The organism is Streptococcus sp. 27098_8_99 (genome assembly GCF_041431935.1).
Taxonomy (GTDB): Bacteria; Bacillota; Bacilli; order Lactobacillales; family Streptococcaceae; genus Streptococcus; species Streptococcus parasanguinis_D.
Genome location: NZ_JAPVYQ010000015.1, coordinates 1 through 57,671 on the forward strand (window position 1 = coordinate 1; position 57,671 = coordinate 57,671).

Below are 57,671 nucleotides of genomic sequence, written 5' to 3' on the forward strand. Positions count from 1 at the left end.
CGAAATCGAATTCTAACGAATTACCGATTTCTGTCCCACTCTCTTTTTCATGTTAGTCTTTCTTTGTTTTACGAGAGAGGCCAAAGGCAGCGCTCATGCTAAGAAGACCAAGGCCAAGAGTTGTCAAGGCAATTGAGGTCTTGCTTCCTGTATTTGGAAGACTTGCTTCTTTTTGAGGAAGAGCTGCAGGTGCGATATAGACTGCTGTTTTGGCAGGCTCGTTTTTAGCAGGTGTGAATACAGTCGGTTTCGCAGGGGTTACAACAGCCGGTTTTTGAGGAGTAGGAGTCGGTGTTGCAGGCGTTTGGATGCTAGGTGTTTGTGGTTTTGCTTTCGCCACACGATGAGTTTTTGAGATCAACTCATACTTGTCTGTTTGGACTTTGAAGACACGACCTTTTTGGACAGTTTCAACGACTTTATTGGCAAATTGAACGTTCAACAAGTTAGCAAAGTTTTTGTCGATATCTAGGTAGAGACCATTTGTTCCATTGACCAATGGATCAAAGTCTTTTTTTTCACGTGTTTCACCAACCACTGTCAAAGAGATACCAGCATCTTGAAGGGCTTTCAGTGTCGCTTCTTTGGTTGGTGTATCCTTTGTAAGATCAATGTCCTCATCTGTAATCAAGAAAGCAAAGCGATGGTTGTTTGCCCCAGTCCCCCAGTTGTAGTCTCCTGAAGTGGCAATATGGTGTAATGGAACAGTAGCATTTTCATAGTAGCCTTTAGTTTTGATGGTTTTCAAAGCAGAAATGAAACTTTCTGGATCACTTGTGAACTTAGATCCATTGAAATCATGGTATTTAACTTCACTAGCTCTTTCGTATTCAACCAATCCTAAACGAGCTTGAATATTTTTTGCCGATAGATTGCGAACGAAGGTCTCGACATTCTTCATCGTATCCCTGATGTGAGAATCCATTGAAGTTGATTTGTCAATGACAAAGACGATGTCTGATGTTGCTTGAACTTCTTTTTTATTGACCACATCGGCTTCTTTTGTCACTTCGACTACAGTTGTTTTATTAACTGTTTCAGTTGTTGTCTCAGTGTAGTCCGCTGTTTCCTTGGTTGATGTAGCTGTCTTAGTAGATGAGACCGGTTTTGAAGTGCCAACAGGTGTGTTTGGATCTGCTAAGCTAGTCGTTTTGATGGTTGCTGTTGAAGTAGTGGTGGTGTCTGCACCGTCTGTTTTAGCAGATGGGCCAGTTTTTTTGACGTCCACAGCGATGATATCCCCAGTTTTTGCTTTATCAGCAGGAACAACTGGTGTATTGGCTTTGGCGTTGATTTCTTCTGTTGCAGCCGTGATAGGTGATTTTGCGGCTGTAGTAGCTGCAGGAGCAGCTTGACTTGTGCTAGGTGCAACGTCGTCAGCAGAAGCAATAGTCGTTCCTGTGAAGACAGTTCCTAAAACAACGGAAGCTAAAGTTAAAGTTTGTTTACGTGAAATAGTATATTTTTTCAAAATACGTCCCCTTTTTAATAAACTTTTTTCTATCATACAGGTTTTTGAAAAACTTGTCAACGGTATAATAATCAAGGGTTTTGCCGACTTTTATATCCCTAATTATTGATAAAAAGCTGAGCGAGAAAAATATACACAAAATAATTTAAATATACAAAGTGTGCAAAAGAAAATAGGATTCCCACAAATTTGCAGGAATCCTTATTTTATCGGTATTTCTCCTCTATTTTTTAGTCGTAAAAAATACTAGCTAGTCACTTTATTTATGTTTCTAAATCAACACATAGGTTTCAACCGCTTGCCCAGCCCCGTTTTCATTATTGTCCTTTGTCACGACTGCTGCTTCGTCTTTCACCTCTTGAGGAGCGTTGCCCATAGCGACACCGATGCCTGCTTTTTTGAGCATAGGAAGGTCATTGAAGTTGTCCCCCATGGTGAGGACTTCTTCTAAGCTCAAGTGGTAGTGGTTGGCGAGTTCAACCAGAGCATCCTCTTTAGAGACGTGCTTAGCAGTAACTTCTAGGTAGTTGGCTTTGGAGAGATAAAAGGCGGTAGAAGGGAAGTCATCGGCAGAAATAGCACGATAGAGGGCTTGGATCTCTTCTGCTTCTCCAATTAAGAGCAATTTGTGGAGGGGCTTTGTCATATCCAGCAAAGGATCCAATAGGGGAAGAATAAGAGGTTTTTCCCCTGTAATCCGGGCTTCCTCTCGGCTCCATTGGTCGAGATGATCGGTCATCCAGTCTTTTCCGCTATAGAGGTTGATCGAAACTTGAGGGAAGTGTTGGTTGGCCCAGTCGATAAACTGACGAGCTTCATTCTTGTCTAAGGGATGCTCAAACAGAACCTGCTCGCCTTTTTGAATCAAGGCCCCGTTGTAGCAGGCCATGGGGCAGTCTTCTATACCGAGTTCTTTGGCAATGGGTGCCATTCCTTTGGGGGAGCGAGCAGAGGCTAGCACGAAAGGGATCTCTTCACGCTTTAAATCTGGGATCAATGCTGCCAACTCTGGGTCAATCTGATGGTGGTCATTTAAGATGGTGCCATCGATATCGCTGATGATGAGACGAATGTGAGACATAAAGATTACCTCCTAATAGAGAATAGTGGTTTCGTTGCCGACTTGTTTCAGGATGTCAGGGCTTGGTTTTTGATCAGTAATCCAATAGTCAAATTGCTTGAGACGAGCGAGATAATAGTTGGCATTTTGGGAGAACTTGCTGCTTTCTGCTACAAGGATCTTGGTACGAGTTCGTTCAAAGACGAGGGATTTGACGGCAACGTCTTCGGCATCCTCAAAGGTGACTTCTCCATTGGCTAAGCTACTCGCTCCAAAAAAAGCCAGATCAAAGCGAAGATTGTCCAGTATTTGTGCTTGATTCGCGTCATAGTAGAAGCGGTTTTTGGGATAGAATTTTCCTCCTAAGAGATGAAAGTCAACCTGGGAATGGCTACTGAGTTGGATAGCATTGTCAAGGGAGTGCGAATAGACTGTAAGATCTCCATCAAGCAGGCCTGCCAGCAAAGTGATTGAGGTAGAGGCATCGAGAAAGATCACTTGGCCATTTTGGATCCATTGCAAGGCTTTTTGAGCCATGGCAGTCTTTTCCTTGTTGGCCTTTTGACTGCGGTCTAGATAAGAAGGGCCAGGTTCTTTGTTTAAGGGAAGGAGACCACCGTGTGTCCTGCGAACCAGCTGGCGTTGGCTAAGGAGAGCGAAGTCACGACGGATGGTATCTTTTGAGACCTTGAAGTAGTCGACCATTTCTTTGGCCGATAGTTGTTTTCGCTCTTCTAAAAGTTCTAGGATTTTTTCGAGTCGCTGTTCCTGATACATGAGCTTGCTCCTTATTTCTGTTCTTGCCTATATTTTACATTATCTATTAAGCCAATGCAAGTGTTTTTAATTATTTTTAAGCGTTTGTGATCTTTTTTCTTGCAAACCCTTATTCTGACGTTTGTTTTAAAGGGGGAATTCTGCTATAATATGTCAAAATAACGTGGAGGTTTCCTTATGGCCAGTGAATATGAAAAAATGATTGCGGGTGATTTTTATAGACCTGCTGACCCTGAATTACGGGCTTTGGCCCAAGCCTCTCGGGAGAAACAAGAAGCCTTTAACCAAGAGGTGGATCCCCCAAAAGGGGTAGCTATCATCAAAGAGTGGTTTGGTTCAACCGGTGAAAACCTCTATCTTAATCGCCAGGTTCTTGTAGATTATGGGGTTAATATCCATCTGGGAGAAAATTTCTATGCCAATTACAATTTGACCATGTTGGATGTATGTCCCATTACGATTGGAAAGAATGCCATGATTGGTCCTAACTGCCAATTCTTGACCCCCTTGCACCCACTGGATCCAGACGAGCGCAATTCTGGTCTCGAGTACGGGGCGCCGATTACGATAGGAGATAACTTCTGGGCAGGAGGAGGGGTCACCATCCTTCCTGGTGTCACGCTGGGTGACAATGTGGTTGCTGGCGCAGGAGCAGTGGTCACAAAATCCTTTGGAGACAATGTGGTCCTTGGAGGAAATCCAGCCCGTGTCATTAAAGAAATACCCGTTAAAAAGGAGAAGGAATGATCCATAAACATGAAATACCCATTTTAGAGTTTGATGACAATCCACAGGCAGTCATTATGCCGACCCATGAGGGGTTAGACCTGCACCTGCCTGAAAAATGCGTTTATGCTTTCTTAGCGGATGAGATTGATCGCTTTGCCAAAACTGTTGGAGCTGAGCAAGTGGCTACCTTTATCTCAGCTACCAAGGCTTATCCAGTCTATGTTCTGGAGCACCAAGGGGAGAAACTCTGCTTGGCACAAGCGCCAGTTGGATCTGCACCTGCTGCCCAATTCATGGATTGGTTGATCGGCTATGGGGTGAGGAAAATCATTTCCTCAGGAAGCTGTGGCGTCTTGGTGGACATGGAAGAAAATGCCTTTTTGATCCCGACCAAGGCCTTGCGAGATGAGGGAGCCAGTTACCATTATGTAGCGCCATCTCGTTATATCGAAGTGGACAGTCGTGCACTGACCGCCATCGAAACTGTCTTGAAAGGAAAAGATATTCCTTATCAAGAGGTCATGACCTGGTCGACGGACGGTTTTTATAGAGAAACACCTGACAAGGTAGCTTATCGCATTGAAGAAGGGTGCCGTGTTGTGGAGATGGAGTGTGCCTCACTTGCAGCAGTCGCCCAGCTTCGTGATGTAGTTTGGGGCTTGCTCCTATTTACCGCAGATTCTCTTGCAGACCTGGAAAATTATGACCAGCGTGACTGGGGGGCTGAAGCTTTTGAGAAGGCCCTAGAATTGTGCCTAGAGATGGTTCATCACTTGTAGGTCTTTTCACTTTTTATGATACAATGAAGCTATGTTAGTCAAATTATTTTTTAAACAATGGCAGGCCAAAATTAAAAGCCTGTCTCCGGCAAGGCGAATCTTTCTCAGCTTTGCCTTGGTTATCCTGGTGGGCTCGCTCTTATTGAGTCTGCCTTTTGTCCAGCAAGCGAGCTCAAAAGCAGGCTATATCGACCACCTCTTTACAGCGGTCTCCATGGTCTGTGTGACGGGGCTCTTTACCCAGTCGGTGGCTTCGACCTATAATGGTTGGGGGCAATTGATTTGTATGCTCTTGATCCAGATCGGAGGCCTAGGGATCTTGACCTTTATTGGTCTCTTCTTTATGGAAGGTCGCCAAAAACTTAGTTACAAGGACCGGCAGACCATTCGGGACAGTTTTAGTTTTAGCAATAACCAGAGCTTAGCCCGTTTTGTCCGCTCCATCTTTATTACGACCTTTACCATCGAAGGGGTGGGGGCCTTGCTCCTCATGACCCGCTTTATCCCTCGCTTTGGCTGGGGCCATGGGATCTTTAACTCCATCTTTGTTGCGGTCTCGGCCTTTTGTAATGCGGGCTTTGATAATTTTGGAGGCGATAGCATGATGAGCTTCCAGACCGATTGGTTGGTCAATCTGACCTTGTCTGCCCTTATTATTACTGGGGGCTTGGGCTTCATGGTCTGGTTTGACCTAGCCACCAAGGCCCGTAATCAATCGGGACGGCGAACTCTTCGCTTCCATACCAAGGTGGTTCTCTGGTTAACAGCGGCGATCCTTCTCTTTGGGACAGTGACTAGTCTTTTGACCGAGTTTGATAATCCGGCAACCATTGGGGCCCTTCCATTAGGAGAGAAGATCTTGGTCAGCTTCTTCCAAACCGTCAGCATGCGGACAGCTGGTTTTGCATCCTTAGATTATACAGCAGTCCGACCAGTGACGCTCTTCGTCTATCTCTTGCAGATGTTTTTAGGTGGAGCGCCAGGCGGGACAGCAGGGGGCATGAAGATCACCACCTTCCTGGTCCTCTTGCTCCTGGCTCGGAAGGAACTATTGGGGCTACCACATACCAATTTAGGAAAACGTACGATTTCACCAGACATTGTCCAACGTTCCTTTGGGACGGCGGTGATTTTCCAGTTGACCTTCTTAGTGGGTCTATTAGGAATCTGTTTGGTGACGCCGGATGGCCAACGCTTTATTTATTTGGTCTTTGAGGTAGTATCGGCTCTAGCGACAGTAGGCGTGACAGCCAATGTGACCTCGACCTTAAATGGAGCAGGGCTGGGGATCATCATGGTGCTTATGTTTATCGGTCGGATCGGCCCTTTGACCCTCATGGTTAGCTTGAACAATTACCAAGCCAAGAAAGCAGATACCTTGCAGTATGCCAAGGCAGACATCATTATCGGATAGGAGAAACTCATGGCGAATCGAACCATTGGAATTTTAGGATTAGGAATTTTTGGACAGAGTGTCCTGAAAACCCTGCAAGACCAGGATGTGGATATTATTGCGATTGATGATCACGCAGATGTGATCAACCAATATGAATCCATGATTACGACTGGAATTGTTGGAGACATTACAGAAATGGACCTCTTGGATGCAGCAGATATTGGGAACTGTGACACAGTCGTGATCGCGACCGGTGAAAATCTGGAGTCCAGTGTGCTGGCTGTCATGCACTGTAAGGCGCTTGGAGTCGAGCACGTCATTGCTAAGGTCAAAAACGAAGTGACCAAAGAAGTTCTGGAAAAGATTGGGGCTGATCTGGTTATCCTGCCGGAGGTAGAAGCAGGCATGTCCCTCGCTAAAATGATTCTTTTCCAACATCGGATTGAAGTTTTCCAGTTGGATGAAGAAGTGGTGGTGGTCGAGTTTACGGTTCCAGCTAGCTGGGTAGGAAAAAGTATCCGAGACTTGGAAATCAGAGACCAATATCAACTCAATATCATCGGCTATCGAGATGGAGAAGACCAGCCCCTACGGAGCCAGCTGGGCCCAGATTTTGTTTGGCCAGCTGAGGTACACGTGATGGCAGTGACAGACAATCAGTATTTGGACAGAATCCAAGACTTGTTAGACTAATCGTTTCAGAATGTTGATCACCTATTTTTTAACTAAAATAGGTGAAATGATTCTGCAGAAAAATGATTTTTAATTTTTACTCCGCAGACGCCCTCTGTATCTTAATTTAGTCATGGAACTTCCTTGATTGCTGAAATCATCCACCGGATAATTTCACCTAACGTCCGTCATCAAGGTCGTCAAGAATCTCTTGCCATTTTTCCTCATGCATGCCTTGGCAGATATGTTTGGATCGAGTCTCATGTATCTCTTGATCCATTGGGGAAGTTGATCTTATAAAATGTTAGGAAAGGCTCTGTCAGGTGTTGACAGGCTTTTTTTTGAGTGCTATAGTAAAATCGTAAACGCTTACATGGTGAGGCGAAGCAGATAAAAAGCGGAGGAACGACAAATGGCAGGATCAGTGATACAGGGAGAGAACTACCGAATCTCCGTATTAACGGAATCTTTGGTGCGCTTGGAATACTCAGAGGATGGTGTTTTTGAAGATGGTCAGACGCAAGTTGTGCAAAATCGTGATTTTGGACCTGTTGCCTGTGAGGTCGTAGAGACAGAAGAGGTCCTCGATCTGCATACGGAGCATCTCCACCTTCATTTTGAAAAGGGACCTTTTACACCGGATCGGCTTTTTATCGAGCTCAAGGGTCAGTATGCAGTCTATGGTAGCCGGTGGCACTATGGAGATCAGCCTGAGACCTTGAAAGGGACCAGTCGGACGCTTGACGAGGTCGATGGAGCTATGGAGTTGGAAGATGGGATCTTGAGCAAGGCCGGTTATGCTCTTTTGGACGATTCCAGTTCCTACTTGTATGATGTCGAAAGCGGATTTAGAGCACGGCCATGTCCAGAAGTGGATCTGTATTTCTTCGGTTATGGGCGCGATTATCTAGGGGCCTTGAAAGATTTTTACCATCTGACGGGACAACCCCCCCTCTTGCCACGTTATGCTCTGGGAAACTGGTGGAGTCGGTATTGGCCTTATACCAGTCAGGAGTATACAGATTTAATGGATCGTTTCAAGGCTGAAGGGGTGCCTTTAGCTGTCAGTGTGATCGATATGGACTGGCACAAGACAGCGATTCCTGCTCGTTTTGGAAGTGGTTGGACGGGCTATAGTTGGAACCGGGACTTGATTCCTGATCCAGCTGCCTTCTTACATGGTCTGCATGAGCGTGGTTTAAAAGTGACCTTAAATGTCCATCCAGCAGATGGCATTCGCGCCTTCGAAGAAGCTTACCCCATGGTCGCAAAACGCTTGGGATTAGATGCGGAAAAAGAAGAAGCGGCTAGCTTTGACTTTTACAGTCCAGCCTTTCGCGAAGCTTATTTCGAAGATGTCCACCATCCCTTGGAAAATCAAGGAGTCGACTTTTGGTGGATTGATTGGCAGCAAGGTAGTCATGGCAAGATGGATCCCCTTTGGTTGTTAAATCACTATCATTATCTAGACAATTGCCGAAAAGGCCAAGCTGGTCTCATCTTATCGCGTTATGGGGGACCTGGCAGCCACCGGTATCCGATCGGTTTTTCAGGGGATACCATTGTGACTTGGGAATCCCTAGCCTTTCAACCCTATTTTACCAGCACAGCTTCAAATATCGGTTATACGTGGTGGAGTCACGATATTGGTGGCCATATGCGGGGTTACTATGATGAAGACTTGGCTCTTCGCTGGTTGCAATTTGGGGTCTTTAGCCCGATCAATCGTCTCCATAGTTCTTGTAATGCCTTTAACAGCAAGGAACCGTGGTTTTACTCGTCTGAGACCTGTCGCTGGATGAAGCAGTATTTGCGCCTGCGTCACAGCTTACTGCCTTATCTTTACACCATGAATGTGGCGACGCATGAAGAAGGACTGCCTTTGGTTCAGCCCCTCTATTACCATTACCCAAACGAAGAAGAGGCTTATGAGGCTAAAAATCAATATTTCTTTGGTAGTGAACTCATGGTGGCCCCAATTACAGAGGCTCTGGATCCTGTCTATCATAGTGCTTCTGTGAGTGTTTGGTTCCCAGACGGAGTTTGGTATGATTTCTTCCATGATTGGAAGTACGAAGGGAAAGGCAAGCTTACAGTCTTTAGAGCTAGCCAGGATATTCCGGTCTTTGCGCGTGCAGGAGCCATCATCCCTATGGATGCACAACCGCAGACAGGGGTAGAGCTCCCAGAAATGCTGGACTGGCATCTTTTCCCAGGTGACAATCGTTCCTTCGTACTCGTTGAAGGAGAAGGAGATAACAGGGTTGAAACCCGCTTAACTGTCAATTGGGATGAAAGAAAGATTAGGCTGGATTTAACAGGTGATCGAACGCTGCTTCCTGAAAAGAGACAGCACCGGTTCTTCCTCCATACCTTAGAGACAGCTCCTATCTTAGTGGACAATCACAGTCAGGAGATTGCGATGGGTGAGCTGCAATCGCGTCCTACCGCAAAAGAAGATCGGATGTTTGAACTCTTGAAATCTGCCAACCTGGCCTACGATAGAAAGAATGAATTATTTGCGGCTTGTTCAACAGCCAAGGATTGGAAACAGTTGATGAAGATCATTACGCCGTTAGAGGAAGGTTTGCGTCAACGTCTCTTTGAAGTGATTTATTCCAGTGAAGAGGGAGAAGACTTGTAAACTCTTGCAATTTCACCCCCTATTTTTGTATGATGAAAGTGATTTCACAATCATAAAGGAGAAGAAAAAATGGAACAAAAATGGTGGCATAACGCCGTAATTTACCAAGTTTATCCAAAAAGTTTCAAGGATAGTAATGGCGATGGCATCGGGGATCTCAAGGGGATCACGAGCAAGCTAGACTATCTGGAAAAGCTAGGGATTACAGCCATCTGGCTCTCACCAGTCTACAAGAGTCCCATGGATGATAACGGCTATGACATCTCGGATTACGAGGATATTGCCTCCATCTTTGGTACCATGGAAGATATGGAAGAATTGATCGCAGAAGGTCAGAAACGCAAGATCAAAATCATCATGGACTTGGTGGTCAACCATACCTCTGATGAGCATGCTTGGTTTATCGAGGCGCGTGAAAACCCAGACAGTCCAAAGCGGGATTTCTATATTTGGCGCGATGAGCCCAATGGCATTATTTCTGCTTTTAGTGGCTCCGCTTGGGAGTTCGATGAAGCTTCAGGTCAATACTACCTGCATAACTTTAGCAAGAAGCAACCAGACCTTAACTGGGAAAATGAGGAGCTCCGTCATCAGATCTATGACATGATGAATTTCTGGATTGATAAGGGAATTGGTGGCTTCCGTATGGATGTGATCGATATGATCGGTAAGATCCCAGATCAGGAAATCATCAGCAATGGTCCCATGCTCCATCCTTACTTGAAGGAAATGAATCAAGCGACCTTTGGTGATAAGGATCTGCTCACGGTGGGAGAAACTTGGGGGGCGACTCCAGAGATTGCCAAGCAATACTCCAATCCGAAAAATCAAGAATTGTCCATGGTTTTCCAATTTGAACACATTGGCCTTCAATACCAACCGGGTCAACCAAAGTGGCACTACGCGAAGGAATTGGATGTACCTAAATTGAAGGAAATTTTCACTAAGTGGCAGACGGAATTAGGAGAAGAGGAAGGCTGGAATTCCCTCTTTTGGAACAACCATGATTTGCCACGGATTGTGTCAACTTGGGGGGATGATGGGGACTATCGTGTCAAATCTGCCAAGGCTTTAGCGATTCTGCTTCACTTGATGAAGGGAACTCCTTATATCTATCAAGGCGAAGAAATCGGGATGACCAACTATCCATTTAAGAGTCTTGAGGACGTAGAAGATATTGAGTCGATCAACTATGCTCATGAAGCCTTAGAAAAAGGCGTGCCGCTCGAAGTGATCATGGATCAAATCCGCCATATTGGTCGGGACAATGCCCGGACACCGATGCAGTGGAATGATGAAGCAGAAGCTGGCTTTACGACAGGTCATCCATGGCTTGCGGTCAACCCAAACTACAAAGAGATCAATGTGGAGGCTGCCCTAGCAGATCCAGACTCTATTTTCTATACCTACCAAGCCCTCATTGCTTTGAGAAAAGAGTACCCTTGGCTTGTGACAGCCGATTATGAATTGGTGGACGCAGCAGACAAGGTTTTTGCCTACAAGCGGGTAGAAGGAGAGCACGCCTATTTGGTGGTTGTCAATCTCTCCAGTCAAGAGCAAGACTTACCGCTCGTCAATGGGGTTGAAGAGGTTCTCATTGCCAATACCAAGGTAGAACAAGTCCTCGAATCAGGCAAGTTGGCCCCTTGGGATGCCTTCTGTGTTAAATTAGCCTAATGAAGCAAATGAAAAAATAGAGGAAATTACTTCCTCGTAGAAGCAGGTCTTTCTCGATAGAGAAGGCCTGCTTTGCTTTTTAGGGGCTGTTCTTCTAGCAGAATCCGCTCAAAATCCGCTCAAAAATGGTTTTGGGGATGCTTGGGTTATAGGAAATATTTATAAGAAGTCCTAGTTTTTGATTTTGATTTCTGCTCTCAAGGCCCATTAAATCTGTGTTATAGTTTTTGGCTATATCAAAATTCGTGTAAAAGCAATTATACAAGACGGCTATCTTCTGATATGATAGTGTCAATTAGAATTTTTGGAGGACACAACATGTCAACTACAATTATCGGTTTCCCACGTTTGGGTGAATTCCGTGAATTAAAATTTACAACTGAAAAATACTTTAGAAAAGAAATCTCAGCAGACGAGCTCTTGGCAGTTGCTAAAGACTTGCGTGCAAAACACTGGAACATCGTTAAAGAACAAGGCATCTCAGAGATTCCTTCAAATGACTTCTCACACTACGACAATTTCCTTGATGCAGCCTTCCTTTTCAACGTCGTGCCTGCATCTGTTCAAAACTTGGATTTGACAGACCTTGAACAATACTTCGCTTTGGCGCGTGGTTACCAAGGTGAAAAAGGGGATGTCCGTGCCCTTCCAATGAAAAAATGGTTCAACACCAACTACCATTACATCGTTCCCAAATTTGAAAAAACAACAGAAGTGAAATTGGCTGGTCACAAGATTTTTGATGAGTACCAAGAAGCTAAAGAATTGGGGATCAACACTCGTCCAGTAGTCGTTGGACCATTCACTTTCCTTCAATTATCTGACTTTGAAGATGGTGTGAAAGCTGAAGACTTCGTAGACAGCTTGGTTGCTGCTTACCAAGAAGTCTTTGCCAAATTGGCTGAGCTTGGTGCGACTCGTATTCAACTCGATGAGCCAGCTCTTGTCAAAGATTTGTCAGCTGAAGAAAAAGCTCTCTTCTTGAACCTCTACAACAAACTCTTGGCTGACAAGAAAGGCCTTGAAGTCTTGATCCAAACTTACTTTGGTGATGTTCGTGATGTCTACAATGACCTTGTGAACTTGCCAGTAGATGGTATTGGTCTTGACTTTGTTGAAGGGAAGAAAACGCTTGAATTGGTGAAAGGTGGCTTCCCAGCTGATAAGACCCTTTATGCTGGTATTGTGAATGGGAAAAACATCTGGCGCAACAACTATGAAAAGAGCTTGGAAATCTTGGATCAAGTTCCAGCTGAAAAGGTTGTCTTGACGACTTCTTGCTCCCTTCTTCATGTGCCATTTACAACGGCTAACGAAGATTTTGAACCAGCTATTTTGAACCACTTCGCCTTTGCAGTTGAAAAATTGGGTGAATTGCGTGACTTGGATGCCATCCGCAATGGTCAAGGGGCAGAAGCTCTTGCTGCCAACAAAGAACTCTTTGCAACAGAACGCGTTGGAGCAAATGCTGAACTTCATGCTCGCATCGCAGCTTTGACAGAAGCAGACTACACTCGTTTGCCAGCTTTCGCAGAACGTGAAGAAATCCAGAAAGAAGCCTTCAAGCTTCCAGCACTTCCAACAACTACCATTGGTTCATTCCCTCAAACCAAGGAAGTACGTGCCAAACGTTTGGCCTTCCGTAAGGGTGAATTGACACAAGAAGAATACGATGCCTTCCTTGCTGAAACGATCGACGAATGGATCAAATGGCAAGAAGAAGTTGGATTTGATGTACTTGTACACGGTGAGTTTGAACGAAACGACATGGTTGAGTATTTCGGTCAAAACTTGTCAGGTTACCTCTTCTCTAAAAACGGTTGGGTACAATCATACGGTATGCGTGGGGTGAAACCACCAATCATCTGGGGAGATGTGACTCGTCTTAACCCAATCACTGTAAAATGGTCTAGCTACGCACAAAGTCGTACAGATAAACCTGTTAAAGGGATGTTGACTGGACCTGTTACCATCCTTAACTGGTCATTCCCACGTGAAGATATCTCTATCAAGGATTCTACTCTTCAAATCGCTCTTGCCATCAAGGATGAAGTTCTTGACCTTGAAGCTGCAGGCGTGAAGATCATCCAAATCGACGAGGCTGCTCTTCGTGAAAAATTGCCACTTCGTCGTAGTGACTGGTATGAAGACTACCTTGACTGGGCGATTCCAGCCTTCCGTTTGGTACACTCAACTGTCGCACCAGACACACAAATCCACACTCACATGTGTTACTCAGAATTTACAGATATCATCCCTGCTATCGACAACTTGGATGCAGACGTTATCTCATTTGAGGCAAGCCGTTCAAACCTTGAAATCTTGGATGAGTTGAAAGCCAAAAACTTCCAAACAGAAGTTGGACCTGGGGTTTACGATATCCACTCACCACGTGTCCCACAAGACGGTGAAATTGATCACACCATCGAAGCAATCTTGGCTAAAGTACCAAGTGGCAAAGTTTGGATCAACCCTGACTGTGGTTTGAAGACTCGCGGAATTAAAGAAACAAAAGAAAGCTTGATCAAGCTCGTTAATGCTGCTAAAGAAGCGCGTGAACACTTGTAAGAAATGTTTCGAGGACCTTCTATCATCGTGTAGAGGGTTTTCGAATCGTTCCCTTATCCTAGAAATAGTGGCTCAGAGTTCTTGATCAAAGAAACAAAAGAAAAGGATAGAATATGTCACAACACACACCGTCTCTGTCATTTGAAGTTTTTCCTCCAAATCCTGAAGTAGGCAATGCCAAACTCTTACGTGCTTTGGCGAATATGCAGGAGCTAGCCCCTCACTTTATCAGTGTGACCGCTAGCAATAACAAATACAATATCAAAGAGACGACGGTTGCTTTAGCCAATCATATTCAGAATGAATTGTCTATTCCGACCATTGCCCACTTACCGGCTATCTATCTCAGTAAGGAAAAGGTAGCAGATACCCTTCATGAGTTAGATCAAGTAGGAGTTCACCGGATCTTGGCCCTTCGTGGAGATATTATTCCTGGTGTGGAACCTTTAAAAGACTTTCGTTATGCAACGGACTTGATTGAATTTATTAAAACAGAAGCTCCTCACTTTGATGTGATTGGTGCTTGTTACCCAGAAGGTCACCCAGATTCTCCAAATCAAATTTCAGATATTCAAAATCTGAAAAAGAAAGTGGATGCTGGATGTTCGAGCCTAGTGACTCAACTTTTCTTTGACAATGAGCGTTTCTATGATTTTCAAGATAAGTGTACTTTAGCTGGGATCAATGTTCCTATTCATGCAGGAGTGATGCCGATTCTTAACAGAAACCAAGCCCTTCGTCTCCTCAAAACTTGTGAAAATGTTCATATCCCACGGAAGTTTAAAGCCATTCTAGACAAGTATGAGCATGATCCAGAATCTCTTCGCGCAGCTGGCTTGGCTTATGCAGTCGATCAAATCGTTGATTTGGTTACTCAAGATGTGGCAGGTGTCCATCTTTACACCATGAACAATGAAGATGTCGCTTACCACGTCTACCAAGCAACAAAGGCTTTATTTGCTCATCAACCGAATTTTGAAGTGAATTAATCAACACTTTTAGTAGGAAGTGTAGAGATTGAGAAAGAATAGTTCTCAGTCTCTTTTTATTCGGGTCAATCACTTGCTAAAAATCAACTTTTTTTTTATAGTATTAATATGAAGTTTTTGGAGGCGCTTGCAATGAAGAAAGAGCTTAAGCTGAAATTATTTGGACCCCCTAAGGTTGTTTTTAATCAGAAAGATATTCGTTTTTCTTTCTCGAAGATGGAGGCCTTACTTTATTATTTAGCAGTTATGGGCCAGGTCAACCGTGATGAAATCGCCGGTATTCTTTGGGGAGCTAAGGAAAACCAAGTAGCCCGCAAAAACTTACGGAATACGGTTTACCAAGCCAATAAAATCTTTGAGGGAGATATCATTGTCTCTCCAAGCCGGAGCAGTTTGGCTCTTAATCCTGATTTGAGTCTTTCTTTGGATGTCCAGCTCTTTGAAAGAGATCCACTAAGTGCCTTGGATCTTTATCGGGGAGACTTTTTAGAGGGCTTCTATGTCAAGGATGATGAAGACTTTGATCAGTGGGCTTCTCGCAAACGGGATGCTTATAGGAAGCTCTACGTCGAAAGCTGCTATCAAAAAATTAAAAAGGTCGGTTTCGGAGATCCTAGTATAGAACTCTTGCTCCATCATTTGGTAGAGCTGGATGAATTTGAAGAGAAAAACTACCAGCTCTTGATGGAGTATTATAGTTTCCATCACCAGCTAGGAAAATTTTTCGAGACCTATTATAAACTTGTCGATTTATTGGATCGCGAGCTCAGTGTGCGTCCCAGTCGAGCGATTGAGGAACTTTATCACTCCGTTTTGGAAGCCAAACGAACTCATAAACTGACGAATCGCTTGAATATCCGTGAACTTTCCTTTTTTGGCCGCAAACAAGAACTCTCACAACTCGAGGAATACCTTTCCTTAGTCGAGACGGGTGAAGCAGTAGGTCCTTTTCTCGTGATGGGGCAATCTGGTACAGGTAAGAAACGTCTGTTACGACAGTTGGTCTTGATGACCAATCGCAGTTTTAACTTTATCAAGGTTGAAGGAAAAGCTACTAGTCAACGCTACGAAGGAAGTATTTGGAATGATCTCAAACAGGCTCTAGAGAAACTGGGAGATGAGATGGGGATTCCATTTCTGGAAGGGGAGGATGATCTCATTTCAGTGTGGAATCAGCTTCAAGGCCTTAGCAAAGAAAAACCGCTCCTGATTCTTCTTGAAAATGCCCAGTGGATCGATGTAGTGTCTCTAGAAAAAGTGAAACAACTAGAAGAGCGAAGAAATCAGGAGAAATGGCAACTAATTTTTACAGCGGAAGAGCCCCTACCAGATTTCTTCGTCAACTTCTTGGGGGGCTTGAAGGTAGAGAAACGCTTGTCTCAACTAGAGTTGACCAATTTTGAACCAAGTGAAAGTCGTGCTCTCTTGAAAGGGGAACTGGGAGCTATAGAGCCGGCCGTGATAGAGCAGATGGTCGAATGGAGTGAAGGCAGTCCGTTCTTCCTGTCCAGCTATATCGAAGAGTGGAAAGAAAATGAAAATTTAGAGCCCTTGCCGGATATCATCCAAGCTTATCTTTCTCAGGAACTTGGAGATATGAGCAGTGAGGAAGAGGCCCTTCTTCACTACTTATCTTGTTTTCATAAGCCAATCTCCCTGTCTATCTTGGCGGAATTAACGGCTACAGAGCTTCCTGTTTTGACAGAATTAGTTGAGCCATTATCTGAAAGAGCGATCGTCTCAATCGTAGAAGAAGGGGAGGATCTCTTGGTTCAATTTTGCAAGCAATTGGTAGCCATGTACTTTTACCATCTCCTCTCGCCAGCTAGACGGCGCCTCTTTCACCAACAAATTGCGCAAAAATTGGAAGAAACCTTAGAAGATTCGACGGACCTTCTCTTTTATAAGGAAATTGCCTACCAATACAAACAATCGCAAAATCCCTTGCGCTCCTTATCGTTTGAGTTGACCTACTTAGAAGAAATCCTTCAGCTGGAGCATGAACTGTTTCCGATTTATTCCAAGGCAGATGAGGGGCTCCTATCAGATGGTACAAATAGCCATTTGGACATTTTGGGAGAGCTATCCCGCCTACGCCAAGAATTAGATAACCTATTTTCAAGGCACCAAAGAGATAAAGAATACAAGTATTTGCAACTGCGTTACTTGTACCTAGAAGGCCGCTATTTTATTCGAAGTGGGGAGTATCAAAAGGGGATTCATGATATCCAAAAAGTCATCTCCTATGCGCGGGAACTCAAACAGTCAGACTTCCTCTTAGAGGGTTATCGGCAAATCATTTATTATTGCATTCAAACAGAAAATATTTCTGAGATGGCCTATTATACAGATTTGGCTCTGGAAGATGCCATCCAAGCCAACAATCATGAGGTCATCGCGATCCAGTTGCGCTTGAAAGGCTTGTATCATCTGATGGTTGGGGATGAGGAGCAGGCGACCCGGCATCTGTATCGCTCCATTGATTGCTTTAGTTTGACCAATAGTATGCAGACCAAGTATGCCATTCAAATTGCGGCTTCTTTGGCCTACCTCGCTGAAATAGAGCAAATTAGGGGCCATTTCCAAGTAGCCGTCACCCACTTAGAAGAGGTCTTGCGTTTGGTGGGAGATCAAGCGGTTGATTCTGTCCGTGTCGTATTTGATATTGATCTGGGCATCGCCTATTATTGGAAGGGAGATTTGGTTCAAGCACGCCTCTGTTTTGACAGAGCCCAGAAGATTTTATCCAGTGTTCGTTTCCCTTGGAAGGAAGAATTGCTCGAATTTTATCAATCCTTAATCGCCTGCCAGCAAGGGGATCAAGAGAAACTTGCGGATTATCTGGCTCGAAAAGAAAGGACGATGAATCCATCTGCTAATTCACGGGATAAGGGGATGGTTCATTATCTATTAGCTTTCTTAGCTAATCAAAAGGAGAAGGGAGAAGAGCTCGATCCTACCCTAAGTACCTTCTTGAAAGAAGAAAAAAATTACTATAAGAAAGTGGCAGAGCAACACTTGAATCCCTACAGAGATCGTCAGTTCCTTAAGAAATTAAAAGACATGTAGGGTGCCTAAAAATAGGAAAAGGATAAGTGGTCAGGCCTCCTTTCGGATCTTTGTCGGAAAGGCTACTGCGTCTGATAATGAAGAAAAAGCATAGAAATACCCTAGCAATGAGTGTTTCTATGCTTTTTTCGTGACTCGAAATGTTCTTAGTTCAGTTTTTGTTGCGCCAATATTTGGGTTAAGTAAAAGATAAAGGTCGCAGCAAGATTTGAAGTGTGGTTGTCAATGTCATGAGGAGGTGAAACTTCTACGACATCAAATCCGATTAGCTTACCACTAGCGGCAATGTGTTGGAGAAGCATGAGGGCTAGTTTGGGATCGACTCCAAGTGATTGGATGGCACTAACACCAGGGGCAGAACCGACCGCAAAGCAATCCATATCAATAGAAAGATAGACCGCGGTTTGGTTTTCTAAAAATTGATCGATTCGATCCAGAATGGCTTGGTGACTCATCTGGAAGAGATCTTGGCCAGTTAAGAAATCAATGCTTGGTGTTTTAGCGACATAATTAAAGAGGAAGAGGTTGTTATTGTGCTCTTGGATCCCAAGGATGAGGTAAGGGAAGTCCTGACCTTTTTCTTTGGCGTGATCAGCCATTTGACGAAATCCCGTTCCAGAATTGGGACCGGTTTGGTCGTAAGGACGCAGATCAAAGTGGGCATCCAGATTGATCACAGCCAGTTGTTCATCCTTTTTCAAGCTCGATTGGATCCCTAGGTAGTGGCCGTAAGCAGTTCCGTGACCGCCTCCTAGGACGATGGGTTGGATTCCTAATTGGTACATGCGCTGGATCGCTTGTGAGAGACTTTCTTGGAGTTCTTCTAGCGAATGGTTGGGCCCGTCGATATTTCCCACATCATACACTGTTACATTGGTTCCCCAGTGCCATGGAAGTTTGGCAATTTGAGAACGGATGGCTGTAGGACCTTCGACCGCGCCTACGCGCCCATTGTTGATATAGACTCCTTTGTCGCTCTTAAAGCCGATGATCCCAAAGGTCATCCCCTCAAATGGAGTGAGGGTCTCATCATTTAGGTCTAAAAATTTGGTGACCATTCCCCATTTGGCAGTGTAGGGATTGTCCTCGATGCTACCTTGGTAGTAGCTATAGGTCATTGGATAGTAGTTTGTGAGCAAGGTCGTTGCCTCCCTTATATTTTTTGAAAGCATGCAGAGGCTGAGAAAATCGCCAGCCTCTGTTTTTGTTATATCTTTACTGTATCAGTATTGAATGCTTAAGTCAACTACTTTTTCGATAGTTGCTAAGAATTCTTCACTTTCGACAACAGCAGATGCCTTATTGAGTTCTTCAAAGATTTCGATGTCTTTGTCAAATTCAATGAAGGAAACCTTGTTGCGGATCAGGTCATAGGCAGGTTTTGTACCTTTACCAAGTTCATGATTTTCTGGTTTGAGATCCAAGGCTTGGCAGGCTGCCATGATTTCAGTAGCAACGATGCGACGGGAGTTCTTAAGAATTTCAGCCGCTTTACGAGCTGCTGTTGTTCCCATGCTGACGAAGTCTTCTTGGTTTTCACAAGATGGGATAGAATCGACGCTAGCTGGGTGAGACAAGATTTTGTTTTCAGATGCAAGGGATGCACACGCATACTGGGTAATCATGAAGCCTGAGTTGAGTCCAGGGTGTTTAACCAAGAAGGATGGTAATTTACTAAGCTGGCTGTTGACCAAGCGTTCCACCCGACGTTCAGATACGTTTCCGATTTCAGAAAGGGCGATCCCTAGGAAGTCAAATGGTTGTGCCATTGGTTCTCCGTGGAAGTTCCCGCCGGAGATGACGTGGCCTTCTTTAGTAATAATTGGATTATCTGTCACAGAGTTGATTTCGATTTCAACTTTTTCTTTTACATAAGCAATAGAATCCTTGCTAGCTCCATGGATTTGAGGGATACAACGGAGTGTGTAAGGGTCTTGGACCCGTTGTTGGGTTGCTACCGTTGTGTTCTTGCTTCCTTCAAGGAGGTTGCGGATATTGCGAGCGGTTGCCAATTGTCCACTTTGAGGACGGATGGTATGAAGGTCTTCTTCAAATGGACTGGTAATCCCATTGTGGACTTCCATTGAGAGAGCACCGGCAATGTCAGACAGTTTAAGCAATTGAATACCGTCGTAGGTTGCAAGAGCTCCGATACCGGTTAGAACGGTTGTACCATTGATTAAGGCAAGCCCTTCTTTGGCAGCCAATTGGATTTTTTCAATACCAGCTTGGTCGAGAGCTTCTTGACCGCTTAAGAGTTGCCCCTTGTAGTAGGCCTGTCCAAGTCCCAACATTGGTAAAACCATGTGAGATAGAGGAGCGAGGTCTCCAGAAGCTCCGAGAGAGCCTTTTTCAGGAATATAAGGAGTGACTCCTTTATTAAGTAATTCTAACAGCTTTTCAACAGTTGACAAACGAATGCCAGAATAGCCTTTCAAGAGCGAGTTGATACGGATCAGCATGATGGCACGAACGGCATCTTCAGGAAGTGGATCACCGAAGCCAGATGAGTGTGTTCGGATCAAGTTTTCTTGCAGTTGAACTGTATCTTCTGGAGAAATGCTGACATTACAGAGGGAACCAAAGCCAGTGGTCACACCATAGACAACTCGTTTTTCACGGACGATATCATCGACAATTTTACGGGATGCGACGACAGCTTCTTTTGCTTGTTCGTCAAGCTCACATTGGGCACCATGGCGAGCGACAGCGATGACGTCTTCGAGTGTTAAGCTATTACCGTCTAAATGAATCAATTGAGTCATATAAAACCTCCGATTATGAATAATTGTTCTGTGGAAGTAGATGTGTTTACTTCAGTTTGAATACCAAACATGAGCCCATTGTCTATTGATCTTAAGAAGTTTGAGAAGAGTCTTAGAGAAAAGGGCTCAGGTTTGATATTCGTAGAGTCCTAGATGGGCTAGGGAGCAAAACCGAGCTTCGCTCCCGTCTACGTTCCCATCTAGTGTATTAAGAAAATGAGTGAAGAATGCTTTATGATTTACCTAGTTTATCTCCGTGGAAAACGAAATAAAGTCCACTAGCGATCACTAGACCGATAGCTCCCCATGCAAAGTTCATTAGATTGTCCCCTGCAATCATCAAGATACTGATCACAACAGCTAAAATTGGGATAACAGGACCAAATGGCACTCGGAAGGTAACCTTTTTGTCTGGATACATTTTTCTGAGTTTGAGTGCTGCCAAAGCAGTTGGAATGTATTGGAAGAAACGGAAGACTACGCTGAAGGTTGCTAATGATTCGAAAGAGCCAGATAACAAGAGTAAGAAAGCGAAGATACCAGAAATGATAATGGCAATGACAGGAGCATTCTTAGAGTTTGTTTTTCCAAGGCCCTCTGGCAAGAGTTTTTCAGTTGCTAATGCGGCACCAAAACGAGGGACCATGATGGATTCACCAATGTTTAGACCGGCAATTGAAATGAGGGCTCCGTAAGAAACGAGTGGAGCTCCGATAGGGCCAATCATTTCGACAAATGCGTCTTGTACCGGTGCACCGGTTTGCATAATGCGACCACCAAGCATGGCGATTGTTCCAGCGATGATCAACATGTAGAGAACAGATACAATACTGATAGAACCTAGAATAGCGCGGGGAACGTTCTTTTCAGGGTTGCGCATTTCCCCTGCAACGATAGACATGGTTTCAAATCCGATGAAACCGTAGAAGATGTAGACGGCTGTACTAGAAATAGAACTGAAGAGACTTGTTCCACTTTCCAATTGAAGGAAAGGTGTGAAGTTGCCCTTGCTTACCCCGCCAGAAATGAAGAAGATGGCAAAGAGCGAGAAGAGGACAATTGGAATTAATTTTGCAACAGTAGCTGTCAGAGTGAACATCTTAGAGGTTTTCAGACCGGCGATGTTCATCAGACTCAAGAGAATCAGCATACCGATACTGATCGGAAGGTTGTAGCCTTCAAATGCTGGGAAGGTAATGATGAAGATCTTAGCAAAGCCGGCTAACATGGCAGCCCAGGCGATAACTGTAACGGCCCAACCGAGAATCCCAACGTTAAAGCCAACGAAGTCTCCGAAAGCGGCTTTTGAGTATTGCATGGCTCCACCGTTTTTATCGAAGTAGCCAGCCGTTTCAGCCAGACAGGCTGATAGTAGCATGACGAGAACGGCTACTCCGAACATGACAGCTAGAGAGGCTGGTCCGAGGCCAGAATATATTTTTTGAGGGAGGAGGAAGATGCCAGATCCGATTACGGCGTTGATACCGTATAGAGTGGCACCACTAAAGCTGAATTTAGCTTTTTCTTGTTCCTCAATCGACTGTTTATGTGCTCCGTTCATAATGTTTCTCCTTTGTGAACATTATTGTAGTCCAGTCCAGATAGCAATCGGTTGCTCCCCAGACTGATGGGGTAAAAACGTGATTGTCATCTCTTGAAGAGGAGATGGTTGTTCGATCACCAGGAGCTCGTGAGTTTGGAGGATTTGAGAATGATTTGTTCCCCATTTTAGTGTTAGCGGACAGAGAGCATAGATCAATTGATAGCGACTCTGACTTTTGACACTCTCTTTTGGGGATACAGCACTCATATGCCCCTGATAAGAAGGTTTGTAGATCAAATTAAAGTCTTGACAAGTCCCTTGGCTAGATACAGGATCTCCCCCATCAAAGAAGTAGCTTTGAAAGGGGTTCAAAACCACTTCTTTCTGTTGATGGTTGAGTCGAATGGAGGCATTCAAGGGCATCAAGATTCGGTGGTAGCCAGTGAGATCGGTAAAGTTACTTTTTTCAACCTCTACCGTTGCAGTGGAGAGGCGGAAGTCAAAAGTCCGATCTGGATAACTTCCTCCCTCTGGGGAGAGAAAGAGTTGGGTGGTTTGGCCACCGGACCAGGTAGAAATTTGATAATCTGCGGGGGTAAGATGAAGGATAGTCACCATAGGACGCCTTCTTTCTTAAAAGAGACCAGTGATATTGCCGTGGGCATCGATATCAATCTTTTCACTGGCAGGTACTTTTGGTAGACCAGGCATGGTCATGATGGTACCCGTGAGAGCTACAATGAAGCCAGCTCCGGCAGCTACCTTGAGATTGCTGATGTTAACAGTAAAATCTTTTGGTGCTCCCATTTTCTTGGCATCATCTGAGAAGGAGTATTGCGTTTTGGCCATACAGATTGGGTAGTTTGAGAAGCCAAGAGCTTCCAATTCTTTAAGTTCGCGTTTGGCTGCTGGTGTTAAGCTAATTCCTTTACCACCATAGACTTTTGTAACAATCTTGGTCAATTTCGTTTCGATGCTGTCTTCTTGGTCATAGACATAAGAGAAGTGGTTTTCTTCTTGAGCCAGTTGAATGACTTTTTCAGCTAGGTCGCGTCCACCAGCACCACCATGTGCCCAGACATCTGAAATAACCACATCTACATTGCGTTTCTTACAAGATTCATAGACAGCTTCTAGCTCTGCCTCTGTATCCAGTGGGAATTTGTTAATGGCAACGACCACAGGTAGGCCATAGACTTCTTGGATGTTGGCCAAGTGTTTGTCTAGGTTTGGCAGACCATCGATAACGGCTTGGACATTTTCAGTAGCCAAGTCCGCTTTGGCAACTCCACCATGCATCTTGAGGGCTCGGATGGTTGCGACGAGGACTACGGCAGAAGGTTTGAGTCCGGCAATGCGGCACTTGATATCAATGAATTTTTCAGCACCTAAGTCTGCTCCAAAACCAGCTTCTGTCACAACATAGTCTGCATATTTGAGAGCTAGTTTAGTAGCCAGCACACTGTTACAGCCATGAGCAATATTGGCAAATGGTCCGCCGTGGATGATAGCAGGAGTATGTTCTAAGGTTTGTACCAAGTTTGGATGGATGGCATCTTTGAGGACGGCTGCCATAGCACCTCCAGCCTTGAGGTCTTTAGCTGTGACTGGTTGTCCTTGGTAGTTGTACCCAATAATGATGCGATCGAGGCGTTCTTTGAGGTCAAGGATATTTTCTGAGAGACAGAGAATAGCCATGATTTCAGAAGCCACTGTGATGTCAAAGCCATCTTCACGAGGAACCCCGTTTGTTTTTCCTTGAAGGCCATCGACAATATGGCGGAGTTGACGGTCGTTCATGTCGACCACCCGTTTCCAGGTAATCCGACGAGAATCGATGCCCAACTCATTTCCATGGTGAATGTGGTTGTCAATCAAAGCTGCAAGCAGGTTATTGGCAATCCCAATGGCATGGAAGTCTCCGGTAAAGTGAAGGTTGATATCTTCCATTGGAACCACTTGGGCGTATCCACCACCGGCAGCTCCACCCTTGATCCCAAAGACAGGGCCAAGAGAAGGTTCGCGCAGAGCAATGACGGCTTTTTCACCAATAGCTGAGAGGGCATCGACTAAGCCGACAGAGGTGGTTGTCTTTCCTTCTCCAGCAGGTGTCGGAGAGATGGCTGTCACGAGGATCAGCTTTCCATCTTCCTTATCCTTGAGTTGTTCCAGTTGGTTGCTATCAATTTTGGCCTTGTATTTTCCGTAGAGCGAAATGTCATCTTCGGTCAATCCAAGTTCAGCAGCGATATCGGTAATGGGCTTCATTTGGACAGAATTGGCAATTTCAATATCCGATAAAACCATAGAATCCCTTCTTTCTTTTTGTTTGTTAGGTTTATGATAGACTTTCTAAAATGGTTTGGTAAATGTTGTCTGCAAGATCAGAGCCTGCTTGGAGGAGTTCGAGACCCTTGCCGTGGTATTCTTGGACAAAGTCTTGGTCCTTGATTCCTGAAATGTTGATCAGGACGTTGAGCCAAGCCCCTTGAAGGCCAGCTTTAAGGTTGAGAGCAGCCACCCCTAGGTCACTCGCCGCATTGGTGTTGGACTTGCCAACAGCTTCTTTGGTGGTTTCAAGCGCCTCAACGATGAGCTCCATCATAGAGAAAGGAGATACTGTCGCATGTTTCAAAGCTTTTTGCATGGCCTCGCGACGAGCGGCTTTCTCTTCTTCCGTTTCTTTTGGAAGATCAAAGACAGCTGATACGACATTGAAAGCTTCTGTATCCTTGTCAATAGCTTCTAGTAACTGGTCTTGGAGGTGAGCGCTTTTTTCGTGAATCCCTTTGATGTGGTCTTCAAATTCTGCGTATTTTTTCTTTCCAATGGTCAGTTCACAGACCATTTTTGTAAGGGAAATCCCATTCGCAGCGGATAGGGCAGCAGCAGAACCACCACCTGGAGCTGGAGCATCTGAACCAAGGACCTTGGCAAACTCTGTAATACTTAAGTCAACTAGTTTCATAGATCCCCTTTCTAACCCAACAAGTGATTTTCCAAGACTTGTTTGCTGTAGTCAAAGTCTTCTAATTGCAAGTAGTATTCAGCTGAGTCGATCAAAGCTTTAGCAGGAGCAAGTCCGATGAGTTCTGTTCCGATGATTCGAACCCCGTAGCGTTGTGCTTCGAAACGAACGGTTTCAACGACACGATACAATGGGAATTGTTCCAAGTTGACCATGTTGATAGAGACTTGGGCGATGTTACGATCTTCTAGCATGACACCGATCGCTTTACAGTATTTGTATCCACCGCTTGATCCACGAATGATTTTAGAAATTTTATTGGCAATATCTAGGTCGTCTGTGTCAAGGTTAATATTGAACGCAACGAGTGGCATACGGACACCAACGGCTGTAACCCCTGCAGTTGGGTGAATCTTGCGTTCGCCGTAGTCTGGCTTCCAGTCTTCTTCCAACAATTTTTCTGGCATTCCTTCAAATTGTCCTTTGCGCACTTTAGCCAAGTTTTTCCGTTCTGGACGAGTTGCGGCATCTTCGTAAAGGAAGATTGGAATACTTAATTCGCGATTGATGCGTTCGGCCACTTTATTAGCGATTTCAACGCATTCAGCCGTAGTGATATCTTTGACCGGAACGAATGGACAAACGTCTGTTGCCCCCATCCGAGGGTGTTCGCCTTCGTGCTTGGTCATATCGATATTTTCAGATGCATATTTCACTAATTGGAAAGCTACTTCTTGAATGCTTTCTTCATCCCCAACGAGTGTAAAGACGCTGCGGTTATGACTGGCATCAGACGAGTAGTCTAATAATGTGACCCCTGGGATGCTTTTTGCTGTGGCTACCAATCCGTCGATCACAGCCTGATTGCGTCCTTCAGAAAAGTTCGGAATACACTCAACAATTTTTGCCATATAATTACCTCTTTTTATAGGAGAAGTGGGGAGGAGAAGTCTTTGTTTTTTCCTCCCCTTTCTCAGTTTTTATTTTTTTATATTAAAACAATTTTTGAACAGCTTCTTTGACCAAATCTTCGTCTGTAAGATAAGGAATAGTGATGTGGTCTGTTCCTGCATGGAGACGGTTGTATTCGATCGCTGTTTCAATAGCATGATCGTTCCGTGCCCAGTTCCGACGAGCAACCCCGCCCATGGTATCCCATGAAATAGCAGATTTGATAATTTCGTCGATCCGGTGGCTACCGTCTAGTACGAGACCAAATCCCCCGTTGATGGCTTTACCGATACCAGTACCACCACCATTGTGGAGAGCCACGAGACTCATACCGCGGGCAGCGTTACCAGCGTAACATTGAACCGCCATATCACAAGTAACGTTTGATCCATCTTTGATGTTTGATGTTTCACGGAATGGAGCATCTGTACCAGATACGTCGTGGTGGTCACGTCCGATCATGACCGGTCCAATCTTGCCTTGGCGAATGAGTTCATTGAATTTCAAAGCAATGTTGACACGACCCATACAATCTTGATAGAGGATACGAGCTTGGGTACCAACCACCAATTGGTTCTTCTCAGCATCGCGAATCCAGTTGTAGTTATCGCGGTCTTGGTAGCGACGAGTTGGATCGATCGCTTCCATAGCTGCATGGTCAGTTGCAATCAAGTCTTCGTGTTTACCGCTGAGGCAGACCCAACGGAATGGACCATAACCATAGTCAAAGAGCATAGGTCCCATGATATCTTCTACATAAGATGGCCAAATGAAGCCGTCCTTATCATCCAAACCATTCTTAGAAATTTCCTTAATGCCTGAGTCGTAAACAGATTTCATGAAGGCATTACCGTAGTCGAAGAAGTAGGTGCCTTTAGCCGTTAAATCTTTAATCACTGCGAAGTGACGAGCCAAGGTTTCATCGACCAAACGATGGAAGGTTTCTTTGTCTTCTGCCAGCAAACGTGTCCGTTCTTCAAAGCTGATACCAACTGGGCAATAGCCACCATCATAGACGTTGTGGCAAGAGGTTTGGTCAGACAAGAGATGAACGTGAACTTGGTGTTCATTGACATATTCAAGCAAGTCTACGATATTACCATGGTAGGCAATAGAAGTTGATTCACCAGCTTCCAGTGCTGCTTGAGCCAATTTCACAGCTTCTTCGGCACTGTCGGTCACTTGGCTAATCCAGCCTTGAGAGTGGCGCGTTTCGATCCGAGAGCGGTCGACTTCAGCGACAATGGCAACAGCTTTTGCAATTTCAGCTGCTTTCCCTTGAGCACCGCTCATCCCACCGAGACCAGATGAAATGAAGAGTTTACCAGTCAAGTCGCCATCATCAGCCACACCGAGTTTAAGACGTCCAGCATTAAGAAGGGTGTTGAAGGTACCGTGAACGATCCCTTGAGGGCCGATGTACATCCAGCCACCCGCCGTCATCTGACCGTAGTTGGTAACGCCCATCTCTTCAGCGATTTCCCAGTCGTGCATGTTGTCATATTCACCGATCAAGAGACCGTTAGTAATGACGACGCGAGGAGCTTCTGGTTTCGATTTAAAGAGGCCAAGAGGGTGACCAGATTCAACGACCAAGGTTTGGTCTTCTGTCATCACTTCCAAGTATTTCTTGATCAAGTTGTATTGCATCCAGTTAGCACAGACAGATCCTGTTTCTCCATAAGTAACCAATTCATAAGGATAAAGGGCAATTTCAAAGCTCAAGTTGTTGTCAATCATGACTTGCATAGCCTTAGCAGCAGTGCATTTTCCTTTGTACTCATCAATTGGTTTTCCATAGATGCGATCTTTTGGACGGAAGCGATAGCCATAGATTCGACCGCGAGTTTTTAGTTCTTCTAGGAATTCTGGGATCAACTCTTGGTGGAATTTTTTAGGGATGTAACGCAGAGCGTTTTTAAGGGCAATTTCGGTCTGAGCCTGCGTTAAGCGGAAGCCTCTATCCGGTGCACGACGAATGCCTTCTTGAAAAGTCGCCTTTTCAGGTAGGACATCAAAGTCAAGTTTGACAGACATAGCAGCTGCAATTTCTTTCTCGTCTATAAATGACATAGCAGAACCCTCCTTATAGTTGGACTGTGAATTTGTATTTTCTTTATTGTATCTAAGAAACGTCAATAAAGAGTCAAAAAAAAATATAATTTTTAATAAAGCAAAAAAAAATGAGGGGAAAACTTTTTGACTTTTTTTTGACGCTTTTTCTGTAGAATTGTAAAATGAATAACGATGGAAATAGAAAGGAATGTTTCATATGTCAGCTGATATCCTATTAACCCACTTTAACCAATTGTTTTGTCCAAATGATCTGGGTCATCCTCTCTATGGTAAGGAGATGGCAGAGGCAAAAATTCTTTCAGATGCTTATATCGCCATTAAAGATGGAAAGATTCTTGCAGTTGGGACAGGGCAACCAGCCCCAGAACTGATCGATGACCATACAGAAGTAAAATCCTGTGAAGGAAAAGTTGCGACCCCTGGCCTGATTGATTGCCACACCCACTTAGTCTATGGAGGCAGTCGGGAGCATGAATTTGCTAAAAAATTAGCAGGTGTTTCTTACTTAGACATCCTCGCCCAAGGCGGAGGGATTCTAAGCACCGTTCGGGCGACACGGGAAGCTTCCTTTGACACCCTCTATGACAAGTCCAAACGACTGTTGGACTACATGTTGCGCCATGGGGTGACAACCGTTGAAGCGAAAAGCGGTTATGGTTTGGATTGGGAAACTGAAAAACGCCAGTTGGATGTTGTCGCTGCACTGGATCGGGATCATCAAATAGACTTGGTATCTACCTTTATGGCAGCCCATGCGATTCCTACAGAGTACAAGGGCCGTTCCCAAGAATATTTAGATCTCATTGTGGAACAAATGCTTCCAAAAGTGAAAGAAGGACAGTTAGCTGAGTTCTGTGATATCTTCTGTGAAAAAGGGGTCTTTACAGCAGAAGAATCTCGCTATCTTCTTTCGAAAGCTAAGGAAATGGGCTTCAAGTTACGGATCCATGCGGATGAAATTGAGTCTATTGGAGGTGTTGACGTAGCGGCTGAATTGCAATCCACCAGCGCAGAACACCTGATGGTCATTACCGATGAGGGCATTCAAAAATTAGCAAAAGCAAAAGTCATTGGAAATCTTTTGCCTGCAACAACCTTTAGCCTCATGGAAGATACTTATGCACCGGCTCGTAAGATGTTGGATGCTGGCATGGCCATTACCCTAACAACGGACAGCAATCCAGGATCTTGTCCAACAGCCAATCTTCAGTTTGCCATGCATCTGGGTTGCTTCATGATGCGCCTAACTCCAGTGGAAATTCTCAATGCAGTGACCATCAATGCAGCCTACTCAGTAGATCGTGCCAAAACGATCGGTTCTTTCGATGCTGGCAAGCAGGCTGACATTACCATCTTTGATGCGCCAAATCTAGACTATCTCTTCTATTTCTTTGCGACCAATCTAGTGACAGATGTTTACAAGAAAGGTCAAAAAGTCATTTAAACTACTCCATTTCAGTCGAGACCTTGCTGGTTTGTAAAAATCAGCAGGGTCTTTTTTCTATCAGATCTCCACAGTAAATGGGAACGCTTTATCGGATAATAAAAATTTGATCATCAAAGAATATTTTTCTTACTTTCTAATGTACAAAAATAGAAATTCTTGATAGAATAGAAGTAATATTGAATATTTTCTTCAATATCATCTGTTTGATCTTGAAAACAGAGTGTTTAAATTATTCATCAAACGAACAGGTTGTTCAACAGACCTGTCTAGAAATTGTGAGGAGACAAGATGACTGTCGATTATAACAGCAAAGCTTACTTGGATAAAGTAGACGCTTGGTGGCGTGCAGCCAACTACATTTCAGCTGCTCAAATGTACTTAAAAGATAACCCATTGTTGAAGCGTGAAGTCGTTGAAAATGACTTGAAGGCTCACCCAATCGGGCACTGGGGAACTGTACCAGGGCAAAACTTTATCTATGCTCACTTGAACCGTACCATCAACAAATACGACTTGGATATGTTCTACATTGAAGGACCAGGTCACGGTGGACAAGTAATGGTATCTAACTCTTACTTAGATGGTTCATATACTGAATTGAATCCAACTATCCCTCAAAACGAAGAAGGTTTCAAACACTTGTGTAAGATCTTCTCATTCCCAGGAGGGATCGCTTCTCACGCGGCGCCTGAAACACCAGGATCTATCCATGAAGGGGGAGAACTTGGCTATGCCCTTTCTCACGCTGCAGGTGCTGTATTGGATAATCCAGATGTGATTGCTGCAACAGTGATCGGTGACGGTGAAGGAGAAACAGGTCCATTGATGGCAGGATGGTTGTCAAATACCTTCTTGAACCCAGTCAACGATGGTGCTGTTCTTCCAATCTTCTACCTCAACGGAGGGAAAATCCACAACCCAACGATCTTCGAACGCAAAACAGACGAAGAATTGGCCCTCTTCTTTGAAGGTCTTGGTTGGAAACCAATCTTTGCAAACGTAACCGCTATTTCTGATGACCACGAAGCTGCTCACGCTTTGTTTGCAGAGAAATTGGACGAAGCGATTGAAGAAATCAAGAAAGTCCAAGCAGAAGCCCGTAAAGGTTCTGCAGAAGAAGCAACTCAACCAGTATACCCTGTCTTGATTGCTCGTATTCCTAAAGGTTGGACTGGACCAAAAGCTTGGGAAGGAACACCAATCGAGGGTGGCTTCCGTGCTCACCAAGTTCCAATCCCAGTAGATGCTCACCACATGGAGCATGTGGATGCCCTTCTTTCATGGTTGGAATCTTACCGTCCAGCTGAGTTGTTTGACGAAACTGGTAAATTACTTCCTGAAATTGCTGAGATCGCACCAAAAGGTGACCGTCGCATGGCGATGAACCCAATCACAAATGCTGGTGTGATCAAACCAATGAACACAGCTGATTGGAAGAAACATGCCTTCAAGATTGAAAGACCAGGTGCTATCATGGCGCAAGATATGATCGAATTTGGTAAGTATGCAGCAGACTTGGTGGATGCGAACCCAGACAACTTCCGTATCTTTGGACCAGATGAAACCAAATCAAACCGTCTTCAAGAAGTTTTCACACGTACAAGTCGTCAATGGTTAGGACGTATGAAACCAGACTACGATGAAGCTTTGAGCCCTGCTGGACGTGTGATTGACTCTCAATTGTCAGAGCACCAAGCAGAAGGAATGCTCGAAGGATATGTCTTGACAGGTCGTCATGGATTCTTCGCATCTTACGAATCCTTCCTTCGTGTCGTAGACTCTATGATTACTCAACACTTCAAATGGTTGCGTAAATCTAAGACTCACACGAAATGGCGTAAAAACTACCCTGCCTTGAACTTGATTGCGACTTCAACAGTCTTCCAACAAGACCACAATGGTTACACTCACCAAGATCCAGGTATCTTGACTCACTTAGCTGAGAAAACTCCTGAATACATCCGTGAGTACTTGCCAGCAGATACCAATACGTTGCTTGCAGTGATGGACCAAGCCTTCAAGGCAGAAGATGTGATCAACTTGATCGTTTCTTCTAAACACCCGCGTCCTCAATTCTACTCAGCTGATGAAGCAGAAGAATTGGTTCGTGAAGGATACAAGGTGATCGATTGGGCATCAACTGTTTCAGCAGATGAAGAGCCAGATCTAGTCATTGCAGCAGCAGGTACAGAGCCAAACTTAGAGGCACTTGCAGCCGTAACGATTCTTCACAAAGCCTTCCCAGAATTGAAGATCCGCTTTGTTAACGTTGTAGACATCTTGAAATTGCGTCACCCATCAGTCGACGCGCGTGGACTTTCAGATGAAGAGTTCGACAAGGTCTTCACTGCTGACAAACCTGTGATCTTTGCCTTCCATGGTTACGAAGGCATGATCCGTGACATCTTCTTCAACCGTCACAATCACAACTTGCGTGTGCATGGTTACCGTGAAAACGGAGATATCACAACACCATTCGATATGCGTGTTATGTCTGAGTTGGACCGCTTCCACTTGGCACAAGATGCTGCTAATGCAGCTCTTGGAGAAGTAGCAAGCGACTTTGTAGCTCAAATGGATGAAACAGTAGCCTTCCACAACGCCTATATCCGTGAAAATGGAGATGACATTCCAGAAGTTCAAAACTGGAAATGGGAAAACGTAAATAAATAATAGAAAGAGCCGGAGTAATCCGGCTTTTTAGATTTAAGACAAAGTCATATTAAAAACTTTCCTTAGGTGAGTACGGACGTCAGCGAACTTCTTCGAAGTTCCATGACTAATTATTGAGCCTAGGGTCTCAATAATTCCGAGTGCCTGAAACGTTATTGTTTCAGGCACTTTTCTCACAGCGGAAAGTTTCGGCATTTTTTGGAATCGATTTAAAAATTGGAACTCATTTTTATTTCTTTGCAGAACAACTTTACTTATTTTACTTTAAAATAGTTTGTCTACATTCTAAATAGCCGGAGTAATCCGGCTTTTTTGTGATTTGAATGCAGTAGAGAATAAAAATACGGGGAGAGATGTTCGGGAATCAAGCGTTTTCTAGAGAAAGATGGAAGAGTTTTCAAAGAAATATTGAAGAAAAACCGAAAAAATAGTAAAATGGAAGAGCTGATTGCAGCAAATCAACTTTTTGTTTTCTCCTCTTTGGAGAAGTGTCCGACATTAGAAAATGGAGTATTTAATGAAGAAAAAAGTTATCTTGAAAAGCAGTATCCTAGCGGTTGCTGCAGGTCTTAGTGTTTTTGCGATCAATAGCGTTTTCGCAGATGAATTGCCAGTGCAGTTCATGGGAGTCAATGACTTCCACGGTGCCTTGGAACAAACGGGGACAGCTCGTTTAGAAGGCGAAACTGTGAAAAACGCAGGAACAGCCCCACTTTTGGCAACCTATTTGAACGATTCGCAAAAAGACTTTGAAACGGAGAATGCCGGAACGCCAAATGCCAGCATCCGTGTGCAAGCTGGAGATATGGTCGGAGCTAGTCCAGCCAATTCTGCCCTCCTTCAAGATGAACCAACTGTAAAAGTCTTCAACGAAATGAACTTTGAATACGGAACCCTTGGTAATCACGAGTTTGACGAAGGACTTGGTGAATTCAACCGGATCATGAAGGGAGAAGCCCCAACACCTGGTCAATTCAATAAGATCGTCGATGAGTATCCTCATGAAGCTTCCAAACAAGAAGTCGTGATTGCCAACTTGGTCGACAAGGATACTAACAAAATCCCATTTGACTGGAAGCCTTATACCATCAAAGAAATCCCAGTCAATGATAAGACTGTTAAAGTCGGATTTATCGGGGTTGTTACGACAGAATTCCCAAATCTTGTTTTGCGTAAAAATCATGAACAATACCGCGTTTTGGATGAAGCAGAATCGATTGCCAAATATGCGCGTGAATTAAATGACCAAGGCGTTCATGCTATCGCTGTCTTGGCCCACGTTGCTGCCACTAGTAAGAATGGTGTAGCAGAAGGCCCAGCTGCAGACATGATCAAAAAATTAAACCAAATCTATCCTGAAAACTCAGTGGATATCGTCTTTGCAGGTCACAACCACCAATATACAAATGGAATGGTCGGAAATACCTTGATTGTGCAAGGAACTTCTCAAGGAAAGGCCTACTCTGATGTCCGCGGAGTCCTAGATACAGATACAGCTGACTTTGTCAAAGCTCCAACTGCTAAAATTATTGCGGTAGATCCATCGAAAGGCAAAGCAAAAGATGCCAAGGTTCAAGCGATCATCAATGAAGCCAACATGACTGTTAAAAAGGTAACAGAAGCGAAAATTGGTTCAGCAGAAAAAGCAGAAAATATCACTCGTGAATTGAATGAGCAAAAAGAAAGTGCTGTTGGGGATCTGGTCACAGCAGCGCAACTAGATATTGCCAAAAAATCAGGTTATCCAGACGTAGACTTTGCCTTCACCAATAATGGGGGAATTCGTGCAGACCTTGTGGTGAAACCAGATGGAACTGTAACCTGGGGTGCAGCTCAAGCCGTGCAACCATTTGGAAATATTCTTCAAGTAGTCGAAATTACTGGAGAACAAATCTATAAAGCTTTGGACCAACAGTATGATGAGAAAGAACTCTACTTCTTGCAAATGGCAGGGATCAAGTACACCTATACTAAACCAGCCGATGCGACGGAAGAAAATCCTTATAAGGTCGTGAAAGTCTACAAGGCAGATGGCACAGAAATTGATCGTACCAAGACCTACAAAGCGATTATCAACGACTTCTTGTATGGTGGTGGAGATGGCTTCTCAGTCTTCCGTGATACAAAATTGATCGGAGCTATTAATCCGGATACAGAAGTCTTTATCCAATACATCGAAGATGTGAATAAGGCAGGGAAGAAGTTATCTGCTTCAATCTTGGGTAACAAGACATTTGTGGAAAAAGTGGAAGAAGAAAAACCAACTCCAGAACCTCAACCACAACCACAACCGGAACCACAGCCATCGCCAGTTGATCCAGTAAGTCCTGTAAATCCAGTCCATCCTGTAGCTCCAGTGACTCCTACTACCCCAACACCTCAACCTGAAAACCCAGTAACTCCAGTTCAACCAGCTGCAAGCGAAACAAAAGAAGTGGCAAGTGTCAAACCAGTCGCTGTCACTTATCATACGGGTGGCCAAGCAGAAGTAGCTGCTACACCAGCAACGGGTCTTCCAAAAACAGGTCAAGAAGAATTGGCTTCCACAGTCCTTAGCCTCTTTGGCATGACCTCACTAGCTTTAGCAGGCTTTGTAGTCAGCAAAAAACGTGAAGGTTAAGTCCTTCATACGTTAACTTACCCTAAAAAACGTCCGTTCTTTTAAGAAGCGGACGTTTTTCATGTCTTAGGCTGTTTTCTTTATCCAGACACTGCGAACAAAGAAGAGGCTGATCAGAGCCAGTGCTAGAAAGGCAACTCCAAGGTAATAATAGAGTTGATCCATTGTAGTAGATCGACCAGAGAGGTTGACAATCCCTCGGTAGAGGGCTCCTGCTGTGATCGTAGCCACTCCAGAATTCCAAAGATTGAGACTCAGGCGAGAGAAGCCTTTCACCATCAACTGTAGAAGCACTAGTAGGGCGCCACCGATCAAAGGAATCAAGAAGAGGTAGTGCATGAAGGCAGAGGTCTCGCCAAAACTAAAGTGTTCATAGATGCGACTTCCAACGAAGAAGAAAGCTGAAATAAGAGGATACCAGAGAATCGTTTTTTTCAACCGTTGTTTAATAGGATTAGTAACCGATGTAGACAATGTCGCTCACCGCCCTTTCTGAAATAGTACCATTTGTAGTTGGTTTGTTCATAACTTGGCCATTGAAATAAAGGGTAGAAGATCCACCACCATCCAAGTTGTAGGCTGTTTTAACGCCATAAGACTTCATCACTTCGGCTAATTGGTAGAGAGACAGTCCTTCACTTTCTGAAGTCCGTCCATCTGATACGACGATAATGTAGTGGTTTTCATCGATGATCCCAATCGCTGTACGTGGGTTGGATGCCATGGATTTTCCAACTTCTGAGTTCGTATCGACCGTAATCTCACCATTTTCAACCAAGGAAGGACCGAAGGCAAGGAGATTGACGACCCCGTCTTTGACCAATTGATCCGCAGAGATATCATCTTCATAGATAATTTTGAAGGATCCATCCTTATAAATCGCCAGGTCCCCATTACTTGAATCTTCCCGAACGGTATCGCGGTAGACCACTCCATTTCGGATGACGTATCCTGTGCTGTTAGCCCCGTAATAGTCACCGTTCACTGCTAGAATAGCACTGTTGTTGGCGGCCGTGACGGAGGTCTTAGCCGTTACATTTGTCCCGTAGGTGTTTTGTGCAAAGGCTGTTTTGAGATAATCTGCCGAGCTGACTGTGATATCTGCGATGTAAACCTGGGTATTTTCAACTGTTTTTTCTGTTAAAGTCACCTGGATATTGTCATCTGAATAGCTGGTATCGGTCGTTGTAGCTGAAGCAGCTGCTTTTTTGGCTGCCTTAGTGTCCGTAGTCGTAGCTTTTACGGTTTGGATGGCATCGGATAAGACAAAGGTCTTGAGTATCGAGTAGCTAAAACTGCTGGTCAATAGAAGGCCAAAGCAGGCAGCATAGGTATAGGATTTTTTAAAGAATTTCATGGTGGGGAGCTGTCCTTTCTTTGAAGATTACTTTTTTCTGGATCACCCATGAGACCAGAAAGAGGAGGAAGCCAACGACAATTTTACTGATCAGGAGATTGAGCCCGAAAGCAGTATAGAAGAGTCGAATCAAGAGCGTATCGAGAATAAAGAGGCCGAGGGCTAGACCAAAGTAGCCACTTCCTGTTTTAGCGACGCTGTCTTTATTCTTAAAGACCAGGTGCTTGTTAGTCGAGTAGTTAAAAATGGAACTCGTCACACGAGCGATCCCGTTCGCTAGGAGAATGCGAAGACTAATGGGCACGGCCATCATCACGAAAAGGAAGAAAGCGTAGACCAGATAGTCAACGATAAAACTACTCAGAGAGGAGAGGGCAAACTTAAACATGTCCTTGTAGATCATGAGGCCATCTCGGATAGGTCGGAAGTGGGAACCTTCATTGTCATTGATGTAGACCGTTTCAATCGGAACTTCTAGGATGGGGAAGGACTTGCTTGCTGCAAGGAGAACATTCATCTCATATTCATAACGCTGTCCGTCAACCTCAAGCATGAAAGGCAAGAGATTCGTAGTAAAAGCCCGTAAACCTGTTTGGGTATCGCTGATTGCCACTCCGGTTTGTTGTTTGAAGAGGAAACGGGTCAATTTGTTTCCAAAAGCAGATCGAAAAGGAACTTGGCCAGAAAAGGCGCGTGCCCCTAAAATAAGTGCTCCAGGATGTTCTTGAGATTGGTTAACAACCCTGAAAATATCCCAAATTTTGTGCTGACCGTCTGCATCAGCTGTAACAATGCTTCCATAGGTACCTCTTTCTAGGATGTAGGCATAAGCAGTCTTGAGAGATTGCCCTTTTCCTTGGTTGTGCTCGTGGGTCAGGACTGTCGCAAGACCATCCAATTTATCAAAAATCACTTTCTTGTCGGCGTCACTTCCATCGTCGACGACGATGATGTGGAGATCACTCTTAGCGTGAACCAGGCGAACCAATTTGACAAGATTCAGATCCGGTTGATAGGCGGGGATGATAAGATAATTCATAATCGTTCCTCGTTTCTTGAGATTTGTTGTAGCTAGTATAAAGACTCAAGCTTAAAGCTAACTGATATCAGTTTTCTTTAAGGAAAAGGGACAGGAAAGGAGTATCTTTCCTTCTATTAATTGCCATTTTTAAGGGGAAGTTTCCCTTCAATATCATAGGGTGTGTAAAAAATGATGTTTCAAATCCTAAAGATAATCCTTGCCTTTGTTCGAAAAGTCTGGTATAATAGTTTCTTGTGAGTAAACCTCACTTACCCCTTGCAAAGACTTGGGGTCATTAGTCCAAAAGGAGGAACATTATCAATGGCTAAATACGAAATTCTTTATATTATTCGTCCAAACATTGAAGAAGAAGCTAAAAACGCTTTGGTAGCACGTTTCGATTCTATCTTGACTGACAACGGTGCAACTGTTGTTGAATCAAAAGATTGGGAAAAACGTCGTCTTGCATACGAAATCCAAGATTTCCGTGAAGGACTTTACCACATCGTAAACGTTGAAGCGAACGACGCTGTAGCTCTTAACGAGTTCGACCGTCTTTCAAAAATCAACGGTGACATTCTTCGTCACATGATCGTAAAAGTTGACGCGTAAGAAATCATCAGAGGTGACTTATGATTAACAATGTTGTACTTGTCGGTCGTATGACCCGTGATGCTGAACTTCGTTACACTCCAAGCAATCAAGCAGTTGCTACTTTCAGCCTAGCTGTCAACCGCAACTTCAAGAGTCAGAATGGAGAGCGCGAAGCCGATTTCATCAACTGTGTGATCTGGCGTCAGCAAGCAGAAAACTTAGCCAACTGGGCTAAGAAAGGTGCTTTGATTGGGATTACCGGTCGCATTCAAACACGTAATTACGAAAACCAGCAAGGTCAACGTGTTTATGTCACTGAAGTCGTAGCAGACAGCTTCCAACTATTGGAAAGCCGTGCAGCACGCGAAGGGCATGCAGCTGGTGGCTATTCATCAGGCAACGGTGGTTTTGCTGGAAATGCAGCCCCAAGCTTTGGTGGATCTGAACCAAGCAATGCAGCGCCAAACTTTGGTCGTGAAGAAAACCCATTTGGAGCTAATCCAATGGATATCTCAGACGACGATCTTCCATTCTAAGAATGGGTTTAACGAATTAAAACTATAAAGGAGAATTAAACATGGCTCAACAACGTCGTGGCGGATTCAAACGCCGTAAAAAAGTTGATTACATCGCAGCAAACAAAATCGAATATGTCGATTACAAAGATACTGAGCTTCTTAGCCGTTTCGTTTCAGAACGTGGGAAAATCCTTCCTCGTCGTGTAACTGGAACTTCAGCGAAGAACCAACGTAAAGTAACAACAGCTATCAAACGCGCTCGCGTAATGGCTTTGATGCCTTTCGTAAACGAAGATTAAAAAAAAGACCCGGGTGGGTCTTTTTTTCAGGTCCGGTGGACCTCTTTGACCTTTCCCTAGCTCTAATCGTGTTATAATGTGGGAAGAAATGTATCAAGGAGAGAACTATGAAGGAAGGTGTAATCATCAGGAGGATGATAAAGGCAGATATTGAGCACATCTCTCAAGCCTTTATCCACCAAGGGTGGCCGGGTAGAGAGGATATCTTGACTAGCTATTTTCAGGAGCAGGAGAATAGAGAGAGGGACGTATTAGTAGCTGAGTCGGATGGATTTGTGGCAGGCTATATCACTATATTGCCTGCTGCCAAGCACGGCCCTTTCGTGGGAGTCTATCCTGAACTAACTGATTTTAATGTTTTTGAGCCATTTAGAAGTCGAGGAATTGGGAATCAACTCTTAGAAGAGGCGGAAAAAAGAGTCCGGCTACTATCAGAGATTGTTACTTTAGGGGTTGGTTTACACTCGGGTTATGGCCCAGCTCAAAGACTGTATGTTAAACGAGGCTATATCCCAGATGGATCTGGAATTTGGTTTAGGGATCGCCCCTTGGCCCCTTACAGTTCTTGTGAAAACAATGATGATTTAGTCCTCTATTTTTCAAAAAGGTTGAACAAGGAAATACAGTAAAACAAAAACGGATGAAAACTTCATCCGTTTCTTTTTAGCGTCGAGTTGCAGGTGCTGTGCTCGAACTTTTAATATTAAAGCGTTTCTTGAGGTAGAAGCGAAGGACAAGCGCTAGAGCTCCTAAAACGATGGCAAAAACATCTGGAATAGTTGGGTTGAGGACTTGTGGAAGTAAGGAGGTAAAGGACAAGACGATGACCCAAAGGAACATGACTCCGACAAGAATCGGCATGGATTTCCAAAGAGAGGGACGCTCACTGCGATTTTTTGTGCCATCCATATACTGATAGAAGAAGTAGTACATGAGATACAAGAGCAGAGCCCCTGTCAAACTTCCAAGGATCAAGGTGATCAACCCATAGCCAGTACGACGCGGTGCGACCAAGTTCATAAAGGCGCTAATCGCAGCAAAGACACCAAAGATAAAGAGGAAGGAATCCAAAATCATAAGAGAGGGAGCATCGTTTAATTTCGGATGCTCTTTTTCATAGCGTTCTTTCTCGCTGAAAGAATTCGCCCAAACAGTTGGAGCTCCAAAAAGAGTCCGTGCCGGAATCCCTTTTCCTTGGTTTTCATGGATAGCTGGAAGGATTTCTTGGATGAGGCTTTCTGCTTCTTCCTCTGATTTCCCGTTTTCAAGCAATTGGTGTTTGGCGATGCGGATAAATTCTTGGTTTTTCTTGCTGAGTTGATTCAAATCAAATTGAGACATAAATACTCCTTAGTGTTAGTAGTAGGTGTTAGAACCATTTTTTATGGATGAGGTAGACGACGAGAGAACCGGTCAGGGCAAAAGCGATGAAAATGATCAGCCAAAAGGCATTTGGTTCTCCATTGAGCGGTAATTCATTGTCTTTGAAGTTCATCCCATAGGCCGAGAAAATCATGGTTGGGATGGACATGACGATGGTCACCATGGCCAAGGTCTTCATGATGTTATTCTGGTTGTTGGAGATGATTGATGCGAAGGTATCGGTCATGGAGTGCAGGATATTTCCATAAATATCTGCCATCTCGATGGCCTGCTGGGTTTCGATCAAGGTATCTTCCAGTAGATCTTCGTCTTCTAGGTATTTCTTGATGTTGCTAGTGGCACTGGTCAATTTCTTGATCACGCGCTCATTGGTTTTCAGAGAGGCCTTAAAGTAGACGATGGTTTTTTCTAACTCCATCAACTCAATCAGCTCTTCATTACGCGTTGATTTGTGCAATTGACTTTCAATCTGCTCGCTTTTGCGATCCAAGGTACGAAGCGCTGACAAGTAGAGTTCGGCGTTACGATAGAGGATCTGAAAGATAAAGCGTGACCGCATAAAGGTATAGAAATTCCGCAAGCGTCGGTTGATAAAGATATCTAGAAGTGGCAATTTCTCCAAGCAAGTCGTGATAATAGCCTCTTCTGTCAGGATAATCCCTAGCGGAATGGTCACGTAGTAGGTCTGATTGTTCCGCTCTTCCTTGATGGGAACGTCGACGATGATCAAGGTATACTCATCTTCGATGGTCATACGGGACATTTCTTCCGCATCGAGTGGTGCCCGTAAGTCTGCAATATCGATATTAAAAGCAGAGGCGATTTCCATCGATTCACTTTGAGAAGGGTTCACAAGGTTGATCCAGCTACCGGGTTCCAGCGTCTCTATTTCTTTAAATTCAGTCGTTGTCGATAAAAAGACCTGTTTCATGGTGCCTCCCCTTGTTTTTTTACACCTTAACATTATATCAGAAAAAGGACAGTTTTGGATAAAAGAATACTAAAAAATTTGTTATAATGGAGGTTAACAAAAAGGTGATTAGAGTAAGAATATGCAAGATAAAATTGTCATTCATGGGGCACGCGCCCATAATTTAAAAAATATAGATGTGGAAATTCCACGGGACAAATTGGTCGTGGTGACGGGTTTATCTGGATCTGGAAAGTCCAGTCTGGCCTTTGATACCCTCTATGCAGAAGGTCAGCGCCGCTACGTGGAGAGCTTATCGGCCTATGCCCGCCAATTCTTGGGAAATATGGAAAAACCAGATGTCGACTCCATTGACGGCTTGAGTCCAGCCATTTCCATCGACCAAAAAACGACCAGTAAAAACCCACGTTCTACAGTGGGGACGGCAACAGAGATCAATGACTACCTGCGCCTGCTCTATGCGCGTGTAGGTACGCCTTATTGTATCAATGGACATGGCGCTATTACCGCTTCTTCGGTTGAGCAAATTGTCGATCAAGTCTTGGAATTACCAGAGCGCCAACGCCTGCAAATTCTAGCTCCCATTATCCGCAAGAAAAAAGGCCAGCACAAGAATATCATTGAAAAAGTCCAAAAAGACGGCTATGTTCGGGTCCGAGTTGACGGTGAGATCTATGATGTGACAGAGGTCCCAGAACTTTCTAAAAGCAAACAGCACACGATTGAAGTGGTGGTGGACCGGATCGTACTCAAAGAGGGTATCCGCTCGCGGCTCTTTGATTCGATTGAAGCAGTTCTTCGGATAGCGGATGGTTACGTGGTGATTGATACCATGGATGGCAAGGAACTGCTCTTTTCGGAGCATTATGCTTGTCCAGTCTGTGGCTTTACCGTTCCTGAATTAGAGCCCCGCCTCTTTTCTTTCAATGCGCCTTTCGGCTCCTGTCCAGACTGTGATGGGTTAGGCATTAAGCTGGAGGTGGACTTAGATTTGGTGGTGCCAGATGATCGCTTAACCCTTCGTGAAGGAGCTCTTGCTCCTTGGAATCCGATCTCTTCCAACTACTATCCTCAGATGCTGGAGCAGGCCATGATCCATTTTGGCATTGATATGGATCAGCCTTTCTCAGATCTTTCTCAAGAAGAAAAGGACTTGGTTCTCTATGGTTCAAACGGGAAAGAATTCCACTTCCACTATGAAAATGAGTTTGGTGGGGTTCGAGATATCGACATTCCCTTTGAAGGAGTCGTAACCAATATTCACCGCCGTTTCCGTGAGACCAATAGTGACTTCACCCGCAACCAAATGCGCTCTTATATGAACGAATTGACCTGTGCGACCTGCCATGGCTACCGTCTCAATGACCAGGCTCTTTCTGTCCGTGTCGGTGGGGAGAAAGGGATGCATATCGGAGAGGTGTCAGATCTATCGATTGCGGACCACTTAAAAGCTGTGGATCAGTTGGTCTTAACAGACAATGAAGCCACGATTGCAAGACCGATCCTAAAAGAGATCAAAGATCGTTTGACCTTCTTAAACAATGTAGGCCTTAATTACTTGACCTTGTCACGCTCAGCAGGAACACTATCAGGAGGAGAAAGCCAGCGCATTCGCTTAGCAACCCAGATTGGCTCCAACCTCTCTGGAGTCCTTTATATCTTGGATGAGCCTTCGATCGGCCTCCACCAGCGGGACAATGACCGCCTGATTGCCAGTCTCAAAAAGATGCGTGATTTAGGCAATACCTTGATCGTCGTTGAACACGACGAAGATACCATGAGAGAAGCAGACTACCTGATCGACGTCGGCCCAGGTGCCGGTGTCTTTGGGGGAGAGATCGTTGCTGCGGGAACTCCAAAGCAGGTGGCGCGCAACAGCAAATCCATTACCGGCCAGTATTTGTCCGGCAAGCGCAAGATTCCGGTTCCCACAGATCGCCGTTCAGGAAATGGTCGTTCTATTGAAATTACAGGGGCGAGTGAGAACAACTTACAAGACATCACAGCGCGCTTTCCTCTGGGTAAATTTATCGCAGTCACTGGAGTTTCCGGTTCTGGAAAATCGACCTTGATCAATGGCATCTTGAAAAAAGCCATCGCTCAAAAGCTCAACCGCAATTCGGAAAAACCAGGGAAATACAAGACGATTCAGGGGATTGAGCATATCGATCGCTTGATCGACATTGATCAAAGCCCGATTGGTCGGACTCCTCGTTCCAATCCAGCGACCTATACAGGCGTCTTCGATGACATTCGCGATCTCTTTGCTCAGACCAATGAAGCCAAAATTCGGGGCTATAAAAAAGGCCGCTTTAGTTTCAATGTCAAGGGCGGGCGTTGTGAAGCCTGCTCAGGAGATGGGATCATCAAGATTGAAATGCACTTCTTGCCGGATGTCTTTGTTCCTTGTGAAGTCTGCCATGGACGTCGTTACAATAGTGAGACATTAGAAGTCCACTACAAGGAAAAAAATATTGCAGAAGTGCTGGATATGACGGTCAATAAGGCGGTTGAATTCTTCAAGCACATTCCAAAAATTGAACGCAAACTCAAGACCATCCAAGATGTGGGCTTGGGCTATGTAACACTGGGGCAACCAGCGACCACCCTTTCAGGTGGGGAAGCGCAACGGATGAAGTTGGCTTCTGAATTGCACAAGCGCTCTACAGGAAAATCCTTCTATATCTTGGATGAACCAACGACCGGACTCCATACCGAAGACATTTCTCGCTTGATCAAAGTCTTAGAGCGATTTGTGGATGATGGCAATACGGTCCTTGTGATTGAGCACAATTTGGATGTCATTAAGACAGCAGATCATATCATCGATTTAGGACCAGAGGGCGGTGTCGGTGGCGGAACCATTATTGCGACCGGAACACCAGAAGAAGTAGCATCAAATCCTGCTAGCTACACAGGACAATATTTGAAAGGAAAATTACAATGAATCAACGGATCAGCAACTTAAGAAACAAAATGAAAGCCCAAAACCTCAAAGCGGTATTGATTAACAATTTGAAAAATGTTTATTATTTGACCAATTTCTGGGGTTCAAACGGGACTGCTTTGGTGACAGAAGAACGCGTGGTCCTCTTTACGGATTCGCGCTACACCATCCATGCTCATGCGACTTGTTTCCCCTTTGTAGAGATTGTGGAAACTCGCGATGAGTTGACTGCAGCTGCAGAGATCGTTAAGGATCTTGGAATCAAAGAACTTGGTTTTGAGGACGAAGTGACGGTGGCCTACCATGCCCGCATGGCTTCTGTTTTTAGTGGCATCAGCCTTCAATCCCTAGCGAACTTTGTGATGGAATTGCGCTTGATTAAAGATGAAACTGAGATTGCGGCCATTAAAAAAGCTTGTAGCATCTCTGACCAAGCCTTCCATGATATTTTAGACTATATCAAGGTAGGGAAAACGACAGAGTTGGAAGCAGCGACTTTCCTCGACTTTAGAATGCGGGAGTTGGGAGCTTCTGGTGTATCTTTCGATATTATTTCAGCAGCTGGTGAACGTTCTGCGATGCCTCACGCGACTCCAAGTGATCGGGCCATTTCAGCAGGAGATGCCTTGACCCTTGATTTTGGTTGCTTGTATGACCACTATGTCAGCGATATGACACGGACTATCTATGCGGGTCATGTCAGCGACAAGGAAAGAGAAATTTACGAAACCGTTTTGAAAGCCAATCAAGCCTTGATTGATGCGGCTAAAGATGGACTTGGCTTCCGTGATTTTGATAAAATTCCACGTGATGTGATCGAGGCAGCCGGCTATGGACAATACTTCACGCATGGAATCGGTCATGGAATTGGGCTAGATATCCACGAAGAACCATACTTCAGCCAAACGTCTAAAGAAGCGATTCAAGCAGGGATGGTTTTAACAGATGAGCCTGGGATTTATATTGAAGGCCTCTCAGGTGTGCGGATCGAAGATGACCTCTTGATCACAGAAACAGGCTGTGAAGTCTTGACTCTTGCTCCTAAAGAATTGATTGTCCTATAAAATAGACAGTATTTTCTTAACCCCTGTGTAACAAACAAAGATAAGAAAAGAGGCCTATGAAAAAACGAAGTGTAATAGTTGGAATTCTTCTAGTAGTCCTGCTATTTGTATTTGCTCCTTCTGCCCATGCTGGTGTTGGTAATACAGATAGTGGTGGCAGTAGCTTGATTGATTCAGGTGGTGGTAGCAGTTGGTCCGATAGTGGCAGTAGCTGGTCCGATGGCGGAAGTAGTTGGTCTGGTGGCAGCAGCTGGTCTGGTGGATCCAGTAGCTACAGTTCTAGTTCTGGAACAGACTCTGGTGGTGTAGTGGCAGTTTTTGCTATCGTTGGATTGATTGGATTTATCTATAATATTGCAAAAGAGGCTAATGATAGTGATGAATCATTCTCTTCAAATAGTGGTCCAAAACGGACAACCGAAGAGCGGGCCGGTCGACCAATTGAAAACAACTATGAAGCGATTCGCCGCATCCGTAAACTGGATCCAATGTTTGATGAAGACCGCTTCTTGTCGCAAGTCAAGCTGGTTTATCTTCAATTGCAGTCTGCTTGGACAGAAAAAGATTGGAATTCCGTACGGAATTTAGAAAGTACGAGTCTTTATGAGCAGCACTTGACGCAGTTACAAGAACATATTCGTGCCAAAACAACCAATGTTCTAGAGCGCGTGCGTGTGGAAGATTCGAAGATCAAAGACTTTATCGAAAATCCAGATGGTAATGACCGCATCGAAGTCATTCTGTCATCGACGATGAGAGATTACATCCGAAATGATGAAACGGGCCGTGTGATCGAAGGGGATCCAACCAAAGATCTCTTTACCGTTTACCGCATGGTCTTCCTCCGTGAACATGGAGCTCAGACAGAGATCATTAAGAATTCAGAAGTCGTTAGTGATCATTGTCCGAACTGTGGTGCGCCATTGACGATTGATTCAATCGACAAGTGTGAATATTGCCAAGCATCCTTGAAGCACAATCCAAAAGATTGGGTCTTGGATGTCTACGAAGTTGTGGATGAAATTGAATTCTACAGATAGGAGAATGTATGGGATTTATTAAAGCAGCCCTTTCAGCGGGCATTTCAAGTTTTCAAGATAGTAAATTTAAGGAAGCCATTACCTTGCCAGAAGCTGTTCCAGCAACAGCTTTGGCCATTAAGGGACAGCTCTTGACCAAAGATCCAGATGGGCGCTCTCGCCAGAGCAACCAAAATACAGGTCTATTGACAGATGGCTCTGTTGTCATTGTTCCTCAAGGCTATGTTGCTCTCTTGGTCAATAATGGAACTTTTCTAGGAGACCTTCTAGAAGCAGGAAGCCACGAATGGCAAGCCGGTGAAAATGCCTGGTTGTTTGAAAAGGGGGGCGTTAAAGGAACGTGGGATCAGTTCAAGAATCGTTTCTCATTTGGAGGCCAAGTGGTCACCCAACAAGAAATTATTTTTGTGCGGATGCAACCTTTTACAGGAAATAAATTTGGCACTCAAAATCCAGTCGAGTACTTTAGCGACCGTTACCAACAACTTCTTAGCATTCGTTTTTATGGTCTTTATGATGTTAAAGTAGCAGATCCTGTACTCTTTTACATCAGTGCAGTTAGTCGCCAAATCACTGCAGATAAGCCGTTTACCTTGGAAGATGTGGCTCAGGGAACCTTGCGCCAAAATCTGGCACCAAAAATTGCAGTGGCCATTTCAAAATATACGGCTGAAAATAAGGCGGATATTTACAATATCAATGCGGACCAAGACGTCTTCAATGAAGTAGCAAAACGCGAAGTCAATAAAACGTGGACAGAATTATATGGTATCGAATTAACCAATGTCCTCATCGAAGATTTGAGCTACGATGCAGACAGTATGGCCAAGGTCAATAAACTGGACAGTGAATTGGCAGCGATGAAGTACAATACCATTGAAATCGAAGAACGTCGTGCTCGCAATGAAGCCTTGGTCGCAGCTGCTAAAAATGAAGGTGGCAATGGCATGAACATGATCATGGGGATGAACTTGGGTCAAGCCCTTGGTAATGACCTTCAAAAACAAGCCTCTCCAGCTCAAGACAAGCCACATACCTTCTACATTGAAGTAGATGGAAAATATGTCCATGTCACCAAAGATGCGGATGGTAATATTGTGCCTGTAGACCAATAAGGAATAGTGAAGATGGAGTTGGAGATATAGAGATTCTAAGGACTCGTTCCTACAATCTCTCTCCGCCTTCTAGCCTTCCTAAAAAGAGAAAATTGCTGTTTGAGAAAAATCAAATAGTGTGTTACAATAAAGAGTAATCTATTTTTAAAAAAGAGGTAATAAAACATGATCGAAGCAAGTAAATTGAAAGCTGGTATGACTTTTGAAACAGCTGACGGAAAATTGATCCGCGTTTTGGAAGCTAGCCACCACAAACCAGGTAAAGGAAACACTATCATGCGTATGAAATTGCGTGATGTCCGTACTGGTTCAACATTTGATACTAGCTACCGTCCAGAAGAAAAATTTGAACAAGCGATTATCGAAACTGTTCCAGCTCAATACTTGTACAAAATGGATGATACAGCCTACTTCATGAACACGGAAACATATGACCAATATGAAATTCCAGTTGTGAACGTAGAACAAGAATTGCTTTACATCCTTGAAAACTCAGAAGTAAAAATTCAATTCTACGGAAGCGAAGTAATCGGTGTAACAGTTCCTACAACTGTTGAATTAACTGTTGCAGAAACTCAACCATCTATCAAAGGTGCTACAGTGACTGGTTCTGGTAAACCTGCTACAATGGAAACTGGTTTGGTCGTAAACGTTCCTGACTTCATCGAAGCTGGACAAAAATTGGTCATTAACACTACTGAAGGAACTTACGTTTCTCGTGCATAAGAGACATCTCAGGGTGTCAAATAGAAAGGAACTTCTATGGCAACTGAACAATTTGGTGACATCGTTATTGCACCACGTGTATTAGAAAAAATTATTGCGATTGCAACAGCAAAAGTAGAGGGTGTCTATTCGCTTGAAAACAAGAGTGTTTCAGATAGCTTATCCAAACGCTCCCTTGGACGTGGCGTCTACCTTCATACAGAAGAAGATGGTCAAGTTTCAGTGGACATCTATCTCTATTTAGAATATGGAGTGGCTGTACCATCTGTCGCTGTAGCCATTCAAAAAGCGGTTAAGTCTGCAGTTTATGATATGGCAGATGTAACCTTGGATACTGTCAACATTCACGTTGTTGGTATCGCAACGGAAAAATCTCCAAAACCAGACTTGAAAGATTTGTTTAATGAGGACTTCCTCAATGACTGATGAAATTTTATTAGAATCACGTCGAGATTTGCGTGAGCGCGCCTTCCAAGCCTTGATGGCCTTGGAATACGATGGAGACATTGTTGAAGCTTGTCGTTTTGCTTATCTACATGATAAGGACCTAGCAGAAGACAAAGAAGTCGATCTTCCTGCCTTTCTCATGAATCTCGTGACGGGTGTCTACCAATCCAAAGATCAACTGGACCAGCAAATCGGTCAACATTTGAAAACCGGCTGGACTGTTGAGCGCTTGACCTTGGTAGAGAAAAACATCCTTCGTCTGGGAATTTACGAAATGACAGAGTTTGATACACCACAGATCGTCGCAGTCAATGAAGCGGTGGAATTGGCCAAGGCCTTTTCAGATGAAACCTCTTCACGATTTGTCAACGGTGTCCTCAGTCAATTTGTGACAGAAGAATAATTAAAAAAGAGCCGATGGCTCTTTTTTTGTGAAAAATATCCCCACAGTTTCTACTGAGGGGATACTGCTTTTAGACACTTTTTCCAGAGTGGAGACTAACGGGCAAGAAATAACCGGTAGTCGCTACTTTTTTTCCTTCGATCTTTTGGAGTAAAAGATCCACCATGAGGATAGCAATGTCTTCGAGGGGTTGTTGGATGGTTGTCAGTTCAGGTGTATAGGTCTCAATGAACTGGGTTCCATCATAACCAATCACTTTCAAATCCTGGGGAATCTGAATATCTAATTCTCTAGCGACTTTCATGATCAAGATCGCCGTCAAATCATCGGAGGCGAAAATGGCATCTGGTTTGTGGTGGGTTAAAATCTGTTTGATTTCCATTTCTTTGCGAATAGGGGAGAAATCACTGGAAACATTAATGATCATGGACTCAGGTAGAACCGATGCAAACCCCGCATGACGCAAGCCTGTTGGGGAGTTGGAGTTGTCATTCCCTGTGATCATGATAATATTTCGGGCTCCGGTTTTTACTAAAGTTTCTGCTGCAAGCACCCCGCCAGCGTAGTTGTCTGAAGAGACAACCGGAATTTCTGGGGAGAGGTTGCGGTCAAAAGCAATGATAGGAGCAGTTACCCGGTTGTAATCTTCAATGCCCAAATTATGACTTCCTGAAATGATGCCATCTACCTGGTTAGCCTCCAACATCTCAATATATTCGCGCTCTTTTTCGGAGTCGTGTTCACTATTGCAGATAATGGTTTTATAGCCGTGTTTGAAGAGTTGGTGCTCTAGTTTGTCGATTAACTCAGCATAGAAAACATTGCTGATGTTGGGAAAGATCAAGCCGACTAACTTGGCTGATTTTCCTTGGAGACTACGAGCAACATTGTTAGGTTTATAGCCCAATTCTCGCATGGCTTCTTGGACTTTTTGGATCGTTTTTTCAGACAGGTATCCTTTTTTATTGATGACCCGTGAGACAGTAGTAGGGCTGACACCGGCGAGTTTGGCGACATCAGTTAGCTTTGCGACCATAATCAAGTTCGTAGTAAGTTCCAGTAGGGGTTCCAGACTTGATCAAGATTCCATTTTGATCCGCATGTGGGTAGACCCGACCAGAAAATACTTTTTCTCCTTTATTAATAAAGATTTCAAAAATTGAATTGTCAATGAAAATATTAGCAGTCGTCGCTTGGTTAGCGATTGTGCAGCTACGGCTCGTACCGAATTCTTGGGCATATTGCTCACCAGCCTGGCTACGATCCACTGTGACCAATCCTTTAGCCAGATCAAATGTGAGAACTAAGCCCTTTCCTTCTGCATCTGCAAAGAGGACGATTTCATTCTGGCTATCTTTTTCAAACTGCAATTCCAATTCATAGCAGTTCTTGGTTTGAGCCTTGTTGGCAAATGCCTCACTCTCAGCGCGCAAGTCCTTGATCGCTTCAACTGGGTATTGGTAGAGCTTGCCATCTTTGATGGTTAATTCTTTGACCAGTGAGAGAGCTCCTTGGTAGTCATAGGAATCTGTTGGATAAGAAACGTCTGGAAGACCTAGCCAGCTAACAGCATAGGCACGTCCATCAGGTGCATTAAATCCTTGAGTGGCATAGGCTTCAAAACCATAGTCGAGATTATGCAATTCAGATACATCAACCATTTTGGCCTTTTCTGGGTCAAAGCTTGCCCCGATCTTGTACATATTTGGATAGATATTGTCATAATCGAGAACGGATTTATCTAAGCCTTGAGGGCAGTAGAGAAGAACGGGTTGGTCTCCAACAAAGACTAGGTTGGGACATTCCATCATATAAGCTGTCCGATCGTTTGCAAAATCCAAGTCACCGACTGCAACCCAGTTGGTATAGTCGTTATCTACAGCCTTATAGAGACGGATGAATCCTTTCTTCTCAAGGTCTTGACCACCGACGATAGTGTAGTATTGCCCCTTAAAGTTAAAAATCTGTGGGTCACGGAAGTGACCCGTAGAGTCAGCTGGTTGATCAATCAAAATTTTGTCAATTTTTTCAATCTTTCCGTCTTTGTCCATCAAAGCACCGACTTGGTAAGGATGACGAACCCATTCTGCATCACGAACATTTCCAGTGTAGAATAAGAATAGTTTGTCACCAAACTGCATGGCTGATCCAGAATAAGCTCCATGGCTATCCAGATCTGTGTCTGGAAGAAGCGTTACACCAGTTTCTTTGAAATGAACCAAGTCTTCACTTTCTGTTTGTACCCATGATTTTAACCCATGGGCTGCACCAAATGGGAAATTTTGGTAAAACAAGATCCATTTTCCATCAAAGTAGGAAAAACCGTTAGGATCATTTAAGAGACCTGCTTTTGGCTCAACATGATAGTGTGTATGCCAAGGAGATTTCGCCATGTTTTCTTGGATGGCTTGCTTTTCCTCTGTTGTCCAGTCTTCGTAACGTCTGTAACGACGTTCAGTTGTCCATTCCATTTTATTCCTCCGAATTTTTTCTTACTTCCATAGTAACGATTTCCTATTAAAAATGCAAGCAATAAATGAAAAAAATGGCAAAAAATGTCAAACGATTGACACCTGCAAGAAGGAGTTTTAAAGAGGATTAAAAATGAAAACGAATGAAAATATGAAAGTTTTTGAAAGTGAAAAAACTAGGAAGGACCCTTTGATAGCGCCACTAAAGCGATTATGTGAATGAAAATTCTTACATCCTATCAAAAGCTGTCAAAATAGTTTAAAAAGTTTCAAAAAAATCCTGCAAAACGCTTGACATATTTTCAATACGTGGTACAATTAAAAACGTAGAAACGATTTAACCGTTTACATTACAAAAAATAAGGAGATTTTTGCAAAATGTCAAATACAGAAATTGCAAAGCAGGTCATCGATGCAATCGGTGGGGTTGAGAACGTTAGCAGTGTTGCTCACTGTGCGACTCGTCTTCGCGTGATGGTAAAAGATGAATCAAAAATCAACAAAGATGTTGTTGAGAATATCGAAAAAGTACAAGGTGCTTTCTTTAACTCAGGTCAATACCAAATTATCTTTGGTACTGGTACTGTAAACAAGATTTACGATGAAGTCGTAGCTCTTGGATTACCAACCTCAACTAAGGCTGAGATGAAAGCTGAAGCAGCTAAACAAGGGAATTGGTTCCAACGCGCGATCCGTACTTTCGGTGATGTCTTTGTACCAATTATTCCAGTTATTGTTGCGACTGGTCTTTTCATGGGTGTCCGTGGTTTAGTGAATGCCCTTGGTGTGACTCTTCCAGAAGATATCACAACTTACACCCAAATTTTAACAGATACAGCCTTTATTATCTTGCCTGGTCTTGTTGTTTGGTCAACTTTCCGTGTATTTGGTGGAAATCCGGCAGTGGGTATTGTACTTGGTATGATGCTTGTTTCGGGTTCACTTCCAAATGCTTGGGCTGTTGCTAGTGGTGGTGAAGTGACTGCCATGAAATTCTTTGGCTTCGTTCCGGTTGTAGGTTTGCAAGGGTCTGTTCTTCCAGCCTTCATCATCGGGGTTCTTGGTGCAAAATTTGAAAAATCACTTCGAAAAGTAGTTCCGGATGTATTAGATCTTTTGGTGACTCCTTTTGTGACACTCTTCGTGATGTCAATTCTTGGATTATTCGTTATTGGACCAGTTTTCCACGTAGTTGAAACGTATATCTTAATTGGTACAAAAGCAATTCTTAACTTGCCATTTGGTCTTGGTGGATTGCTCATTGGTGGAGTTCACCAATTGATTGTCGTATCTGGTGTCCACCATATCTTTAACTTGCTTGAAGTTCAATTGTTAGCAGCCGATCATGCTAATCCGTTTAATGCGATCATTACTGCAGCAATGACAGCCCAAGGTGCTGCGACAGTTGCAGTAGCTGTGAAAACTAAAAATGCAAAATTGAAAGCTTTAGCTTTCCCAGCAGCACTTTCTGCCTTCCTCGGTATCACTGAGCCTGCTATCTTCGGGGTTAACTTGCGTTTCCGTAAACCATTCTTCCTTTCATTGATCGCAGGTGCAATCGGTGGTGGATTGGCATCTCTCCTTGGACTTGCTGGAACAGGTAATGGTATCACTATCATTCCTGGTACAATGCTTTATATTGGTAATGGTCAACTTGCTCAATATTTGCTTATGGTAGCAGTTTCATTTGCGCTTGGATTTGCATTGACTTACATGTTTGGTTATGAAGATGAAGCTCCTGTGGTTGCTTCTGAAAATGCGACAACTGAACGTCTGGTTGAAGAAGAAACAACTGGAAATGTTCCTGCATCTCTTCAAGATGAAACGATCATCTCACCTATCGTTGGTAGTGCTGTAGCGCTTGCTGATGTGAATGATCCTGTCTTCTCAAGTGGAGCGATGGGACAAGGGATTGCTATCAAACCAACTGAAGGCGTTGTCTATGCACCAGCAGATGCGGAAGTAACTATTGCTTTTGCGACTGGACATGCTTACGGTTTGAAAACAGCTAATGGTGCTGAAATCTTGATCCACGTTGGGATTGATACAGTATCAATGAATGGTGAAGGATTTGATCAAAAAGTAGCTCAAGGCGATAAAGTCAAAGCTGGTGAAGTCCTTGGTACATTTGATGCAGCGAAAATTGCCGCAGCTGGTCTTGAAGACACAACTATGGTGATCGTCACTAACACAGCTGACTTTGCTTCTGTCACACCTGTTGCAACTGGATCTGTTGCGAAGGGTGATGCGATCATCGAAGTCAAAGCTTAATCGAAAAATAAGTTCTCAAGGACTGGTCTATCATCTCCAGTCCTTGAATTTTATTTCTCAAAAAAAGTGTGTTTTTTCTTTAGAGAAGAGAAAAAGATTGACTACAAAATATGCTATAATAAATACAGGATATTTTTCATAATAAAAAAGGAGCCAACATGACAAAATTATATGGAAGTTTGGAAGCTGGCGGTACAAAATTTGTTTGTGCAGTTGGTGATGAAAACTATAATGTTGTGGAAAAAGTACAATTTCCAACAACCAAGCCAATTGAGACGATTGATAAGTGTATTGAATTTTTCTCAAAATTTGAGGATCTAGTTGGGCTTGCGATTGGATCATTTGGACCAATTGATATCGATCCAAATTCAAACACTTATGGTTTCATCACAACGACTCCAAAACCAAATTGGGCCAATGTAGATATCGTTGGGGCTTTCCGACGTGCCTTGAATGTACCTATCTATTTCACGACAGATGTGAATAGTTCTGCCTATGGAGAAGTGGTCGCACGCAATAACGCGGGTGGTCATATCGAAAACTTGGTTTACTATACAATCGGAACAGGAATCGGAGCTGGTGTCATCCAACGTGGTGAGTTTATCGGGGGAGCTGGACACCCAGAAATGGGGCACTACTATGTGGCCCAACACCCAATGGATGTGGAAAAAGAATTCAAGGGTGTTTGTCCTTTCCACAATGGCTGTTTGGAAGGCTTTGCGGCTGGTCCTAGTCTGGAAGCTCGTACAGGTATTCGTGGGGAAAACATTGAACTCAACAGCAATGTATGGGATATTCAAGCCTACTACATCGCACAAGCAGCGGTGAATGCGACCGTTACCTTCCGCCCAGACGTCATTGTCTTTGGAGGAGGAGTAATGGCTCAACAACATATGTTAGATCGTGTTCGCACGAAATTTACTGCCCTCTTAAACGGTTACCTCCCTGTACCTGATGTGAGAGATTATATTGTGACACCTGCAGTTGCTAGCAATGGTTCAGCGACCTTGGGGAACTTTGTTCTTGCAAAAGAAGTGAGCGAGAAGTTTAAAAAATAAGTAGCAATTGTCTCTTAGAGGTTAGAAATAAGAGCGAGGAGGCTGGGACACAAGTCCTAGCCTCTCAATTATTTTTGGATTGTCGAGCAAGACGCAGTGGTTGAGTGGACTCTACTACGCTGATTTCATCAGCTTTTACAGCCCTACTCAACTGTGCGGAGGTGGGACGACGAAATCGAATTCTAACGAATTACCGATTTCTGTCCCACTCTCTTCTTTCGTCTATCTATAAAGAAGAGAGGGAAGGAATGAAAAAGAATATTGTGAAGGATGTCTTATTCTTGGGTCAAAAGTCAGAAGAAGCGACACTTGAGGATCGCCCCTTGGCTTTTGATTTGCAGGATACCTTAAATGCTCATCTCCTTGAGTGTGTGGGTTTGGCGGCCAATATGATCGGAGTGAAAAAGCGGGCGATTATCATTCGAATGGGCAATGAAAATCTGGTCATGTTTAATCCTGTTCTCCTTGAAAAGAAAAAGCCTTATCAAACAGAGGAAGGATGTTTATCTTTAGTGGGGAGTCGGCCAACAACTCGTTATGAGGAGATGACAGTGGCCTATCGAGATGTGAATTGGAAAGCAAAAACGATTCATTTGTCAGGTTTTCCAGCCCAGATCTGTCAGCACGAAATGGATCATCTAGAAGGCATTATTATCTAGAAGTCATTAATGGAGTCGATTGGGCTCCATTTTTTTAGTTCTTATAGAAACTTTTTCTTGACAGGGATCTTTTTTGTGCTAAAATAGTTCTCATAGTAACTTTAAAGTTCTTATGAGAACTGTTTGGAGGAATGATGGAAAAGCCATTACAAGAATTAAAAAGAATCGGCCATCTCATTCACCTCATGGTGGAAAGAGAGGCTAAGAAGCGTGGGTTTGAATTTAGCGCAGGACCACAAGGTCAGGTATTGAGATTCTTATCTCATCGTGAAAAGGAGGGAAAAGTGACCTTAATTCGGGATGTTGAACAGGAACTTCATATCACAAAATCCGTGACCAGTAATCTGATCAAGCGAATGGAGAAAAATGGGTTTATTTATTTAGAGGCTAGTCCGACCGATAAACGGGCCAAGTATGTCTACCTAACAGACAGTGTGAAAGCCAATTTGAATGACATGAAGCAATTCTTTGAAGAGGTAGAACGGAGTCTAGTAGCGGGTGTATCAGAAGAAGAATTGGCTATCTTTTTCAAGGTTATGCAGCAATTTTATGAGAATATGAAAAAAAGGAGCGAGGAATGATCAATATATTTCGGCGCTTAACCGCCAAAGAATGGGGCATGATTGCCCTTAGTACGGTCTTTATCTGTCTGGCTGTTTGGATGGATTTAAAGACTCCTGAATACTTATCTGATATCACGACCCTCTTAGCTAAGGATGGGACTAAGGTTTCTGATATTATGGATCCGGGAAGCAAGATGTTGCTCTTCTCTTTTGGAAGCTTTTTGATGGCAGTTTTTATGGGCTTTTTAGCTTCAAGAGTCGCTGCCAGCTTTACGACGCGGCTTCGAGGAGAGATTTTCCATCAAGTGATGGATTACTCTGATGCCGAGATCAAGAAATTCTCTGTTCCCTCTCTCTTGACCCGGACGACCAACGATTTGACTCAATTGCAAATCATGATTGTCATGGGGATGCAAGTCGTGACGCGTGGTCCCATTATGGCAATTTGGGCTTTGACCAAGATTTGGGGCAAGAGCGATGCTTGGACAACTTCTGTTGGGATTGCGGTCTTGATGGTCTTGATTCTGCTATCTGTTCTGGTTCTTATTGCCTTTCCACGCCAGCAAAAGGTTCAAGGTTTGACCGATGCTTTGAATGCGACGACACGAGAGAGTTTGACTGGGGTGCGAGTGGTTCGCGCCTACAATGCAGAAGCTTATCAAAATGAAAAATTCCAGGCTGAAAACAAGGGCTTAACCCGTCTAAATCTCTTTGTTTATCGGTTGATGTCTTTAATGAACCCGGTTATGACAGTGGTATCAAGTGGGTTGACCCTGGCTATCTACTGGATTGGGGCGCACTTGATCAATGATATCGCCATGCCAAAAGATCCTACAAAGATCCTCGCCAGTCCTGCATTAGCGGATCGGACCAAGGTCTTCTCAGATATGATCACCTTCTCCTCTTACGCCATGCAGGTTGTCATTGGCTTTATGATGATGGTGGCCATCTTGATTATCCTTCCTCGTGCCTTGGTATCCGCAAAACGGATTAATCAGGTCTTGGCTCTTGAACCGTCTGTAGCCTTCCCAAGTGAGTCAAAAGAAACAACAGGCCAAGCAGGTACAGTAGAATTTCAAGACGTTTCCTTCCGATATGGACGGACTTCCCGTGCTGTGATTGAGCACGTGACCTTCTCAGCTCAGAAAGGACAAACCGTTGCCTTCATCGGATCAACTGGTTCTGGTAAATCCACTTTGGTCAATTTAATCCCGCGTTTTTACGATGCGACAGAAGGAAAGATCTTAGTGGATGGGGTGAATGTCAAGGACTATAGCCACCAAGAATTGAACAATAAAGTCGGCTACATTCCACAAAAAGCAGTGCTCTTTAGTGGCACGATTCGCTCCAATATGGAATTTGGGGAAAGTAGCCAAGGAAAATTAGAGGATGAAGCCATCTGGAAAGCTCTTGAATTGGCCCAAGCCAAAGAGTTTGTTGCCGCAAAAGAGAAGGGCTTGGATACAGAAGTAGCGCAAGGAGGAAGCAACTTCTCTGGAGGACAACGTCAACGTTTGGCGATTGCGCGTGCCCTTGCACGCAAGCCCGAGATCCTCATCTTTGATGATTCCTTCTCAGCCCTGGATTATAAAACAGATCGGATCTTGCGACAAGCCCTAAAAGAAAAGTTGGCAGATACGACCAAATTGATCGTTGCGCAACGGATTTCGACCATTATGGATGCGGATTTGATTTTGGTCTTGGATCAAGGGAAGGTCGTCGGTCAAGGTACCCACAAGGAATTGCTTGCGACCAATGAAGTCTATCAAGAAATTGCCTATTCACAATTGTCTAAGGAGGAGTTGGAACATGCATAAAACAAAACAAGAATCGTCCCTTTGGAGACAACTTTCTCCCTATTTGAAGGGCTTCCACCTATTTTTCCTAGTTGCTATCCTCTTTTCGGTCGTATCGAGTATTATCACGGTTA

At 44.0% G+C, this 57,671-nt stretch carries 47 protein-coding genes and 1 pseudogene (1 of these 48 running past the window's edge); 30 read left to right on the forward strand and 18 right to left on the reverse strand.

The features are described from left to right. Positions 1 to 52: 52 nt before the first annotated feature. The 3 genes from O3605_RS08505 to O3605_RS08515 all read right to left on the reverse strand — a co-directional run bounded on the left by O3605_RS08505 (position 53) and on the right by O3605_RS08515 (position 3,308). On the reverse strand, positions 53 to 1,471 hold the full coding sequence (locus O3605_RS08505; RefSeq protein WP_371585880.1) for a VWA domain-containing protein: 1,419 nt from the start codon (positions 1,469 to 1,471) through the stop codon (positions 53 to 55). Between the two features lie 271 nt (positions 1,472 to 1,742). Then, positions 1,743 to 2,552, reverse strand: a complete 810-nt coding sequence (locus O3605_RS08510) for a Cof-type HAD-IIB family hydrolase (RefSeq protein WP_023919056.1) — start codon at positions 2,550 to 2,552, stop codon at positions 1,743 to 1,745. A gap of 12 nt (positions 2,553 to 2,564) precedes the next feature. Further along, the gene (locus O3605_RS08515) at positions 2,565 to 3,308 is read right to left on the reverse strand and encodes a DeoR/GlpR family DNA-binding transcription regulator (protein ID WP_118227854.1); all 744 of its coding nucleotides are present in this window, start codon (positions 3,306 to 3,308) and stop codon (positions 2,565 to 2,567) included. Positions 3,309 to 3,485: 177 nt separating this feature from the next. Between O3605_RS08515 and O3605_RS08520 the strand changes: the two genes are divergently transcribed. The 10 genes and pseudogenes from O3605_RS08520 (at position 3,486) to O3605_RS08565 (ending at position 17,831) form a co-directional block, all read left to right on the forward strand. After that, the gene (locus O3605_RS08520; RefSeq protein ID WP_049497956.1) at positions 3,486 to 4,055 is read left to right on the forward strand and encodes a sugar O-acetyltransferase; all 570 of its coding nucleotides are present in this window, start codon (positions 3,486 to 3,488) and stop codon (positions 4,053 to 4,055) included. Beyond that, positions 4,052 to 4,816: a nucleoside phosphorylase gene (locus O3605_RS08525; protein WP_371585884.1), complete on the forward strand. Its 765-nt coding sequence runs from the start codon at positions 4,052 to 4,054 to the stop codon at positions 4,814 to 4,816. Before O3605_RS08520 ends, O3605_RS08525 begins: the two co-directional genes overlap by 4 nt. Before the next feature lie 31 nt (positions 4,817 to 4,847). Continuing rightward, positions 4,848 to 6,230 carry a TrkH family potassium uptake protein gene (locus O3605_RS08530; RefSeq protein WP_155172510.1) on the forward strand — a complete coding sequence of 461 codons (1,383 nt, stop codon included), beginning with the start codon at positions 4,848 to 4,850 and terminating at the stop codon, positions 6,228 to 6,230. A 9-nt stretch (positions 6,231 to 6,239) separates the two neighbouring features. Further along, positions 6,240 to 6,905 (forward strand): potassium channel family protein, encoded by a 666-nt coding sequence (locus O3605_RS08535; protein ID WP_155172508.1) that lies wholly within the window; start codon positions 6,240 to 6,242, stop codon positions 6,903 to 6,905. A gap of 175 nt (positions 6,906 to 7,080) precedes the next feature. Then, positions 7,081 to 7,176 (forward strand): annotated as a pseudogene (locus tag O3605_RS08540) (CPBP family intramembrane glutamate endopeptidase); the annotation flags it as partial. Between the two features lie 120 nt (positions 7,177 to 7,296). Beyond that, complete coding sequence (locus O3605_RS08545) at positions 7,297 to 9,528, forward strand: glycoside hydrolase family 31 protein (RefSeq protein ID WP_371585887.1); 2,232 nt, start codon at positions 7,297 to 7,299, stop codon at positions 9,526 to 9,528. Between the two features lie 69 nt (positions 9,529 to 9,597). Next, positions 9,598 to 11,205, forward strand: coding sequence for an alpha-glucosidase (locus tag O3605_RS08550; protein WP_371585889.1), 1,608 nt, complete (start codon positions 9,598 to 9,600; stop codon positions 11,203 to 11,205). A 318-nt stretch (positions 11,206 to 11,523) separates the two neighbouring features. Next, positions 11,524 to 13,773 carry a 5-methyltetrahydropteroyltriglutamate--homocysteine S-methyltransferase gene (gene metE / locus O3605_RS08555; protein ID WP_371585891.1) on the forward strand — a complete coding sequence of 750 codons (2,250 nt, stop codon included), beginning with the start codon at positions 11,524 to 11,526 and terminating at the stop codon, positions 13,771 to 13,773. 113 nt (positions 13,774 to 13,886) lie between these two features. Further along, positions 13,887 to 14,762, forward strand: coding sequence for a methylenetetrahydrofolate reductase [NAD(P)H] (gene metF / locus O3605_RS08560; RefSeq protein ID WP_049490369.1), 876 nt, complete (start codon positions 13,887 to 13,889; stop codon positions 14,760 to 14,762). A gap of 132 nt (positions 14,763 to 14,894) precedes the next feature. Then, positions 14,895 to 17,831, forward strand: a complete 2,937-nt coding sequence (locus tag O3605_RS08565) for an ATP-binding protein (RefSeq protein WP_371585894.1) — start codon at positions 14,895 to 14,897, stop codon at positions 17,829 to 17,831. 146 nt (positions 17,832 to 17,977) lie between these two features. Here O3605_RS08565 and hutG read toward each other — a convergent pair whose 3' ends face one another. The 8 genes from hutG to hutU form a co-directional block, all read right to left on the reverse strand. Next, a complete protein-coding gene (gene hutG / locus O3605_RS08570; RefSeq protein WP_003005508.1) occupies positions 17,978 to 18,970 on the reverse strand; it encodes a formimidoylglutamase in 993 nt (330 codons plus the stop codon). Between the two features lie 84 nt (positions 18,971 to 19,054). Then, positions 19,055 to 20,596: a histidine ammonia-lyase gene (gene hutH / locus O3605_RS08575; protein ID WP_342977409.1), complete on the reverse strand. Its 1,542-nt coding sequence runs from the start codon at positions 20,594 to 20,596 to the stop codon at positions 19,055 to 19,057. 232 nt (positions 20,597 to 20,828) lie between these two features. Continuing rightward, a complete protein-coding gene (locus O3605_RS08580) occupies positions 20,829 to 22,157 on the reverse strand; it encodes an APC family permease (protein ID WP_371585897.1) in 1,329 nt (442 codons plus the stop codon). Between the two features lie 21 nt (positions 22,158 to 22,178). After that, a complete protein-coding gene (locus O3605_RS08585) occupies positions 22,179 to 22,757 on the reverse strand; it encodes a HutD/Ves family protein (RefSeq protein WP_371585899.1) in 579 nt (192 codons plus the stop codon). A 15-nt stretch (positions 22,758 to 22,772) separates the two neighbouring features. Beyond that, complete coding sequence (locus tag O3605_RS08590; protein WP_315377439.1) at positions 22,773 to 24,446, reverse strand: formate--tetrahydrofolate ligase; 1,674 nt, start codon at positions 24,444 to 24,446, stop codon at positions 22,773 to 22,775. A gap of 31 nt (positions 24,447 to 24,477) precedes the next feature. Continuing rightward, on the reverse strand, positions 24,478 to 25,107 hold the full coding sequence (locus O3605_RS08595; protein ID WP_371585901.1) for a cyclodeaminase/cyclohydrolase family protein: 630 nt from the start codon (positions 25,105 to 25,107) through the stop codon (positions 24,478 to 24,480). Between the two features lie 11 nt (positions 25,108 to 25,118). Then, positions 25,119 to 26,018 (reverse strand): glutamate formimidoyltransferase, encoded by a 900-nt coding sequence (gene ftcD, locus O3605_RS08600; protein WP_371585903.1) that lies wholly within the window; start codon positions 26,016 to 26,018, stop codon positions 25,119 to 25,121. Positions 26,019 to 26,100: 82 nt separating this feature from the next. Beyond that, positions 26,101 to 28,131, reverse strand: coding sequence for a urocanate hydratase (gene hutU / locus O3605_RS08605; RefSeq protein WP_371585905.1), 2,031 nt, complete (start codon positions 28,129 to 28,131; stop codon positions 26,101 to 26,103). Between the two features lie 199 nt (positions 28,132 to 28,330). On the opposite strand from hutU, the gene hutI reads away from it, so the two are divergent. From hutI to O3605_RS08620, 3 genes are all read left to right on the forward strand, one after another. Further along, positions 28,331 to 29,578 (forward strand): imidazolonepropionase, encoded by a 1,248-nt coding sequence (hutI, locus tag O3605_RS08610; protein WP_371585907.1) that lies wholly within the window; start codon positions 28,331 to 28,333, stop codon positions 29,576 to 29,578. Positions 29,579 to 29,869: 291 nt separating this feature from the next. Beyond that, entirely contained in the window at positions 29,870 to 32,254 is a 2,385-nt protein-coding gene (locus O3605_RS08615) for a phosphoketolase family protein (RefSeq protein WP_371585909.1), read from the forward strand. Positions 32,255 to 32,771: 517 nt separating this feature from the next. Beyond that, positions 32,772 to 34,874: a surface-anchored 5'-nucleotidase gene (locus O3605_RS08620; RefSeq protein ID WP_371585911.1), complete on the forward strand. Its 2,103-nt coding sequence runs from the start codon at positions 32,772 to 32,774 to the stop codon at positions 34,872 to 34,874. A 66-nt stretch (positions 34,875 to 34,940) separates the two neighbouring features. On the opposite strand, the gene O3605_RS08625 is transcribed toward O3605_RS08620, so the two are convergent. Genes O3605_RS08625 through O3605_RS08635 form a run of 3 tightly spaced genes read right to left on the reverse strand, consistent with a single transcriptional unit; the run spans position 34,941 to position 37,270 of the window. Then, positions 34,941 to 35,348 (reverse strand): hypothetical protein, encoded by a 408-nt coding sequence (locus O3605_RS08625; RefSeq protein ID WP_371585913.1) that lies wholly within the window; start codon positions 35,346 to 35,348, stop codon positions 34,941 to 34,943. Further along, complete coding sequence (locus O3605_RS08630) at positions 35,329 to 36,231, reverse strand: phosphodiester glycosidase family protein (protein WP_371585915.1); 903 nt, start codon at positions 36,229 to 36,231, stop codon at positions 35,329 to 35,331. Before O3605_RS08630 ends, O3605_RS08625 begins: the two co-directional genes overlap by 20 nt. Beyond that, entirely contained in the window at positions 36,218 to 37,270 is a 1,053-nt protein-coding gene (locus O3605_RS08635; protein WP_371585917.1) for a GtrA family protein, read from the reverse strand. The genes O3605_RS08630 and O3605_RS08635 overlap by 14 nt, the downstream gene beginning before the upstream one ends. A gap of 303 nt (positions 37,271 to 37,573) precedes the next feature. Here O3605_RS08635 and rpsF point away from each other — a divergent pair, with 303 nt between their 5' ends. From rpsF to O3605_RS08655, 4 genes are all read left to right on the forward strand, one after another. After that, positions 37,574 to 37,864, forward strand: a complete 291-nt coding sequence (gene rpsF / locus O3605_RS08640) for a 30S ribosomal protein S6 (RefSeq protein ID WP_003005040.1) — start codon at positions 37,574 to 37,576, stop codon at positions 37,862 to 37,864. A 20-nt stretch (positions 37,865 to 37,884) separates the two neighbouring features. Next, complete coding sequence (locus O3605_RS08645; protein WP_049515946.1) at positions 37,885 to 38,382, forward strand: single-stranded DNA-binding protein; 498 nt, start codon at positions 37,885 to 37,887, stop codon at positions 38,380 to 38,382. Between the two features lie 41 nt (positions 38,383 to 38,423). Then, complete coding sequence (rpsR, locus tag O3605_RS08650; protein ID WP_000068664.1) at positions 38,424 to 38,663, forward strand: 30S ribosomal protein S18; 240 nt, start codon at positions 38,424 to 38,426, stop codon at positions 38,661 to 38,663. A 107-nt stretch (positions 38,664 to 38,770) separates the two neighbouring features. Next, positions 38,771 to 39,292 carry a GNAT family N-acetyltransferase gene (locus O3605_RS08655; protein WP_315377429.1) on the forward strand — a complete coding sequence of 174 codons (522 nt, stop codon included), beginning with the start codon at positions 38,771 to 38,773 and terminating at the stop codon, positions 39,290 to 39,292. Positions 39,293 to 39,326: 34 nt separating this feature from the next. On the opposite strand, the gene O3605_RS08660 is transcribed toward O3605_RS08655, so the two are convergent. Together O3605_RS08660 and O3605_RS08665 are read right to left on the reverse strand one after the other, a co-directional pair. Beyond that, positions 39,327 to 40,004 (reverse strand): DUF1129 domain-containing protein, encoded by a 678-nt coding sequence (locus O3605_RS08660; RefSeq protein ID WP_371585921.1) that lies wholly within the window; start codon positions 40,002 to 40,004, stop codon positions 39,327 to 39,329. A 28-nt stretch (positions 40,005 to 40,032) separates the two neighbouring features. After that, entirely contained in the window at positions 40,033 to 40,977 is a 945-nt protein-coding gene (locus tag O3605_RS08665) for a magnesium transporter CorA family protein (RefSeq protein WP_031576884.1), read from the reverse strand. Between the two features lie 121 nt (positions 40,978 to 41,098). Here O3605_RS08665 and uvrA point away from each other — a divergent pair, with 121 nt between their 5' ends. From uvrA to nusB, 7 genes are all read left to right on the forward strand, one after another. Further along, positions 41,099 to 43,924, forward strand: a complete 2,826-nt coding sequence (uvrA, locus tag O3605_RS08670) for an excinuclease ABC subunit UvrA (RefSeq protein WP_371585924.1) — start codon at positions 41,099 to 41,101, stop codon at positions 43,922 to 43,924. Beyond that, entirely contained in the window at positions 43,921 to 44,988 is a 1,068-nt protein-coding gene (locus tag O3605_RS08675) for a M24 family metallopeptidase (protein WP_342987019.1), read from the forward strand. Before uvrA ends, O3605_RS08675 begins: the two co-directional genes overlap by 4 nt. A gap of 56 nt (positions 44,989 to 45,044) precedes the next feature. Next, entirely contained in the window at positions 45,045 to 46,028 is a 984-nt protein-coding gene (locus O3605_RS08680; protein WP_254727371.1) for a TIM44-like domain-containing protein, read from the forward strand. A gap of 8 nt (positions 46,029 to 46,036) precedes the next feature. Next, a complete protein-coding gene (locus tag O3605_RS08685; protein WP_003008607.1) occupies positions 46,037 to 47,143 on the forward strand; it encodes an SPFH domain-containing protein in 1,107 nt (368 codons plus the stop codon). A 165-nt stretch (positions 47,144 to 47,308) separates the two neighbouring features. Beyond that, positions 47,309 to 47,869, forward strand: a complete 561-nt coding sequence (efp, locus tag O3605_RS08690; protein WP_003005479.1) for an elongation factor P — start codon at positions 47,309 to 47,311, stop codon at positions 47,867 to 47,869. 36 nt (positions 47,870 to 47,905) lie between these two features. Then, the gene (locus O3605_RS08695; RefSeq protein WP_371585927.1) at positions 47,906 to 48,295 is read left to right on the forward strand and encodes an Asp23/Gls24 family envelope stress response protein; all 390 of its coding nucleotides are present in this window, start codon (positions 47,906 to 47,908) and stop codon (positions 48,293 to 48,295) included. Then, the gene (gene nusB, locus O3605_RS08700; RefSeq protein WP_003008602.1) at positions 48,288 to 48,719 is read left to right on the forward strand and encodes a transcription antitermination factor NusB; all 432 of its coding nucleotides are present in this window, start codon (positions 48,288 to 48,290) and stop codon (positions 48,717 to 48,719) included. Before O3605_RS08695 ends, nusB begins: the two co-directional genes overlap by 8 nt. Positions 48,720 to 48,789: 70 nt before the next feature. Here nusB and O3605_RS08705 read toward each other — a convergent pair whose 3' ends face one another. Further along, positions 48,790 to 49,755, reverse strand: coding sequence for a LacI family DNA-binding transcriptional regulator (locus O3605_RS08705; protein WP_049471835.1), 966 nt, complete (start codon positions 49,753 to 49,755; stop codon positions 48,790 to 48,792). After that, positions 49,736 to 51,190 (reverse strand): sucrose-6-phosphate hydrolase, encoded by a 1,455-nt coding sequence (locus O3605_RS08710; RefSeq protein WP_371585930.1) that lies wholly within the window; start codon positions 51,188 to 51,190, stop codon positions 49,736 to 49,738. The genes O3605_RS08705 and O3605_RS08710 overlap by 20 nt, the downstream gene beginning before the upstream one ends. A 378-nt stretch (positions 51,191 to 51,568) precedes the next feature. On the opposite strand from O3605_RS08710, the gene O3605_RS08715 reads away from it, so the two are divergent. The 6 genes from O3605_RS08715 to O3605_RS08740 form a co-directional block, all read left to right on the forward strand. Then, positions 51,569 to 53,461, forward strand: coding sequence for a sucrose-specific PTS transporter subunit IIBC (locus O3605_RS08715; RefSeq protein ID WP_003016963.1), 1,893 nt, complete (start codon positions 51,569 to 51,571; stop codon positions 53,459 to 53,461). 158 nt (positions 53,462 to 53,619) lie between these two features. Continuing rightward, a complete protein-coding gene (gene scrK, locus O3605_RS08720; protein ID WP_371585931.1) occupies positions 53,620 to 54,519 on the forward strand; it encodes a fructokinase ScrK in 900 nt (299 codons plus the stop codon). A 248-nt stretch (positions 54,520 to 54,767) separates the two neighbouring features. Further along, complete coding sequence (locus O3605_RS08725; RefSeq protein ID WP_371475879.1) at positions 54,768 to 55,178, forward strand: peptide deformylase; 411 nt, start codon at positions 54,768 to 54,770, stop codon at positions 55,176 to 55,178. Positions 55,179 to 55,312: 134 nt separating this feature from the next. Further along, a complete protein-coding gene (locus O3605_RS08730; RefSeq protein ID WP_371585932.1) occupies positions 55,313 to 55,759 on the forward strand; it encodes a MarR family winged helix-turn-helix transcriptional regulator in 447 nt (148 codons plus the stop codon). Continuing rightward, positions 55,756 to 57,558, forward strand: a complete 1,803-nt coding sequence (locus O3605_RS08735) for an ABC transporter ATP-binding protein (protein ID WP_371585934.1) — start codon at positions 55,756 to 55,758, stop codon at positions 57,556 to 57,558. The genes O3605_RS08730 and O3605_RS08735 overlap by 4 nt, the downstream gene beginning before the upstream one ends. After that, positions 57,551 to 57,671 carry the 5' portion of an ABC transporter ATP-binding protein gene (locus tag O3605_RS08740; protein ID WP_201036779.1) on the forward strand. It continues 1,640 nt past the right edge of the window, so the window shows 121 of its 1,761 coding nt (coding positions 1-121); it begins with the start codon at positions 57,551 to 57,553; the stop codon falls past the right edge of the window. The genes O3605_RS08735 and O3605_RS08740 overlap by 8 nt, the downstream gene beginning before the upstream one ends.

Excerpts from the sequence above, each read along its gene's own strand:
- O3605_RS08510 (WP_023919056.1), bottom strand. The coding sequence starts at position 2,552 with ATGTCTCACATTCGTCTCATCATCAGCGATATCGATGGCACCATCTTA.
- O3605_RS08515 (WP_118227854.1), bottom strand. The coding sequence starts at position 3,308 with ATGTATCAGGAACAGCGACTCGAAAAAATCCTAGAACTTTTAGAAGAG.
- O3605_RS08520 (WP_049497956.1), top strand. The coding sequence starts at position 3,486 with ATGGCCAGTGAATATGAAAAAATGATTGCGGGTGATTTTTATAGACCT.
- O3605_RS08525 (WP_371585884.1), top strand. The coding sequence starts at position 4,052 with ATGATCCATAAACATGAAATACCCATTTTAGAGTTTGATGACAATCCA.
- O3605_RS08530 (WP_155172510.1), top strand. The coding sequence starts at position 4,848 with ATGTTAGTCAAATTATTTTTTAAACAATGGCAGGCCAAAATTAAAAGC.
- O3605_RS08535 (WP_155172508.1), top strand. The coding sequence starts at position 6,240 with ATGGCGAATCGAACCATTGGAATTTTAGGATTAGGAATTTTTGGACAG.
- O3605_RS08545 (WP_371585887.1), top strand. The coding sequence starts at position 7,297 with ATGGCAGGATCAGTGATACAGGGAGAGAACTACCGAATCTCCGTATTA.
- O3605_RS08550 (WP_371585889.1), top strand. The coding sequence starts at position 9,598 with ATGGAACAAAAATGGTGGCATAACGCCGTAATTTACCAAGTTTATCCA.
- metE (WP_371585891.1), top strand. The coding sequence starts at position 11,524 with ATGTCAACTACAATTATCGGTTTCCCACGTTTGGGTGAATTCCGTGAA.
- metF (WP_049490369.1), top strand. The coding sequence starts at position 13,887 with ATGTCACAACACACACCGTCTCTGTCATTTGAAGTTTTTCCTCCAAAT.
- O3605_RS08565 (WP_371585894.1), top strand. The coding sequence starts at position 14,895 with ATGAAGAAAGAGCTTAAGCTGAAATTATTTGGACCCCCTAAGGTTGTT.
- hutH (WP_342977409.1), bottom strand. The coding sequence starts at position 20,596 with ATGACTCAATTGATTCATTTAGACGGTAATAGCTTAACACTCGAAGAC.
- O3605_RS08580 (WP_371585897.1), bottom strand. The coding sequence starts at position 22,157 with ATGAACGGAGCACATAAACAGTCGATTGAGGAACAAGAAAAAGCTAAA.
- O3605_RS08585 (WP_371585899.1), bottom strand. The coding sequence starts at position 22,757 with ATGGTGACTATCCTTCATCTTACCCCCGCAGATTATCAAATTTCTACC.
- O3605_RS08590 (WP_315377439.1), bottom strand. The coding sequence starts at position 24,446 with ATGGTTTTATCGGATATTGAAATTGCCAATTCTGTCCAAATGAAGCCC.
- O3605_RS08595 (WP_371585901.1), bottom strand. The coding sequence starts at position 25,107 with ATGAAACTAGTTGACTTAAGTATTACAGAGTTTGCCAAGGTCCTTGGT.
- ftcD (WP_371585903.1), bottom strand. The coding sequence starts at position 26,018 with ATGGCAAAAATTGTTGAGTGTATTCCGAACTTTTCTGAAGGACGCAAT.
- hutU (WP_371585905.1), bottom strand. The coding sequence starts at position 28,131 with ATGTCATTTATAGACGAGAAAGAAATTGCAGCTGCTATGTCTGTCAAA.
- hutI (WP_371585907.1), top strand. The coding sequence starts at position 28,331 with ATGTCAGCTGATATCCTATTAACCCACTTTAACCAATTGTTTTGTCCA.
- O3605_RS08615 (WP_371585909.1), top strand. The coding sequence starts at position 29,870 with ATGACTGTCGATTATAACAGCAAAGCTTACTTGGATAAAGTAGACGCT.
- O3605_RS08620 (WP_371585911.1), top strand. The coding sequence starts at position 32,772 with ATGAAGAAAAAAGTTATCTTGAAAAGCAGTATCCTAGCGGTTGCTGCA.
- O3605_RS08630 (WP_371585915.1), bottom strand. The coding sequence starts at position 36,231 with ATGAAATTCTTTAAAAAATCCTATACCTATGCTGCCTGCTTTGGCCTT.
- O3605_RS08635 (WP_371585917.1), bottom strand. The coding sequence starts at position 37,270 with ATGAATTATCTTATCATCCCCGCCTATCAACCGGATCTGAATCTTGTC.
- rpsF (WP_003005040.1), top strand. The coding sequence starts at position 37,574 with ATGGCTAAATACGAAATTCTTTATATTATTCGTCCAAACATTGAAGAA.
- O3605_RS08645 (WP_049515946.1), top strand. The coding sequence starts at position 37,885 with ATGATTAACAATGTTGTACTTGTCGGTCGTATGACCCGTGATGCTGAA.
- rpsR (WP_000068664.1), top strand. The coding sequence starts at position 38,424 with ATGGCTCAACAACGTCGTGGCGGATTCAAACGCCGTAAAAAAGTTGAT.
- O3605_RS08655 (WP_315377429.1), top strand. The coding sequence starts at position 38,771 with ATGAAGGAAGGTGTAATCATCAGGAGGATGATAAAGGCAGATATTGAG.
- O3605_RS08660 (WP_371585921.1), bottom strand. The coding sequence starts at position 40,004 with ATGTCTCAATTTGATTTGAATCAACTCAGCAAGAAAAACCAAGAATTT.
- O3605_RS08665 (WP_031576884.1), bottom strand. The coding sequence starts at position 40,977 with ATGAAACAGGTCTTTTTATCGACAACGACTGAATTTAAAGAAATAGAG.
- uvrA (WP_371585924.1), top strand. The coding sequence starts at position 41,099 with ATGCAAGATAAAATTGTCATTCATGGGGCACGCGCCCATAATTTAAAA.
- O3605_RS08675 (WP_342987019.1), top strand. The coding sequence starts at position 43,921 with ATGAATCAACGGATCAGCAACTTAAGAAACAAAATGAAAGCCCAAAAC.
- O3605_RS08680 (WP_254727371.1), top strand. The coding sequence starts at position 45,045 with ATGAAAAAACGAAGTGTAATAGTTGGAATTCTTCTAGTAGTCCTGCTA.
- O3605_RS08685 (WP_003008607.1), top strand. The coding sequence starts at position 46,037 with ATGGGATTTATTAAAGCAGCCCTTTCAGCGGGCATTTCAAGTTTTCAA.
- efp (WP_003005479.1), top strand. The coding sequence starts at position 47,309 with ATGATCGAAGCAAGTAAATTGAAAGCTGGTATGACTTTTGAAACAGCT.
- O3605_RS08695 (WP_371585927.1), top strand. The coding sequence starts at position 47,906 with ATGGCAACTGAACAATTTGGTGACATCGTTATTGCACCACGTGTATTA.
- nusB (WP_003008602.1), top strand. The coding sequence starts at position 48,288 with ATGACTGATGAAATTTTATTAGAATCACGTCGAGATTTGCGTGAGCGC.
- O3605_RS08705 (WP_049471835.1), bottom strand. The coding sequence starts at position 49,755 with ATGGTCGCAAAGCTAACTGATGTCGCCAAACTCGCCGGTGTCAGCCCT.
- O3605_RS08710 (WP_371585930.1), bottom strand. The coding sequence starts at position 51,190 with ATGGAATGGACAACTGAACGTCGTTACAGACGTTACGAAGACTGGACA.
- O3605_RS08715 (WP_003016963.1), top strand. The coding sequence starts at position 51,569 with ATGTCAAATACAGAAATTGCAAAGCAGGTCATCGATGCAATCGGTGGG.
- scrK (WP_371585931.1), top strand. The coding sequence starts at position 53,620 with ATGACAAAATTATATGGAAGTTTGGAAGCTGGCGGTACAAAATTTGTT.
- O3605_RS08725 (WP_371475879.1), top strand. The coding sequence starts at position 54,768 with ATGAAAAAGAATATTGTGAAGGATGTCTTATTCTTGGGTCAAAAGTCA.
- O3605_RS08730 (WP_371585932.1), top strand. The coding sequence starts at position 55,313 with ATGGAAAAGCCATTACAAGAATTAAAAAGAATCGGCCATCTCATTCAC.
- O3605_RS08735 (WP_371585934.1), top strand. The coding sequence starts at position 55,756 with ATGATCAATATATTTCGGCGCTTAACCGCCAAAGAATGGGGCATGATT.